The organism is Mycolicibacter senuensis (genome assembly GCF_002101885.1).
Classification (GTDB): domain Bacteria; phylum Actinomycetota; class Actinomycetes; order Mycobacteriales; family Mycobacteriaceae; genus Mycobacterium; species Mycobacterium senuense.
This window is the reverse complement of the sequence record NZ_LQPS01000028.1, coordinates 1-56,074: the sequence shown is the minus strand read 5'-3', so window position 1 is coordinate 56,074 and position 56,074 is coordinate 1. Positions and strand designations below refer to the sequence as shown.

Here is a 56,074-nt window from a genome sequence, read left to right as displayed (position 1 = left end):
CTGAGCGGTCGGCGCCGGCGCCAGCGGCGTCATGCCGAACGCCAGGAACGCCGCCACGCTGCTGCCGGCGCCGATCATCCGGTTGCGGTGCCGCGCTGCGGCCTTGCGGTGAGTCATGTCGAATACCTCTCGTCTGAAAAGTCGGGTTTGGGGATAGCAGGTCTCGCGGGAATCAAGCTCTGGCCGTCGGGGTTACAGACCCCAACCCGCCAGCAGGTCCGCGAACGCCTCGCAGGCCGCGGCGCCACCGGCACCGCCGTCGTCGAGGTCGGTGATGATCGGTAGGTCGCTGCCGGCCAGCGGCGGGGTGACCGGCACCGCGCCCTTGCCGTCCCAGCCCGATCCCAACAGCGCACCGACGGTCTGCCCCAGGCCCAGCGTCGCCCCCCACGGGCCCACCGCATTGCTGTCGATCTCTAGCGCCCCCAGCACCGGGACGCCGTTGAGCGTGAGCCCGACGCTGTTGAGGATCGAGCCGCCCACCGCAGGTGTTTCGGCCGCCACCTCGCCGTTCTCGCCGATCACCTGGTAGGGGTCGATGGCCACGTGGCCGGCGGTGAGCCACCCGCCGAACGCGATGTCCAGGTGGCCGATGCTGGCGCCTTCCGGCAGGAAGTCGCCGGCGGCCTCGTTGATCATCGGCAGCATGCTGTCCAGGTTGAGGGTGGCGCCGTTGAGGGACGTGCCGAACATGTTGGCCAGGGTGTCGGAGAAGTTGTCGCCGTCAGTGATGCTGTTGAGCAGCGCGACTCCGGGGGCGATCCACGGCCCCAGCGAGCCCATGATCAGCCCGCTCAGCGGCGAGGCCAAAAAGTGGATGATCGGCATCATGTCCGGCGGGAACATCCCACCCGCGAGCGACGCCAGCGGACCGGCGAACAGGTCATACCAGCCCATCGCGAACGTCGTCGGGTCACCGGCGGCCAGGGTGTGGCTCATGACGATTTCCAGGGTTTCCTGGCTGGGGTTGCTCAGCGCGTACCCGGTCAGCAGGCCATCGAGGTTGTGGCGGATCTGCTCCGTGACGTAGGTGAGGTTCGTCGGGTCGTCGAGCAGCTGCTGGGCGTAATCGTTCTGGTTGGCGATGAACTGTTGAAACGCGATACCGGGGGCCAGGTAGTAGTTGTTCATGATCTGCGTCATGTTCTGCTGCGCGGCGTTGAACACCTCGTCCCAGGCGCTGTTCGCAGTCAGCGCCACGTCGCGCACCGTGCCGAGCTGGGGCAGCGCGCTACCACCGGGGCGGCGGCGATCAGGCCGGCGCCCACGATCGCGACACCTGCGGTGGCGTAGGGGCGGATTGTTGCGTTCAAGGGATATCTCCTCAAGTGGTGTGAAGGGGCGTGGTCCGGCGGCCGGTGACCGACCGGGGTCAAGGGGTCACCGCGAACGTTTCTCAGACGAACACAGGAAAATCTCGGTTCCATTGCTCGGATGGACACGAATTCCCAGGACACAGCTCGTCATTATCAGCACGCGTTAAGGTTATGCCGGGTCTGTAAGTGAAGTTAGGACATTCTTCCGCAGCTTTGCACTATCGTCGCGCCATGCTTCGTACTGCCAGGCTGGTGCGTCAGCGCGCCGGAGTGAAGGTCTACGAGTATCCGATCGATCCACATATGCCGCCGGTGGTGGTGGCTACGGTCGGGCAGGAGCGGCTGTCCGAATACGGTCAGATTCACAACTTCCCGGCCTTGTGGTGCGACCGGGCGACCGGGATCGTCTACGTGGTCGCGATGGGTGCCACCGTCGGTCCGGGCGGGGTGGAGAGCACCGACGACGGTATCGCGGTGTTCTTCGACCCGGTCGCAGTCGGCGACGACGGCGAGGCTCCGTGGCTGACCTGGCGGTCACATCCGCTGCTGCGTGTGTTCCTGCACGAGGAGAACGGCGGGTTGTTGCGCCTGGTGGTGCCGGCCGAAGACCGTCGGTCGTTCATTGCCACGCTCGACGCGATGAAGTCCGAACTCAGGAACCGACGAGAGGGATACCGTCAGGCGGTGTCGGCGCTTCTGACGCTGCTACTGATCATCCTCAACAGAGTGGCCGATACCGCGGCGGGGGAGCTGCGCCATGGCGACGAACCACTGCTGGCCGAGGTGTTCACAAAAATCGACCGGCGCTATGCCGAGCCGCTGTCGCTGCGCGAAGTGGCCCGTGAGGTTTCGGTATCGGCGGGGCACCTGACCACCGTCGTGCGCCGTCGCACCGGTCGCACGGTGCTGGAGTGGATCACCCAACGCCGCATGGGAGAGGCGCGGCGCCTGCTGACCGACACCCGCCTGCCGATCACCGAGATCGGTCAGCAGGTCGGACTGCCGGACGCGGCGTATTTCACCAGGCAGTTCCGTCAAATACATGGCACCACACCGAGTAAGTGGCGACAGTCACGCACTGCCAGTCGATGACGTCGCGCCGGTGACGGCGTGCGCCGAGCGCACCGCCTGCTCGCACGCCGGGCGCAGGGCGTCGTCCCCGCCGGGCCCGCTCTGACATCCGATGCCGATCCGCACCGAGCGGTCGACCCACACCGCCCAGTCGACGTGATGGTCATCGCGAACCTCCCGATAGGTCACCGCGGGCCGTCCCGCGCTACTGCCGGCCGGGTCGAAACCGACGAACACCCCGGGCGTTTCGGTGTCGGCGAGTTGCAGGCCCCGCTGCAGCGGTTCGGCGACCGCCGCCAGGGTGTCACCGGTGGCCGGCGCCTGGGTGACGTGCAGCACCAGCCGCGGGTCGCTCGGCGACGTCACCTCCACCCGGGCCGAGCCGGGGCCGGCGGCGACGCGGCGCACCGGCCAGCCCGCCGGAACCTGCACCGTCACCCGGCCCTCCACCAGATACGCCGCGGGCATACCCGGGCCGGGCGACCGGTCGTGGTGGGCGTGCACGCCCCAGGCGACAACGCACAACGCCGCCGCCACGGCCGCCGGCAGCCGTCGCCGACCGACGCGACGGGCCGGGGCCGGGCACGGCCGCGGCCTGGGCGCGGGCTCGGCGATGCCGTCGTCAGGCAACTCGTGGACCACTATCACCTGCATCGAGCTTCGTAACCGGTCGGCGATCATCGTCGCCAAAGCCGCGGCGCCGCCGACTCCCGCCGGGGCGTCGATCACCACCGCGGCACCCGGGTCGCGACAAGCCGCCAGCACGCGGCGAGCCACCGCCGCGGCCACCTCGTCGGGAGCGCCGATCCGCGGCTCGGCGGCTATCTCGGCGGCGGTGACCGCGACCAGCGCGGCGGCGATCTCGACGACCGCCGCGGCCGCGAAGGTGTCGAACAGCAGCCGGGAACGCGCCACGGTGATGACGTCCTCGGTCAGGCCGCGCGCGGCGACGGTGAGCAGCTTGACCCGTCGGACCGGCCACCACGACGGGTGCACGATCACCATCGATTCGACGGTCGCCGGACAGGTCAGCACGCTGCGCAGCAGCTCGGGCACCTCGACCGGCCGGCCGTCGACCAGTGCGAACCGCTCGTCGATCCACTCCATCGCTGCCGTAGCGTCGGCAGATTCGGCAGTGCCGCAACACAGTCGGCGCACAGTCGCAGGGCCGGCCTCGATGATGGCGCGGTGCGTCACGGCTCCCACGCCACCTGGATCAACCGCTCCCCACCGCCGCGGGTGATCAGGGTGCCGCGCCCTGGCGGCAACCGGCGCGACCTTACCGAACCGATCAGCGGGGTGTCGGTCGCGTCGCCGCTCATCATCAGCCCCATGGCACCCAAGTCGTGCAGTGCGGCCAGCAGCGGCTCGTACATCGAGCGCGCCGCCCCGCCGCTGCGGCGCGCAATCACCAGGTGCAAACCGAGATCGCTTGCGTGCGGCAGATATTCCAACAGCGGAGTCAGCGGGTTGCCGCCGGCGGTGGCGACCAGGTCGTAGTCGTCGACCACTACATACAGGTCCGGCCCCGACCACCAGGACCGGTCACGCAGTTGCTGAGCGTCGACGTCCGGTCCGGGCATCCGCCGGGCCAATCGGTCGAACAGCGCCGCTACCAGGGTCGCGCATGCGGCGGCCGACATCGCATAGCCGGCCTGGTACTCGTTCTCGACGACCCCGAACAGACCGCGTCGATAATCGACCACCAGCAGCTGCGCCTGCTGCGGGCCACGGGTCCGCAGCAGTTCCCGGCACAGCGTGCGCAACACGGCGGTCTTGCCGCACTCGTTGTCGCCGAGGATCAGCAGGTGCGGCTCCCGGCCGAAATCGACTGTTACAGCGCCGCGCTCGTCGATACCCAGCACCGGGTGGTCATTGTCGACGGCCACCGCCGCCCGGTCCACCACCGTCGGCAGCAGCGGTATGGGCGCTACCGTGTAGTCGTCGCGCCGCAACGGCTCCCAGGCTTGCGGGCGCGCCACCAGCATGTGCAGGCCCTCGGGCGTCAGGCCCCGTCCGGGCCGGTCGCCGGGCACCCGCTGCGCCTGCCGCCGGTCCAGCTCGGATTCGGCCGGATCGCCCAGCCGCAGTTCGATCCGGGTGCCGATCAGATCGCGCAACGCGGGCCGGATCTCGGCCCACCGCGACGCCGACAACACCAGGTGGACGCCGTGAGACAAGCCGCGCGCGGCCACGGCGGTGATCGTTGCCTCGACATCGAATTCGCGGCACAGCGCGGCCCACCCGTCGATCACCAGAAACACGTCGCCGGCCGGTCCACCGCCGGCCGCCTCGCACCGCGCCTCCCGCCGTTCCAAGATCGCCGCCAGCTCGGCGACGGTGCGCCGCACCAGTTCCGGCTGGCCGCGACCGGCCACCGATCCCACCTGGGGCAGCGAAGCCAGCGCGGCGAGGCCACCGCCACCGAAGTCCAGGCAGTACAACGCCACCCGGCTGGCGTCGTGGGTGGCGCTCAGCGCGGCGATCAGCGTGGACAGCGTCGTCGACTTACCCGACTGCGGCGCGCCGACGACGGCGACATGCCCGGCGGCCCCGTCCAGCCGGACCACCAGCGGGGCGCGGCGCTGCTCGAAGGGGCGGTCGACGCTCCCGATCGGCACGCTCAGAGCGGGATAGCCGTCGTCGAGCAGCTCCCCCAACGCCGGCGAGTCACCCAGCGGCGGCAACCACACCTGCCGGGCCGCCGGGCCATGGCCGGACAATCGCTGCAGGACCGCCTGCAGCACGGTGCGCCCGGTAGCTCGCGGCTCCGGCCCGGCCGGGCCGATCGGTGCGGCAGTGAACAACCGGACTTCGCTCGGCGTCGGCAGCGGGGAGGGGCATACGCCCGAGACGTAGGCCGTCTGGAATCGCCTCAACTCGCCGTCGGCGGTGCGCAGGAAACCCGATCCGGGGGTGTTGGGCAGCTCGTAGGCGTCCGCGGTGCCCAGCACCAGCCGGGATTCGACGGCCGACACCGTCTTAAGGCACACCCGGTAGGACAGGTGCGACTCCAGGCCGCGCAGCCTGCCCTCCTCGAGCCGCTGACTGGCCAGCAGCAGGTGAATTCCCAAGGACCGCCCCAACCGGGCGATCGCGACGAAAATGTCGATGAAATCGGGCTGCTGATCGAGCAGTTCGGAGAATTCGTCGACGATGACGAGCAGCGCGGGCAGCGCCGGCAGCGCCGCTGCGGCAGCCCGCCGGGCCTGCCGGTAGTCGCTGACCCCGGCCACCCCGGCGGCGCGCAGCAGTTCCTGGCGCCGCTGCATCTCACCGGTCAACGCCTCGCGCATCCGTTCCACCAGCGGTGCTTCATCGGCCAGGTTGGTGATCACCGCGGCGACGTGGCCGGCTTCCTCGAATCCGAGAAAGGTTGCGCCGCCTTTGAAGTCGATCAGCACCAGGTTCAGGTCCGCCGGCGAATGCCGGACCGTCATGCCGAGCACCAGCGTGCGCAGTAACTCCGATTTCCCCGAACCGGTGGCGCCGATGCACAGCCCGTGCGGGCCGCTGCCCTCTTCGGCGGCCTCCTTGATGTCCAGCTGCACCGGGTCGCCCTGCGGGTCGATGCCGATCGGGACGCTCAGCCGCTGCGCCGGTGCGCCGGGCCACGCCGCGGCCGGGTCGAACTCGTCAACGGCACCGATGCCCATCAGCTGCGCCCAACTACTCGGGCCACCCGGTTGCACCGCCCGCTGGCCGGCCAGTCGCTGGGCGCATACCACCGCGTCCGCAGGGCCGAGGAAATCCGGGCGGGCGCCGTCGCGATCGCCCAGCGTGGTCGCGGTCACCCGAAGCCGTCGGACCCGGCCGGCATCCCACGCCGCTGCCTCGGTCAACGCCAGTCCGGAGACCGGGTCGTCAACGACCACCACCGCCGGCCGGCCGGCCAGCGCGGCTTGCGCGGCGGGCAGATCGGGGAAGGTCAGCCGTAGCGGTCCGGTGGCGTCGAGGGCCGACGGATGCTGATGGTGGGGCAGCCATTTCAGCCAGTCCCAGTGGCCGGGCGGGTCGCTGACGACTGCTGCGATCAGCAGCGCGTCGGGGCCGTGCAGCATCGCGAGCTGGCAGATCATCGCCCGTAGCAGGCCGCGCGCCCGGTCGCGGTCGCCGTGTAACTGCAGCGGCGCCGGCCCCAGCAGCGGCATGGTGATCGGCAGCTCGGGCACCGTCGCGTGGGTGTCCAGGAAGCGGCGCAGCGCGGTCGCGGTGACGGGGTCGGCGCGGCCGGCCGACTCGTCGGGGGGCGGTATCAGCGGGGTGGCCAGAGCGACCGGGCCGATGCCCACCCGGGCCCGGCCGAAGTCGGTGTCATCGGGCCGACGCTGCCACATCCGGTCGCTGCCGGCCAGCGTCCACAATACTTCGGGGTTCGGGTGCGCCCACACCAGAAACGAACGTTGCGCCGTCGCGGTCGTGGCCACCGACTCTCGTAGTGCGGCAAGATAACCCAGATAGTCTTCCCGGTTGTCGTCGAGATCGTCGCGGTTTCGGCCGGCCAGCATCGCCGCCGCCGCGGAGGCCAGCATCAGCAGCGGCACCAAAGCGAACACCGGGCTGCGCGCGGCCGGGGAGCCCGAGCGGTAGAGCACCGCGGTCACCGCCAGCATCCCCACCGACATGACAAGCGGCAGTAGCCGGGTCAGCGCCACCGGCGAATCATGCCGCTGCACCGGGGGCGGTGCGGCGACGGCGATTTCACCGGATGGCGGCGCCGGCGGCGGGCTCGCGGCGCGTCCCAGCTCGCTCATCGGCCACACCGTAAACAGCGGCGAACCACCCGGCAAGTCAGCTGTGGATCACCGGAAACCAGCCGTCCGCCGGCCCGGTAGCGTGCGCGCAACACGACCACGAGGAGGCGGAGGTGACCGATACGGATCCGGGTCTGCGGCGGGTCGCGGTTTACGCCGACACCGGTCACGCCGATCTGGCGCTACCGGCTGCGGTACCGGTGGCGGTGCTGGTCGCCGCCGCCGTCGAACTCGTCTCGGGACGGGACGGCCCGCAGCCGATGTCGAGCCGGGACCAGCCGCTGGGCCCCTACCGGCTCGCCCAGCCCGGCCGCTCACCACTGGACGGCTCGAAGACGCTGGCGCAACACGGGATCCGCGACGGCGCCGTGCTGGTGCTGACCCGCGCCGGCGATGTCGCTCCGGAGCCGCGTTTCGACGACCCGGCCGAGCAGGTGGCAGCCGGGGTGCGGACGGCGGCGCACCCGTGGCGGCCGACCGCCCGGCGTCTCACTGCCGCGATCGCGGCGTCCGGTTTGGCCGGGGTCGCCGGTTTCGTAGCGGTCCCCGGCGGTCCCGGCGCTCCGAACGTGTTGCTGGCCATGGCGGCGACCGGGACGGTGGTCGCGATGGCGGTGCCCTCGAGCGGCTGCAGCGGGCCGGCCCGGGCGATACTGTGCGGTCTGGCCGGGCTGGTGATCCTGGCCGCTGTGGCCGCCATGGCCGGTGCGGCAACCGGAGTTTCGGCGCAGACGATCGGCGCGGCGGCGGCCGCCGGCGGGGTCGGCCTGATCCGGGTAGCGGGCAGGATCGCGATGCTGGCCGCCGGGTTGTCGCGGCGGCCGACGGCGCGCCATGCCGTTGCGGCCCGGGATCTGCTGTGCGGGCTGATCGCCGGGTCGGCGGCGGCGGTGGTGCTCGGGGCCGCCGGTGTCGCCGCCGGGGAACCGGTCGCCGGTGTGCCCGGCCTGGTCGGGGCCGCGTTCGCGGCGGCGGCCGGTGCGGCCCTACTGCTGCGGGCCCGCTCGCACGCCGACGGCACGCAGATCGCAACCCTGTTGGTCGGCGGTGCGGCCACCATGGGCATCGCCGTGTTGTCCGCCGCGCTCGACGTGACACCGCACCGGCCCTGGCCGGCGATGGTGGCAGCGGCAATGTCGGTCGTCACGATCGTTCTCGGTTTCACGGCGCCGGTGCGGTCCCCGTTGGCCCGCCGCGGCGCCGAAGTGCTGGAGAGTGTGGCCCTGGGCGCGGTGGTGCCGCTGGCCTGCTGGCTGTGCGGGGTTTACGGCTCCGTTCGCGGACTGAGTCTGGGCTGAGTGATGCGCAGCGCCAGGGTCGTTCGGCTCGCCCGCCTCTCGGCGGCCGCGGTGATCGCCGGGACCACCCAGTGCGTACCGCCGGCGAGCGCGGTCGCACCGCCGCCGATCGACAGTTCCCGGCTGCCCGCAGCCGGGCCGGCCGCACCGGTGCACGCGACCGTGCAACGCGCGGTGTGTGGGGTCCCGGCCCTGCAGCCGGATGCGCCGGTCACCCAGCTCGACGGGTTGGACCTGCCCGCGGTGTGGGCGCTCACCCGCGGGGCGGGTCAGCGGGTGGCGGTGATCGACACCGGTGTCGCGCCGCATCGGCGACTTCCCGGCCTGGTGGGCGGCGGGGACTACGTGTCCACCGGCGACGGCGCCCAGGACTGCGACGGGCACGGCACGCTGGTCGCCGGAATCATCGGGGCCGCACCAGATCCGGCTGCCGACCGGTTCGCGGGCGTGGCGCCGCTGGCCACCGTGCTCGCCATTCGCCAGTCCAGCGCCAAGTTCGGCGCCGCCGGCGACGCCCCGGGCGTCGGGGACGTCGACACGCTGGCGAAGGCGGTGCGCACCGCCGCCGACCTGGGGTCGTCGGTGATCAACATCTCGGCGGTGGCCTGCCTGCCGGCGGGCTCCGAGCTGGATGACCGGGCGCTCGGCGCCGCGCTGGCCTACGCAGTCGAGGTGCGAAACGCCGTGGTGGTCGCCGCGGCCGGCAACACCGACGACGGGTGTGATGCCGGCGAGCCGATGATCGTCACGCCGGCCTGGTACGACGACTACGTGCTGACTGTCGGATCGGTGGACGCCCGCGGCGCGCCGTCGGCATTCACCCTGGCCGGTCCGTGGGTCGACGTGGCCGCGCCCGGCGAGGGCGTGCTGTCGCTGAGCAGCGTCGCCGATGCGATGGCCAACACCGTCGGCGGATCCCCGGTTCACGGCACCAGTTTCGCCGCGCCGGTGGTCAGCGGTCTGGCGGCGCTGATCCGGGCCCGGTTCCCGGATTGGAGACCGCGGCAGGTGATGGACCGGATCAAGGCCACCGCCCACCACCCGCCCGGCGGGCGCGACGATTTCGTCGGCGCCGGGGTGGTCGATCCGCTGGCGGCGGTCAGCTCCGACGCGACTCGGCCGGCCCCCGACCGGCCGGCTCCCCAACCGGCGCGACCGGATCCGCCGGCGCCGCCCGAAGTGGCGCCCGCCGCCTCCGGCGGGTTGCGTGCCGCGGGCACCGGCACCGGTGTGCTGCTGGCCCTGCTGCTGGCGGTGGTCAGCGTCCGGGCGACGGCGCCACGACGTCGCGGGCCAGCAGCGCCTGTTCGCGACTGAGCCGCGGGCCGGCCGGCAACCCGGCCAGCATCGGCCAGGGAACGCCGGCGGCCACCGACGGCAGCCCGAGGCTGCGCGCGGCGGCGTCGCCGTCGACGGTGAACCGCACCCCGGTCTCGGCGATCAGGTAGCCGGCGCCGCCGCCGCGACCGGAGGCATCCGAGGCCCGCACGTAGGCACTGCGGCCCGGCGGTAGATAGACGGAGTCCAGGGCCGGGCCCGGCCCGTCGGCCTGAGCCAGCGTCGTCGGCGTCGCTCCGGCCGGCAGCGGCAGGCCCGCCCCGGCCGACAGGGTGATGCCGGCCGCGTCGCCGGCACGCCAATGGGCACACAGGGTCACCGCGGCGGGCAGTTCGGCGAGGCGGCCGATGAAATCCGACGGCGTGGCCGGCGGCGCCTCCGGGATCGCGTTGAGCCACAGCCCCGAGACTTGCCGCGGTCCAACCGGTCCCAGCATCGCGGGGTTGATCGGGATCCGCCGTCCCCGCAGCAACAGGTAGGTGCTCGCCGACTCGGAGCTGGCGGCCAGCGCCTCGTCGGCGTCGAGGCGCGCGGTCGGCGGGTCGACGCCGGCGACCAGCGTGGTGCCGGCCGAGTCGTCGCACACCGACCAGGTCGCCGTCGTCGGCAGGGCATCCCCGAGCGCTCCGGGAGCTCCCGGGATACCCAATGGCGGGCCGCGCCGCACCCGGCCGATCGCGCCGGCGGCCACCGGCCGCGGGTCGGTGGCTCCGGCGATGAGGCGAGCCGAGGCGAGGTTGAGCACCGGATGCATAACGTCGCCGACCCGGACATAGAGCGCGCCGGATGCGCGGTCCAGCACGATGGGGGCCTCACCGAGGCCCGGTTGCGGGCGCACCACCGCCGCCACCACGGCGCCGGCCAGCGCGATCACGGCGAGCAGGCAGCCCAAGCCCAGCCCGGCGCGGCCCGGCGCGGGACCGCCCGCCACCCGCCCGCAGCGCAGCGCACGTTCCAGCCGGCGGGTCTGGAATCGGTCTGCACTGAGCTGCAGTTGTGTCGTCGATCGCCCCGCCATCCACCACTCCCTTGCGTGTGGCCGAGGCTAACCGCGGGCCCGGTTGCGCCGCTTTCATTCATGCACAGGCTTTTCGGCGCCCAGAACCGGTTTCGGTACCATCCCGGTATGCGTTTTTCTCACTTGAACAGCATCTTTTCGGTGTTGTTGATGGCAACCGCACTGCTGACCGTCCCGGCCCTGTCCGCGATGGCCCCGAATGCCGTCCCGTCGGCGGCCGCCTACGACTGCCCGGACGTCGAGGTCATATTCGCCCGCGGCACCAGTGAGCCTCCCGGCGTCGGCCGGGTCGGCCGGGCGATGATCGACTCACTGCGCCAGCAGACCTCCAAGAAGGTCGACGAGTACGGCGTCAACTACCCCGCCGGCCGGCTGCAGCTCGGTGGCGGCGACGGCGCCAACGACGTGATCCGGCGCGTCAAGGCCGCCGCCGACGTGTGCCCCGACACCCAACTGGTGCTGGGCGGCTACTCGCAGGGCGCGTCGGTGATCGACATCGTCACCGGCACCCAGGTGGGTGGTATCAGCTGGGGCAGCCAGCTGCCGGCCGAGTACGCCGACCAGGTGGTGGCCGTGGTGGCGTTCGGCAATCCCGCCGTCCGCACCGGCGGGCCGATCAGCGCGCAGAGCGCCCTGTTCGGCGCCAAGTCCCTCGACCTGTGCAACCCGGGGGACCCGATCTGTCACGAGGGACCGGGCAATGAATGGACCGACCACACCGACGGCTACATCCCGGCGCTGACCAGCCAGGCGGCCAACTTCGTCGCCGGCCGGCTCCGGGCACCGGGGCCCGTGCCCGACGTCGCACCGCTGGTGCGCTGACCTGCGCCGACGCTCTTATTTAGCCCATCAAGTTTTTACGTCGCTACTATCGGTCGCTGTGAAGGCGTCCCGTTTCCTGACCGCGGTCGTGCTGCTCGTCGTGTCCTTGATCGCGCCCGCGCTGATACCGACGGTCATTCCCGCCGCGTCGGCGGCCGGCTGCCCGCCGGTCGAGTTGGTGTTCGCCCGCGGCCGGCTCGAGTCGGCCGGCCCGGGCAAGATCGGCAACGCCTTGGTCAGCGCCTTACGCGCCAAGGCCGACCGCACCATCGGACTGTACGCGGTCCGCTACGACGCCGACGCCGATGTGGATCGCGGCGCCAACGACATGAGCGGCCACATCCAGCACATGATGCAGACTTGCCCGGACACCCGATTGGTGATCGGCGGCTACTCGCTGGGCGCGGCGGTCAGCGACATCGTGCTGGCCGTCCCGATGAGCGTCTTCTCGTTCAACAACCCGCTGCCACCCGGCGCCGACGAACACATCGCCGCGGTCGCGCTGTTCGGCAACGGCAGCGCCTGGGCCGGGCCGATCACCCGGTTCAGCCCGGTGTACGCCGACCGGACCATCGAGTTGTGCCACGGCGCCGACCCCATCTGCAATCCGGCCGACCCGAACACCTGGGAAGCGAACTGGCCACAGCACCTGGCCGATGCCTATATCCAGGCCGGCATGATCAACCAGGCCGCCGACTTCATCATGGGCAGGCTCTGATCGAGCTCAGCGCGGCGACGCAGACCCGATTAGTTAGTTTATCTTTGCTTCGTTACTATTCTCCGTTATGAAGGCACACCGCATCCTGGCGGCCTGCGTTGCCGCGTCAGCACTGCTGATCAGCCCTGTCCCGTCTGCGCCCGCGTCCGCCGACGGATGCCCGGACGTCGAGGTCGTGTTCGCCCGGGGCACCGGCGAGCCCCCGGGCCTGGGCCGAGTCGGCAACGCCTTCGTCGGCGCACTGCGGAACCAGACGTCCCGGTCGGTCGGCGCCTACGCGGTGAACTATCCGGCCAGCTATGACTTCGGCCGGGCGGCCGACGGCGCCAACGACGCCAGCGGCCACGTGATGTGGATGGTGGAGAACTGCCCGGCCACCCGACTAGTCCTCGGCGGTTACTCGCAGGGCGCAGCGATCGTCGACATCGTGGCGGCGGCGCCGGTGCCCGGCTTCGGGTTCACCGCGCCACTGCCCCCGGAGGCCGCCGACCATGTCGCGGCGATCGCGGTGTTCGGCAACCCCTCCAACAAGATCGGTCAGCCCCTGACGAACAGCCCGGTGTACGGGTTCAAGACGATCGACCTGTGCACCGACGGCGACCCGGTCTGTTCCCCCGGGCGCATGTTCTCCGCGCACTCCGGCTATACCCCCGGCATGACCAATCAGGCCGCGTCGTTCGTGGCCGGCCTGCTTTAGCGCGCCGGCGCAGCGGTACCACCGTGCCCGCTAGCGCCCGCGGGGGATCAGCGCGGCTTGCGCAGGTCCCGGGTGATCACGGTGCGCGCCGCCAACTGGTCGTCCGGCGGATAGTCGACCCCGACCAGGGTCAACCCGCGCGCCGGCGCGGCGGTGAAATCACTGGACCGGCGGCTGGCACTGAGCAACCCCGCTAACCAGGCCGCATCGCGCCGGTGCTCGCCGACCGCCAGCACCGCCCCGACCAGGGATCGCACCATCGACCAGCAGAACGCATCGGCGCTGACTTGCGCGGTGACCAGATCACCGTCGCGAACCCAGTCGAGACGCTGCAGGTCACGAATGGTGGTCGCGCCTTCGCGGTGGCGGCAGAACGCCGCGAAATCGTTCAGTCCCAACAGGTTTTGGGAAGCCTCGGCCATCGCGTCGACATCGAGCGGGCGCGACCAGGCGGTGACGTAACGGGCCAGCTGAGGTGCCACCCCGTAGGGCGCGGTCGAGAGCCGGTAAGCGTAGTGACGACGCAGCGCCGAGAACCGGGCATCAAAGTCCGAGGCTGCCCGGTCCACCCGCAGCACTCGCACATCAGCCGGCAGGAAACGCGCCAATCGCCGTGTCAGCGCCAGGAATTCCGGCTCGCCGTCCCGCCGGGTACGCGAATAGGCGTACCGCAGCGCCGAATCCGGGACATCGACGTGGGCCACCTGGCCGGTGGCATGCACGCCGGTGTCGGTGCGTCCCGCCGCGAACAGCCGCACCGGGGCGCGGAACACCGTCGTCAGCGCCTCGTCGAGGACACCGGCGACGGTGCGCTGCCCGGCTTGAACCGCCCAGCCGGCGAACTCCGTGCCGTCGTAGGCGATGTCGAGCCGAAGCCGGACAGCCCCGGCGGTGCGGTCAGGACTCGTCGGTGCCCTCAGCGGTCTCGGCCTCAGCGGTCTCGTCGGCTCCGGTCTCGGCCTCGGCGGCTTCGGACGCTTCGGTCTCCTCGGTCTCCTCGACCGCCGGCTCGTCGACCTTCTCGGCCTCGGCGGGCTTCGCTGCGGCCTTCTCGGCCTTCGCCGCCTTGGCCCCCGCGCGGCGAGCGCGGTCGGCCTCTGAGGTCACCGTCTTCTCCCGGACCAGCTCGATCACGGCCATCGGGGCGTTGTCACCCTGACGCGCCTCGACCTTGATGATGCGGGTGTAGCCACCGTTGCGGTCCGCGAAGTGCGGGGCGATCTCGGCGAACAGCGAGTGCACCACGTCCTTGTCGCGGATCTTCTTGAGCACCTCACGCCGGTTGTGCAGCGTGCCCTTCTTGGCGTGGGTGATCAGCTTCTCGGCGTACGGCCGCAATGCCCGCGCCTTGGCCTCGGTCGTCTTGATCCGGCCGTGGGTGAACAGCGAGGTGGCCAGGTTGGCCAGCATCGCCTTCTGGTGCGAGGACGACCCGCCGAGACGGGGACCCTTGGTGGGCTTGGGCATTGGGGCTTCTCCTAAATGGGGCCGGCCCCCGTATCAGGTAGGGCCGGGACGGCTCTCTTTTCGAGAGGTGGGGCGTTACAGCTGTTCGGTTTCGGCGTAGTCCTGCTCTTCGTAACCGGTGTCGGCCGACCAGGTGCCGGTGGCGACGTCGTAGCCCGCCACCTGCGACGGGTCGAAGCTGGCCGGGCTGTCCTTGAGCGACAGACCGAGCTGGTGCAGCTTCACCTTGACCTCGTCGATGGACTTCTGCCCGAAGTTGCGGATGTCGAGCAGGTCGGACTCGGTGCGGGCGACCAGCTCCCCGACCGTGTGCACGCCCTCGCGCTTGAGGCAGTTGTACGACCGCACCGTCAGGTCCAGGTCGTCGATCGGCAGCGCGAACGACGCGATGTGGTCCGCTTCGGCCGGCGACGGCCCGATCTCGATGCCCTCGGCCTCGACGTTGAGTTCGCGTGCCAGGCCGAACAATTCGACCAGGGTCTTGCCGGCCGAGGCCAGCGCGTCCCGCGGGCTGACGGAGTTCTTGGTCTCCACGTCAAGCACCAGCTTGTCGAAGTCGGTGCGCTGCTCGACACGGGTGGCCTCGACCTTGTAGGTCACCTTGAGCACCGGCGAGTAGATCGAGTCCACCGGGATGCGGCCGATCTCGGCGCCGGAGACCTTGTTCTGCACGGCCGGGACGTAACCGCGGCCCCGCTCGACGATCAGCTCGACCTCGAGCTTGCCCTTGTCGTTGAGGGTCGCGATGTGCATGTCGGGGTTGTGCACCGTCACGCCCGCCGGCGGCACGATGTCACCGGCGGTGACGGCACCCGGGCCCTGCTTGCGCAGGTACATGGTGACCGGCTCGTCCTCCTCGGAGGAGACCACCAGGCCCTTGAGGTTCAAGATGATGTCGGTGACATCCTCTTTGACGCCGGGGACCGTGGTGAACTCGTGCAGCACGCCGTCGATGCGGATGCTGGTGACCGCCGCGCCGGGGATCGACGACAGCAGCGTGCGGCGAAGCGAGTTGCCCAGGGTGTAACCGAATCCCGGCTCCAGCGGTTCGATGACGAACTGGGAGCGGTTGTCGGCCACAACCTCTTCGGACAGGGTGGGACGCTGCGAGATCAGCATGGTGTTCTTTCTCCTTCTGGCACCCGCTATTTGATGCCGTTTGGGGGTACTCGGGGCAGGGCCCCGAGCGGGTTACTTCGAGTAGAACTCGACGATCAGCTGCTCGGCGAGCGGAACCTGGATCTGGGCCCGCTCCGGCAGCTGGTGGACCAGGATGCGCTGGCGCTCCCCGACCACCTGCAGCCAGCCCGGGATCGGGCGGTCGCCCGCGGTCTCCCGGGAGATCTGGAACGGCACCGTGTTGATCGACTTGTCCTTGACGTCGATGATGTCGTACTGCGACACCTGGTAACTGGGCACGTCGACCTTCACACCGTTGACGGTGAAGTGGCCGTGGCTGACCAGCTGACGGGCCATCCGACGGGTGCGGGCCAGGCCGGCGCGGTAGACCACGTTGTCCAGCCGGCTCTCCAGGATGCGCAGCAGTTCCTCACCGGTCTTGCCGCGCCGACGGACGGCTTCCTCGTAGTAGCGGCGGAACTGCTTCTCCATCACGCCGTAGGTGAAGCGAGCCTTCTGCTTCTCCTGCAGCTGTAGCCGGTATTCGCTTTCCTTGATCCGCGCGCGGCCGTGCTGGCCGGGCGGGTAGGGCCGCTTCTCGAATGCCTGGTCTCCGCCGACGAGGTCGACGCCCAGCCGGCGGGACTTGCGGGTTGCGGGTCCGGTGTAACGAGCCATGTTGTTTCTCCTCCTCGAACCCGACTAGACCCGACGCCGCTTGGGCGGACGGCAACCGTTGTGGGGTTGCGGGGTGACATCGGAAATCGCGCCGACCTCCAAGCCGGCAGCCTGCAGCGAGCGGATCGCGGTTTCGCGGCCTGAACCCGGGCCCTTCACGAACACGTCGACCTTCTTCACACCGTGCTCCTGCGCCTTGCGGGCGGCGTTCTCGGCGGCCAGCTGCGCGGCGAACGGGGTGGACTTACGCGAGCCCTTGAACCCGACGTGACCCGACGACGCCCAGGCGATGACGTTGCCCTGCGGGTCGGTGATCGTCACGATCGTGTTGTTGAAAGTGCTCTTGATGTGCGCGGCACCGTGCGGGACGTTCTTCTTTTCCCGCCGCCGGGTCTTCTGGCCCTTCTTGGGCCCGGTCGCTTTCTTCGTTGCCATGGGTCTTACCTGGCCTTCTTCTTACCGGCGATGGTGCGCTTGGGGCCCTTGCGGGTACGCGCGTTGGTCTTGGTCCGCTGGCCGCGCACCGGCAGGCCGCGACGGTGCCGCAGGCCCTGGTAGCAGCCGATCTCGATCTTGCGACGGATGTCGGCCTGCACCTCGCGGCGCAGGTCACCCTCGACCTTGAGGTTGCCCTCGATGTAGTCGCGCAGCGCGGTCAACTGCTCGTCGGTGAGGTCCTTGCTGCGCTGGTCCTTGTCGATACCGGTCGCGCCGAGGATTTCATTGGAACGGGTACGGCCGATGCCGTAGATGTAGGTCAGCGCGATCTCCATGCGCTTATCGCGCGGCAGGTCGACGCCCACAAGTCGAGCCATGGGTGGCATTCCCTCTTTCGTTGCGGAGGTGTCGGTCCCAGCCCGTTCCCGGTCGATACAGCTCCGGGGCCCGGCCTCCGATCCGGGCGTTGCCGAGTTGGCTCATCTGGAAAAGATGCCAGCCAACTCAGTGGTACTGGGAGGTCTGCATTCAGTTGTGGTTCGGGTGCTGCTTGTCGGTCAGCCCTGACGCTGCTTGTGGCGCGGGTCCGAGCAGATCACCATGACCCGGCCGTGCCGACGGATCACCCTGCACTTGTCGCAGATCGGCTTGACGCTGGGGTTCACCTTCACGGCTGCTGTGGTCCTGTTCTCATCGCTGGTTGCTAAAGGTCTTCGGGTTGGGCGGTCCGGAGCTACTTGTACCGGTAGACGATGCGTCCCCGGGTCAGGTCGTACGGAGACAACTCCACGACCACCCGGTCCTCCGGCAGGATTCGGATGTAGTGCTGCCGCATCTTGCCGCTGATGTGAGCGAGCACCTTGTGACCGTTCTCCAGCTCAATGCGAAACATCGCATTGGGCAGGGGCTCGACCACTCGGCCCTCCACCTCGATGGCACCGTCTTTCTTGGCCATTGGTCTCCGGCGATCCTCCGTGTCTGGCTTTCCTGGTTACATGTGCATGCGCCCGCCGCGGCGCAGCATCGACTACGACTACAAAACGTGGGCCGGTGGCAGGAAATTCCAGGTGAATGGCCAAGAATCTCGAACTGGGCACGCAAGAGTCGACGCAGACGCCGCACCGCCGTCCCACGATACCCGTTGAGGAGCCGGGCACCAAAATCGTCGGCCCGGAAGCGGGCGGTGACAGACTGGTACCGACAACGCAGTCCACCGCCACGATCCGCCAAACCGTCGCCGAACACCCGATGGGACGCACATGACCGAAGGAATGTCACTCAAGCCCGAGTTGGGCCGCTACGGAGTCTGGACCGGCGGCTCGCCCACGCCGGAGCAGGCCGCCGAGATCGAACAGCTGGGGTACGGCGCCATCTGGGTGGGCATGTCACCCGCCGCTGAGCTCTCCTTCGTCGAACCGCTGCTGGCGGCGACGACGACGCTGCAGGTCGCGACCGGCATCGTCAACGTCTGGTCGGCGCCGGCGCCGCAGGTCGCGGAGTCGTTCCACCGGATCGAGGCCGCTCACCCGGGCCGGTTCCTGCTCGGGGTGGGCGTCGGTCACCGCGAGGCCACCGCCGAGTACAGCAGCCCGTATCAGGCCCTGGTCGACTATCTCGACACCCTCGACGCGGCCGGTGTGCCCACCAGCCGCCGGGTGCTGGCCGCGCTGGGCCCCAAGGTGCTGCGCCTGGCAGCGGAGCGCAGCGCCGGGGCACACCCCTACCTGACCACTCCCGCGCACACCGCCACCGCGCGCGGACTGGTCGGGCCGTCGGTGTTCCTGGCCCCCGAACACAAGGTGGTGCTCTCCACCGATGCCGCCGCCGCCCGCGAGACCGGCCGCGAGGCGGTCGGCTTCTATCTGCGGCTGTCGAACTACGTCAACAACTGGCACAGGCTGGGCTTCACCGATCGCGACGTACGTGCCCCCGGCAGCGACCGGTTGATCGACGCCGTGGTGGCGCACGGCAGCGCCGACGACGTGGCCGCCCGGTTGGGTGAGCACCTGGACGCCGGCGCGGACCAGGTGACGATCCAGGTGCTCGGCGGCTGGAAGGCGCTGCTGCCGACGCTGACGGAGCTGGCCGGGCCGCTGGGGTTGACGCCGCCCGACTGAGCCCCCATAGCGTGAGGCCCCCATAGCGTGAGACAGAATCTCACGACGCGACACGCTGAAGTCGCGTCGCGGATTTTCCACTCGCGCGGGTCTCGGTTGCGATCGCCGATAGGGTTGCCGCATGCGGCTGCTGGTCACCGGGGGCGCCGGGTTCATCGGCGCCAACTTCGTGCACAGCACGCTGGCGCAGCGACCCGGCACCGAGATCACGGTTCTAGACGCCCTGACCTACGCCGGCAGCCGCGAGTCACTCGCCGACGTCGCAGCTGAGATCCGGCTGGTGGAAGGCGACATCACCGACACCGCGCTGGTGGCCGAGCTGGTCGCCGCGTTGGATCCGGCGACCGACGCGGTGGTGCACTTCGCCGCCGAAACCCACGTGGACAACGCGCTGGCCGACCCCGAACCGTTCCTGCGTTCCAACGTGGTCGGCACCTTCACCGTGCTGGAGGCGGTACGCGGCCACCGGGTGCGGTTGCATCACGTCTCCACCGACGAGGTCTACGGCGAGCTGGCACTCGACGATCCGCGCCGGTTCACCGAGGTGACGCCGTATCACCCGTCGAGCCCCTACTCGTCGACCAAGGCCGCCGCCGACCTGCTGGTGCGGTCCTGGGTGCGCTCCTATGGCATCCACGCGACGATCTCGAACTGCTCCAACAACTACGGGCCCTACCAGCACGTGGAGAAGTTCATTCCGCGCCAGATCACCAACCTGCTGACCGGGCGGCGGGCCAAGCTGTACGGCAGCGGCGCCAACGTGCGGGACTGGATCCACGTCGACGACCACAACAGCGCGGTCTGGCAGATCATGGCCGGCGGGCATCCCGGGCGCACCTATCTGATCGGCGCCGACGGGGAACGCGACAACCGCAGCGTGTTGCAGGCCATCCTGCGGCTGATGGACCACGACCCGGACGACTTCGACCATGTCTCCGACCGGCCCGGTCATGACCTGCGCTATGCGATCGACCCGTCGGCGCTGCGCGACGAGCTGGGCTGGAAGCCCGAGCACACCGACTTCGAGGCCGGTCTGCGCACGACGATCGAGTGGTACCGCGCCAACGAATCCTGGTGGGCGCCACTGAAAGACGCCGCCGAAGCCCGCTACGCCGAGCTGGGACGCTGAGATGGCGTTCCGCGAACTTGCCGTTCCCGGCGCATGGGAGCTCACCCCGACCCAACACGCCGACGCGCGTGGCGTGTTCTTCGAATGGTTCACCGACCGCGAGTTCACCGGGCTTGCCGGTCACCGGTTCGACCTGCGGCAGGCCAACTGCTCGGTGTCGGGCGCCGGGGTGTTGCGCGGCCTGCACTTCGCCCAGCTGCCGCCCGGGCAGGCCAAGTACGTCACCTGTGTGTCGGGGTCGGTCTTCGACGTAGTCGTCGACATCCGGGTCGGTTCGCCGACCTACGGCCGCTGGGATGCGGTGCTGCTGGACGCCCGCGACCGTCGATCGGTGTATCTGGCCGCCGGCCTGGCGCATGGATTCGTTGCACTGCAAGATGATTCGACGGTGATGTACCTGTGCTCAGCCGAGTACGACCCGCAGCGTGAGCACACCATCAGCGCCACCGACCCCGCCATCGGGATCGACTGGCCCGACGATCACCCGCTGGTGGTCTCCGAGCGCGACCGTGACGCACCCACCCTGGCCGAGGTGCGGGCCGCCGGACTGTTGCCGGCCTGGGATCAGACGTAACCGAGGCAGCTAGCCCGTCAACCACCAGGAGCAGCCATGCCCAGCCCCAGTGTCACCGCCTACGCCCCGCTGTATGACGAATTCGACTACGTCGTCGACGACTACGACGGCGAACTCCCCGCCGACCTGCATGGCACGCTGTACCGCAACGGACCCGGGAAGCTCGACGCCGGAGGCCAGCAACTCGGCCATCTCTTCGACGGCGACGGCATGCTGTCGATGTTCACCTTCGCCGACGGCAGGCTGCACTACCGCAACCGCTACGTCGCCACCAAGCACTACCGGAAATCGCTGGCGTCCAAGGGAGCTCCGTACCGCGCGCTGGGAACGATGCGCCCGGGCGGGATCTGGACCAACGCGCTGCGCTTTCCGGCCAACGTCGCCAACACCGGCGTGGTCGTGCATGCCGGAAAGCTGCTGGCGCTATGGGAGGGCGGCCCGCCCACCGAGATCGACCCGGACACCCTGGACACCATCGGTATTCACCGATTCGGCGGCAAGCTGAAGTGGCTGGGCGCCTTCTCGGCCCACCCGAAGTGGGATCCCGTGACGGGCGAGATGTTCAACTTCGGCATGGCGATGATGCCCATCCCCAAGCTGATCTGCTACCGGGTGGACCGCGCCGGCACGCTGCACCGCTTGGGGCAGCTCAAGCTGCCGGCGCCGATGTTCAACCATGATGTCGGACTGACCGCACGTCACATGGTGTTCGTGATCCCGCCGCTGCTGTTTCCGCCCGCCAAGATGCTCGCCGCGGGCCTGGGGATGCGCAACTTCATCGATGCCATCGACTACGACGCGTCCCGCGGCACCATGATCGCACTGGTGCCGCGGGACGGCGGCAAACCCCGTGTGCTGCACACCGATCCGACGCTGCACCTGCACCTGGCCAACGCCTACGAGGACCGGGGCGACACCATCGTCGAACTGGTCGACTACGACGCCACCTGGGAAGACCTCAACGGCCAGCTCTCCTCGGTGCAGGCGCTGGCCCAGACCGGCACCATGCCCTACGGGGGGCATCTGACGCGGCTGCGGATCACACCGTCGGGCAGGGTGGCGTCGGAACGGCTCACCGAGAGCTACGGCGAGTTTCCGACGTTCAACCTGACCCGCACCGGCTTGCCGCAGCGCTACACCTACCTGTCGGCGAGCACCGGCGCCGCCGGCTACCCGAATGCGGTCGCCCGCATCGACAACAGCACAGGGACACAGCTCATGTACGCGCTACCGCCGGGCCACCTGCCGCACGAGGGCGTCTTCGCGGGCCGGCCCGGCGGCACCGACGAGGACGACGGCTGGCTGCTGGTGCCGTGCCAAGACGGCATCAACAACATCGCCGGCCTGCTGGTGTTCGACGCCAAGAACGTGGCCGCCGGCCCGGTCTTCACCGGACGGCTCCGGCACCATCTGCCGCTGACATTCCACGGCTGCTTCACCCCGCGGGTGGCGCGGATTTAGGCCTGATCTAGGCCCCAACCGTGCCGGACCGCACCCGCGGCACGTGACCCCCTCGCATTTACTAGGATGTCCTAGTATTCTTCGGGGTAGGGCCGGCCCGGCTCACCACGACTTCACGGGGATGACGCATGAGCACTCAGATTCCACACTTCATCGACGGCCGCCGCACCGCCGGCGGATCGCAACGCAGCACCGACGTCTTCGACCCCAACACCGGCGGGGTCCAGGCGACGCTGCCGCTGGCCAACGCCGCCGACGTCGACGGCGCGGTCGCATCGGCTGCGGCCGCCCAGCGCGGCTGGGCCGCCCAGAACCCGCAACGCCGCGCCCGGGTGATGATGCGCTTCATCAACCTGGTCAACGACAACATCGACGAACTGGCCGAGCTGCTCTCACGCGAGCACGGCAAGACCCTCGAGGACGCCCGCGGCGACATTCAACGCGGCATCGAGGTGATCGAGTTCTCCGTCGGCATCCCGCACTTGCTCAAGGGCGAGCACACCGAGGGGGCCGGGCCGGGCATCGACGTTTTCTCGCTGCGCCAGCCGCTGGGCGTGGTCGCCGGGATCACCCCGTTCAACTTCCCCGCGATGATCCCGCTGTGGCAGGCCGGGCCGGCACTGGCCTGCGGTAACGCCTTCATCCTCAAGCCGTCCGAGCGCGACCCCTCGGTGCCGGTGCGGCTGGCCGAGTTGTTCGTCGAGGCTGGGCTGCCGCCGGGGGTGCTGCAGGTGGTGCACGGCGACAAGGAAGCCGTCGACGCGCTGCTGCACCACCCGGACGTCGCCGCGATCGGTTTCGTCGGCAGCTCCGACATCGCGCAGTACATCTACTCCACGGCGACCGCCAACGGCAAGCGGGCGCAGTGCTTCGGCGGGGCGAAGAACCACATGATCGTGATGCCCGACGCCGACCTGGACCAGGCCGTCGACGCCTTGATCGGCGCCGGCTACGGCAGCGCCGGCGAGCGGTGCATGGCGATCTCGGTGGCGGTGCCGGTCGGCGAGCAGACCGCCGAGCGGCTGCGCGCCCGGCTGACCGAGCGGATCAACGGCCTGCGGGTGGGCCACAGCCTCGACCCCAAGGCCGACTACGGCCCGCTGGTCACCCGCGCCGCCCTCGACCGGGTCAACGACTACATCGGCCAAGGGGTGGCCGCCGGCGCCGAACTGGTGATCGACGGCCGGGAACGGGCCAGCGACGACACCCAGTTCGGGGACGCGGACCTCTCCGGTGGCTTCTTCGCCGGGCCGACCCTGTTCGACCACGTCACCACCGAGATGTCGATCTACACCGACGAGATCTTCGGCCCGGTGTTGTGCATGGTGCGCGCCAAGGACTACGAAGAGGCCCTGGCGCTTCCCTCCGAACACGAGTACGGCAACGGCGTGGCGATCTTCACCCGCGACGGCGACACCGCCCGCGACTTCACCTCCCGGGTGCAGGTCGGCATGGTCGGGGTGAACGTGCCGATCCCGGTGCCGGTGGCCTACCACACGTTCGGCGGTTGGAAGCGCTCCGGCTTCGGCGACCTCAACCAGCACGGCACCGCGTCGATCACCTTCTACACCAAGGTCAAGACCGTCACCCAGCGCTGGCCGTCGGGCATCAAGGACGGCGCCGAATTCCACATCCCCACAATGCAATAGGGGTTGGACACATGAAGACCCTGATGGATGACGAAGAACGGGTGATCGTCGAGACAGCGGCGGCGTTCGCCGAGAAGCGGCTCGCCCCGCACGCGCTGGAATGGGATGCCACACACCACTTCCCGGTCGAGGTGATGCGGGAGGCGGCCGAGTTGGGCATGGCGGCGATCTACTGCCGTGAGGATGCCGGTGGCTCCGGGCTGCGCCGCCTCGACGGCGTGCGTATCTTCGAGCAACTTGCCATCGCCGACCCGGTGATCGCCGCCTACCTGTCGATCCACAACATGTGCGCCTGGATGATCGACAGCTACGGCACCGAAGAACAACGCAAGACCTGGGTGCCGCAGCTGGCGCCGATGACCGCGGTCGCCAGTTACTGCCTGACCGAGCCCGGCGCCGGCTCCGATGCCAGCGCGTTGAGCACCCGCGCGGTGCGGTCCGGGCCCGGACAGAACGCAGATTACGTGCTCGACGGCGTCAAGCAGTTCATCTCCGGCGCCGGGGTCTCGGACGTGTATGTGGTGATGGCGCGCACCGGGGCCGACGGCCCTCGCGGGATCTCGGCGTTCATCATCGACAAGGACACTCCGGGACTGAGTTTCGGAGCCGCCGAGCAGAAGATGGGCTGGAACGCCCAACCGACAGCGCAGGTGATCCTGGACGGGGTGCGGGTGCCCGCCGAAGCGATGCTCGGCGGCGAAGACGGAAACGGCTCCGGTTTTGCTATCGCGATGAACGGCCTCAACGGCGGCCGGATCAACATCGCGGCCTGCTCACTGGGCGGCGGCCGGGCCGCGTTCGACAAGACCGGCGCCTACCTGGCCGACCGGATCGCGTTCGGCAAGCCGCTGCTCGACGAGCCGACGATCCGGTTCACCCTGGCCGACATGGCCACCGCACTGGAGACCTCCCGGCTGCTGCTGTGGCGGGCGGCGACCGCCCTCGACGACGGCGCCGAGGACAAGGTGGAACTGTGCGCGATGGCCAAGCGCTACGTCACCGACGCCTGCTTCACCGTGGCCGATCAGGCACTGCAGCTGCACGGCGGCTACGGGTACCTGCGCGAGTACGGTCTGGAGAAGATCGTCCGGGATCTGCGCGTGCACCGCATCCTGGAGGGCACCAACGAGATCATGCGGATGGTCGTCGGCCGAGCCGAGGCCGCTCGGGTCCGGACCGGCAGCTAGGAGCTTCGATGCAGACCGTCGCATTTCTGGGATTGGGACACATGGGTGGTCCGATGTCGGCGAATCTGGTGTCCGCCGGGCATACCGTGCGCGGCTTCGACCCGGTGCCGGCGGCGGCCACGGCCGCCGAGCAGCGCGGGGTGAGCGTCCAGCCGTCGGCTTCCGAAGCGGTCGCCGGCGCCGGCGTGGTGATCACCATGCTGCCGCACGGCGACGCGGTGAAACGCTGCTACGCCGACATCCTGCCGGCGGCCGGGCCGGGCACCCTGTTCATCGACAGCTCCACCATCTCGGTCGCCGACGCACGCGAGGTGCACGCGCTGGCCGGCTCACACGGGCTCGCCCAACTCGACGCGCCGGTGTCCGGCGGGGTCACCGGTGCGGTCGCCGGGCGGTTGGCGTTCATGGTCGGCGGAGAGCCGGACGCCGTGCAGCGCGCGACGCCGGTGCTCGAGCCGATGGCGGCCAAGGTCACCCACTGCGGCGCGGCCGGCGCCGGCCAGGCCGCCAAGATCTGCAACAACATGGTGCTGGCCGTCCAGCAGGTGGCCGTCGCCGAGGCGTTCGTGCTGGCCGAGAAACTCGGCCTGGCCGACCAGGCGCTGTTCGACGTGATGACCGGCGCTACCGGGAACTGCTGGGCGCTGCACACCAACTGCCCGGTTCCCGGGCCGGTGCCCACCTCCCCGGCGAACCGGAACTTCGAGCCGGGATTCGCCACCGCGCTGATGGACAAGGATCTGCACCTGGCGATGGACGCGGTGGGCTCAACCGGCGCGAACGCCCCGCTGGGCAGCCACGCCGCGCAGATTTACCGCGAGTTCGCCGCCGAGCACGGCGGCGAAGACTTCAGCGCGGTGATCAACCTGCTGCGCAGCAGCTGAGCGACTACTTCGCGATTGCCATCACCGCGCCCGGCCTCAGCCAGCCGATGATCTTCACGAGCGTGGCGTCGTCGATCGCCACGCAACCCGCTGTCGGCCCGCCGCCGCTGGTGTGAAAGAAGTAGGCGGAGCCGTCACCGGGTGTACGGGACTTGTTGACGCCGATGACCACCGCGTGCCGGTACTGCGGGATGTTGAGGTTCTCGCTGGCCGCCGTGTCGAACTGGCACTGGGCTTTCTTGCAGATCTGCATGGTGTTGTAGGTCGGGCTGTTGGAGTCGCTGTCCCACCAGTGGTCGGATCCGACCTGCACATACGGCAGGCCGCCGCCGGGATTCGGAGCGGTGCCGAATGCGGAATCGAGCGGGTAAAACCCCATCGGAGTCGACGGCTCGCCTTCTTTGGTTTGCCGGGTGATGCCCGCCGAGCCGACATACGCCGGAATCCCGGCCGCCACGGGTTCCCAGCCCGCGGTAGTCCGCTGATAAACATCGATCTTTGCGATCGAATGACCCACGCCGACAACCGAAACCACCTGGGTGGCATTCCCGACCGCCTCGGCGAACCAGGGATCGACGACCGCCGCGGCCAGTGGCGCGGTCACCGAGGTCACCCCCATCGCGCACAGCGCTGCGCACAGCAGAAGCACCAGTCGACGCACCACGTCATGGTCGATGGCCGACGGGGTCAACGTCAAATGATCACTGCGCCGCGCATCGAGCACGGGCGCGCAGTCGTCAACCTGCTACGCGCCCGTTGAACCGCTCGACCACCAGCTGCGCCTGCAGCTCCCGGCACCCGCGGGCCGACAGCCCGTCGTACCCGGCCGAGCCCGCGTTGACCACCGGCAGGCCGGCCCCGGCGGCGGCCCGGGCACCGGCCTCGGACCCGGTGATCACCAGTGCCTCGCCGGCGACGATGCCCAGCTCCCACAGCGCCAGCCGGTAGAGCTCGCCGTCACCGGCGGGACCGGTCAGGTCGTCGGCGCAGACGACGGTCTCGGCCATGCCGTCCCCGATCAGCTCCCGCACCCGCGGCTGCACCCAGTCGCGCGGTCCGGCCCCGACCACCGCCACCCAGAGGCCGGTGGCGAACAGGCTCAGCACCAGGTCGATCAGTCCGGAGCGGGACTCCCCGTCGGCGTCGGAAAGAGCGTCGATGTCGAAGATCACCGCTTGCAGGGGGTACACCTCGGCATCCGGTTGCACCTGGTCCCACCAGAACGGGCGGGCGGCACTGGTCCATGTCGCGAGCTCGGTTGTGATCTGCATAACAGCAGGATGCCGAAAAACAGCCCGGCCGTCCTCCCCCATCCGGGGGAACCGTCCGGGTAATCGCCGGAGGGTCTGAGCGGGGGCACTGAACCGCCGGGGCCTTATTGTCTTGCTATGCCCGTGCGACTGGTGCTCGTCGACGATCACGAGATGGTGATCGAGGGCCTGCGGGCCATGCTCACCGCGTTCTCCGACCGCATCGAGGTGGTGGGGCAGGCGATCAGCGCCGACCAGGCCCTCGCCGTGGTCGCCGACACCGATCCCGACGTCGTGCTGTGCGACGTGCGGATGCGCGGTGAAAGCGGCCTGGACCTGTGCCTGGCGCTGCGGGAACGCGACCCGGAACGCAAAATTGTGATGCTGTCGGTCTACGACGACGAGCAGTACCTGTTCGAAGCGCTGCGGGTGGGTGCGAGCGGCTACCTGCTCAAGAGCATCAGCAGCGACGACCTGGTGCACCAGATCGAGCTGGCCCACCGCGGCGAGACGGTGATCGACCCCGCCCTGGCGGCCCGGGCGGCCGGCACCGCGGCGCGACTGCAACGCGACGAGTTCTGGCCGGGTGCCCGTCAGGGCCTGACCCAGCGGGAGAGTGAGATCCTGGCCTGCATGGTCAGCGGGCTGTCCAACCGCGGCATCGCCACCAAACTGGTGATCGGCGACGAGACCGTCAAGAGCCACCTTCGTTCGATCTACCGCAAACTGGGGGTCTCCGACCGCACCGGCGCGGTGGCCACCGCGCTGCGCGAAGGCATCTACCGGTGAGTTCCTCCGCCAACAACCGGTCCCGTGCCCGCAAGTCGGGCGCGGTACGCGATTTCCGTGATTTCGTCGACGCCAACCACGAGCTGGCGCTGCTACGGGAGCTCATCCAGGCCGCCTCCAGCGGGCCCGGGGTGGAGCCGCTGGCCGCCGCGGCCGCCCGGATGATCACCGCGGCCACCGGCACCGACGTCTGCTTCGTGCACGTCCTCGACGACACCGAACGCTCGCTGACCCTGACCGGCGCCACCCCGCCGTTCGACACCGAGGTGGGCAAGATCCGGCTGCCGCTGGAGTCGGGAGTCTCCGGCTGGGTCGCCCGGCACCGCGAGCCGGTGGTGATCAGCGACGACAAGGAGGCCGACCCGCGGTACGTGCCGATCGAGTCGCTGCGCGGACGCGATTTCACCTCGATGGTCTCGGTGCCGATGGAGACCGATCCGGGCGGCCTCGTGGGGGTGCTCAACGTGCACACCGTGACCCGCCGCGACTTCGCCCCCGGCGACATCGAGCTGCTGCGGGTGATCGGCCGGCTCATCGCCGGCGCCATGCACCAGGCCCGGCTGCACCGGCAGCTGGTGGCGCGCGAACGCGCCCACGAACTCTTCGTCGAGCAGGTGATCGAGGCCCAGGAGATCGAGCGCCGCCGGCTGGCCGGCGACATCCACGACGGCATCTCGCAGCGGCTGGTGACGCTGGCCTACCGGCTGGACGCCGCCGCCCGGGCGGTCGGCAACGATCCGGACGAGGCGTCGCAGCAACTCGAGGCCGCCCGGGAACTGGCCCGGCTGACGCTGCAGGAGACCCGGGTGGCGATCAGCGGGCTGCGGCCGCCGGTGCTCGACGACCTGGGCCTGTCCGGCGGGCTGGCCAGCCTGGCGCAGTCCATACCGCAACTCAAGATCGAGCTGGACCTGGCCGAGATCCGGCTGCCCGAGCACATCGAGCTGGCGCTGTACCGGATCGCGCAGGAGGGCCTGCAGAACGTCGTCAAGCATGCCGCCGCGACGACGGTCCGGCTGGGATTCACGGTGACCACCGACCCCGCCGTCGCACGGTTGGAGATCGTCGACGATGGCGTGGGTTTCGACACCTTCGAGCACCCGGTGGGCGGCGACGACATGGGCGGCTACGGGGTGCTGTCGATGGCCGAGCGCGCCGAGCTGGTGGGCGGCCGGCTCAACATCCGCTCGCGGCCGGGTGCGGGCACCGCCGTCACGGCCACCATCCCGGTGCCGTCCCCGGCTGCGCGAGAGTGCGCGTCCCCGGCCGACACACCGGGCTGAACACCCGGGATTACGCACCCTCGCGCCCGGAAACACAACCCCGAAACGCCCGTCAGAAATCCCCGGCGTTGCGCCGCAACGTCTCGATCGCCGACGACAGCAGGCGCGACTCCTGCGTCGACATCCCGATGTCGGAGAACACCTCGCTGTTGAGGCTGGCCGTCGCATCGGCCACCGTCGAGCGGCCCGCGTCGGTGATCGACACCAGCGTGGTACGGCCGTCGGTGGGGTGCGGCAGCCGCTCCACCAGACCCGCGGCCTCCAGCCGCCGGATCGCGTGCGTCACGCTGGTGACGTGGACCTGCAGCCGATCGGACGCCTTGGTGATCGGCAGTGCCCCGGACCGGCTGAACGCCAGCAACCGCAGCAACTCGAACCGGGAGAAACTCAGGTCGTAAGGCCGCAGCGTCGCCTCCACCCGCGCCAGCAGGATCTGATGCGCCCGCATCACCGACGTCACCGCCACCATCCCGTCGGCGACCGCGCCCCAGCCGGCCCGCTCCCAATTGGCGCGGGCCAGCGCAATCGGGTCCGCGTCGTCGGGAGGGTGGAAGTCCACGCCCGTTCTTATCACTTTTGGCTGCGACCGGGTGGGAACTGAAGTGTTCGAACCGTTAGGCCACGGTCAGGATTCGCGGCCCGTCATCGGTGACCGCCACGGTGTGTTCCCAGTGCGCCGCACGGGAACTGTCGGCGGTGACGACGGTCCACTCGTCGTCGAGCACCACGGTCTGGTCGGTGCCCAGCGTCAGCATCGGCTCGATCGCCAGCACCGACCCGCTCACCAGCAGCGGCCCCTTACCCGGAGACCCCTCGTTAGGCAGGAACGGGTCCATGTGCATCTGGCGGCCGATACCGTGTCCGCCGTAGCCGGCGACGATGCCGAACGAGCGGCGGAACTCGGCCGACGCGGCGCGGGCCCCCGTCTCGATGGCATGCGAGACATCGCTGAGCCGGTTGCCCGGCACCATCGCGGCGATCCCGGCCCCCAGCGCCTGCCGGGTTGCCGCCGACAGGTCCTCGTCGGCCTGCGCCAGTTTGCCGACACCGAGGGTGATCGCCGCATCGCCGTGCCAGCCGTCCAGGATCGCACCGCAGTCGATGGACACCAGGTCACCGAGCTCGAGCACCTCGGCCGACGACGGGATGCCATGCACCACACGATCGTTCACTGAGCTGCAGATCGAGGCCGGAAAGCCGTGATAGCCCAGGAACGACGGCGTTGCACCCGCTTCCCGGATCACCGACTCGGCGATCTCGTCCAATTGCAGGGTCGAGGTGCCCACCACGGCGGCCTCACGCACCGCGGCCAGTGCCGCGGCCACGACGGCGCCTGCCGCAGCCATCGCGTCGAGCTCCCCCGGGCTGCGATGCGGCACCCGCCGCTTCGGCAGTCCGATCACTTAGCGTCCCAGCGCCTTGAGCAGCCGGCCGAAGACCTCGTCGACGGTACCGAGCGCATCCACGACATGCAGGTCGTGCTCGTGCTGGTAGAAGTCCAGTAGCGGCGCGGTCTCCTCGCGGTAGACGATCATCCGGTTGTGGATGACCTCGGCGGTGTCGTCGGCACGGCCCCGATCCCGCAGCCGGGCGAGCAGTTCGTCCTCGCTGACCCGCAGCTCCAGCACCGCGTCCAGCTTGGTGTTGCGCTCCTCCAGCATGTCGTGCAGCGCCTGGGCCTGCTCCACCGATCGCGGAAAGCCGTCGAGGATGAAACCCTTGGCGGCGTCGTCGCCGTCGATGCGGTCGGCGACCAGCGCGTTGGTCAACTGGGAGGGCACCAGGTCACCGGCGTCCAGGTACGCCTTGGCCTTGCGGCCCAGCTCGGTGCCCTCGGCGATATTGCTGCGGAACAGATCGCCGGTGGAGATCTGCGGGACACCCAGCTCCTGGGCCAGTTTGACGGCCTGCGTGCCCTTGCCCGCCCCGGGCGGTCCCAGCAGGATGACTCTCACTTGAGGAACCCTTCGTAGTTGCGCTGCATGAGCTGGCTCTCGATCTGCTTGACGGTGTCAAGGCCGACGCCGATCATGATCAGCACCGCAGTACCGCCGAACGGCAGGTTCTGCACCGTTCCGGAGTTGCCCATCTGCAAGAACAGGTTGGGCAGCACGGAGATCACGCCCAGGTAGATCGAGCCCGGCAGCGTGATCCGGTTGAGCACGAAACGCAGGTAGTCCGCGGTCGGGCGTCCCGGCCGGATACCCGGAATGAACCCGCCGAACTTCTTCATCTCGTCGGCACGCTCGTCGGGGTTGAACGTGATCGACACGTAGAAGTACGTGAAGAAGATGATCAGGCCGAAGTACACGGCGATGTAGACCAGGTTGGACGGATCCGACAGGTAGGTGCTGACGGCCTTGTCCCACCAGCTGTTGCCGACACCGCCACTTCCGCTGCGGACCAGCTGGGTGACCAGCTGCGGAATGTAGATCAGCGACGAGGCGAAGATGACCGGGATAACACCGGCCTGGTTGACCTTGAGCGGCAGGTACGTCGAGGTGCCGCCGTACATGCGCCGGCCGACCATCCGCTTGGCGTACTGCACCGGGATCCGGCGCTGCCCCTGCTCGACGAAGACCACACCGACGACGATGACCAGCGCGGCCAGGCAGACCATGGTGAAGACCAGGCCGCCGCGGGAGTCCAGGATGGTCTTGCCCTCGATCGGGATACGAGCGGCGATACCGACGAAGATCAGCAGCGACATGCCGTTGCCGATGCCGCGCTCGGTGATCAGCTCACCGAGCCACATCACCAGCACCGCGCCGGCGGTCATCACCATCACGATGACGATCAGGGTGAAGATGCTGTGGTCGGCGATGATGTCGTGGCGCAGGCTGCAGGTCTGCAGCAGCCCGCCGTTGGCGGCCAGCGCCACAATGGACGTCGCCTGCAGCACGGCCAGCGCGACCGTCAGATAACGGGTGTACTGCGTCATCTTGTTCTGGCCGGACTGGCCTTCTTTGCGCAGCTCCTCGAAGCGCGGGATGACCACGGTCAGCAACTGCACGATGATGCTCGCGGTGATGTAGGGCATCACGCCGATGGCGAACACCGTCAGCTGCAGCAGCGCGCCGCCGGAGAACAGGTTGATCAGCGAATAGACCTGCGCCGCGTCGCCGCCGCTGACCTCCTTGATGCACTGCTGCACGTTCTGGTAGTCGACGCCGGGCGACGGGATGGCCGCGCCGAGCCGGTAGATGATGATGATGCCCAGCGCGAACAGGATCTTGCGCCGTAGGTCGACCGTCCGCAGTGATGAGATGAAAGCCGAGAACACTCTTCTCCTCCTGCGCAGCCGAGGTCCGGTCGCGGCGTGCCATTGGGCTGGTTTCTTCCGGCCCGTGTTAGTCCTGGGGTGGTCCTGCGCTTTCGCGTCGACGCGCCGACCGGTCATGATGCGGCCACGCGTGTCTTCAGGCGCGTCAGCAGTCTACGAGACTAACAGCTCAGCGCCGCGGGCCGGGCAGCCGCAGGGACACCCGCCTGCCAGCCGAAGATCAGCCGACCGGCGTACAGTCGTCGATAGCTCATTAAATACGCTAACTAACTTTCGGGCCGCGTTCCCGGCCCAGCTAAGGAGGCTGCGCAATGGCAGGTACCGGCCGATTTCCCGGAGACACCTGGAATCTCGCCTCCAGCGTGGGGGTCACCGCGACCGGAGTGGCCGCGGCCCGCGCGATGGCAGGCCGCGCCGATCGCCCCCTGATCGACGACCCGTTCGCCGAACCCCTGGTGCGCGCCGTCGGGCTGGACCTGTTCACCGGGCTGGCCAGCGGCGCGATCGACCCCGCCGTCCTGGGCGACGACTCTCCGCTGGGCATGATGCGGATGGCCGACAACATGGCGGTGCGCACCCGGTTCTTCGATGACTTCTTCACCGACGCGTGTGCCGACACGGCGACGGGCGGCGGCATCCGGCAGGCGGTGATCCTGGCGTCGGGTCTGGACTCCCGGGCCTTCCGGCTGGCCTGGCCGGCCGGAACCATTGTCTATGAGGTCGACCAGCCGGAGGTGATCGAGTTCAAGACCAGGGTGCTGGCCGAGCACGGCGCGGCACCGACCGCGCAGCGGCGAACCGTCTCGATCGACCTGCGCCAGGACTGGGCGGCAGCGCTGCGAGCGGCGGGCTTGGACCCGGACCGGCCGACCGCCTGGAGCGCCGAGGGACTGCTGGGTTACCTGCCTCCCGAGGCACAGGACCGGCTGCTGGACACCATCACCGCGCTGAGCGCACCGGGCAGTCGGATGGCCACCGAGAGCTCCCCCGGCCTCGATGCCGACACCGAGCAGCAGGCCCGGCTACGCATGCGCGAGTCGGCTGAGCGGATGCGCAGTCACGGCGTCGACATCGACATGACGGAGTTGCTCTACTTCGGCGACCGCAACGAGGCCGGCGCCTACCTGGCCGATCACGGCTGGCAGGTCACCGGTCACGGCGTCGGCGAATTGTTCGCCGCGCACGGGCTGCCGCCGCTCGACGAGGGCGACGGTCCGGGCTTCGGCGACCTGTCCTACATCAGCGCGATCCGGGGCTGACGGCCATGGCGCGCACCGAGAACGACAGCTGGGATCTGGCGTCTGGCGTCGGTACCACCGCCACCATGGTCGCCGTCGCCCGCGCCCTGGCCACCGCCGAAGCCGATCCGCTCATCTCCGACCCGTTCGCGGGGCCGCTGGTGCGTGCCGTGGGCATCGACTTCTTCACCGGGATGCTCGACGGGACGCTGGAACCGGCGGTGGCCGCGGAGGCCAAGACCGCCGCCGAACCGATAACCACCGTGATGGCGGTACGCACCCGGTTCTTCGACGACTTCTTCGACCAGGCCGCAGCCGCCGGCATCCGTCAGGCCGTCATCCTGGCCGCCGGATTGGATTCGCGGGCCTACCGCCTGGCGTGGCCGCCGGGTAGCGCGGTCTACGAGATCGACCAGCCCGAGGTGATCGAGTTCAAGACCAGCACCCTGGCCGGCCTGGGCGCCCGACCCACCGCCGACCGCCGGCCGGTTGCCGTCGATCTGCGCGACGATTGGCCGGACGCCTTGCGCCGCAACGGGTTCGACGAGACCAAACCGACCGCGTGGAGCGCGGAGGGCCTGCTCATCTATCTGCCCCCGGAGGCCCAAGACCGGCTGTTCGACAACATCACCGCGCTCAGCGCGCCGGGCAGCCGGCTGGCCACCGAGTATCACTCCGACGGCGCCGCCGCGCTCGGCGACTCGACCCAGTCGCCGGGTCAGCGGTTCGCAGATCAGGGCCTGGATCTCAACATGGCCAACCTGGTCTACGCCGGCGAGCGACACCCGGTCGGGCCGTATCTGGGCGAGCGGGGCTGGCAGGTGACCGAACGTGCCCGAGAAGAGGTCTTCGGCTGCTACGGCCGCAGCTTCCCCGACGGCGACATCGTGGCCCGGCTGCGCAATTCGGTGGCGATCGAAGCGCTTCGCAGCTAGCTGCGTCGTTCCGGCCATCCCTGACCGCCGGCCACGGTATAACCACAGCAATGGTGCTCAAAGTCGATGTTCCGCAAGACCTGATCGGCGGCCACGCCGATGAGGGCTACGGCAAGATCGCCGACGCGTTTCGCGCGAACTTCGCCGGTGGCCACGAGGTGGGTGCCGCGGTCACGGTGTACCGCAACGGCGTCAAGGTCGTGGACCTGTGGGGCGGCTACCGCGACGGGTTCGCCCGGCAACCGTGGCAGGCCGACACCATGGTCAACGTCTTCTCGTCCACCAAAGGGGTGGCGGCCCTTGCCGTGGCGCTGGCGGTGTCACGGGGGATGTTCGGCTACGACGACAAGGTCGCCGACCACTGGCCCGAGTTCGCCCAGGCCGGAAAGGGCGACGTCACGATTCGCGAACTGCTCGGCCATCGGGCCGGGCTCTGCGCGCTGAAACCCGCACCGGCTCTGGCCGACATCGCCGACCCGGAGCGGCTGGCGCCGATCCTGGCCGCCCAGAAACCGCGGTGGGCTCCGGGCACCCGGCACGGGTATCACGCGATCACGCTGGGCTGATACGAATCCGAACTGATCCGCCGCACCGACCCTGCCGGGCGCACCATCGGCCGCTTCTTCGCCGACGAGATCGCCGCGCCCCTGGGACTCGACCTGCACATCGGGCTACCGGCTTCGGTCCCGCGCGAGCAGGTGGCGCTGCTGCACCAGTGGAAGCGGACCGAGTCGCTGCGGCATCTGGACGTGCTGCCCGCGGCGCTGGTGGCCGCGTCGTTCAACCCGTTCGGCCTGCTGGCACGGGCGAGTTCCCTGCCGCGCGACATCAAGCCCTGGGACGGCGACTACAACCGCGACGAGGTGCGCGCTGTCGAGATCCCGTCGGCCAACGGCATCGGCACCGCTTCGGCGATCGCGCGACTCTACGGCGCTGCCGCAACCGCAGATCCCTTACTGGCGCTGGACGCCGGGGTGCGTGATGCGCTCACCGCGCTGCCGGACCCACCGTCCCGCGGCGAACGTGACAAGGTGCTGGGCGTCGAGGTGATGTTCTCGTTGGGGCTGTCCAAACCGGCGTTCGGTGCCGTGTTCGGTTCTACGGACAAGGCGTATGGCACACCAGGTTTCGGTGGCTCATTCGGATTCGCCGACCCCGATACCGGTGTCGGCTATTCCTACGTGATGAACCGTCTGGGTTTTCACCTCTACAGCGATCCTCGGGAACTCGCGCTGCGCCAGGCGTTGTTCGGCGAGGTGCTGGGCGCCCGGCCGCAGACCTAGGCGCCCGCCGCCGGCAGCGCCCCGGCGCGCGTGCGACGAAAGCTACATGTGCTCCGGGCAGTAGTGCGCGGTGGAGATCGCAGCGAACTGACCGGCCGTCTGAATGGTGAAACCGGGGTTGGTGGCCTGCACCGCGACGACGGTGTCCATCGGGGACAGTCCCGCGTCCATCAGCTGACACACCGCGCGGCCGGCTGAGACGGTGGCCTGGTCACCGGCCCGGTGGATCAGCCCCGCCCCCGAGAGGGTGGCCAGGAACTGCCCGTCGACGCCCGACGGCGCGGCGTTGGCGGGGGCGGCAAGGCCGACCATCGCACTCAGACCCGCCAGCAGCAGTAACCGTTTCATGCCCGTAAGCATGGGCGGCACTCGTTAAGCACGCGTTACCGAGCTTTTACTGTGGCGAAGCGCTTTGTTGAATCTGTGTTACGTCCTCACCAGCGCGATTCCCCCAGCCACAGCACCTGGGCGCCGTTGACCGACCGCCCCGCCTGATCGATGATCCCGGCCAGCGACCGCATCAGCAGCCCGCCGACGGCATCGGGCAGCGCCGCCGCCGGCTGCGAGGACTGCCGGGGCCGGACGAAGTCCCACAGCGACGACCCCGGGTAGGACACGGTGCGGACCTGCGCGTCCTCGTCCAGCCCGGCCAGCACCTTGGCGCGTCGCACCGCGGTGCGCAGCCCGCCGAGCTCGTCGACCAGGCCGCGTTCGGCCGCGTCGGCACCGGTCCACACCCGCCCCCGCGCGACCGCGTCGACCGCCTCGGCGGACAGGTTGCGACCTTGGGCGACCCGCGCCACGAAGTCGTTGTAGAACAGATCGGCTTCGGTCTCGACCTGGCTCTGCTGCTCGGCGGTGAACCGGGCGTTGATCGACCAGGCGTCGGCGTTGGCGCCGGTGCGCACCGTGTCGGTGCCGACCCCGAGGCGGTCCTTGAGGTCGCGGGCGACCAGCTTGCCGGTCACCACCCCGATCGATCCGGTGATCGTGCCGGGGTTGGCCACGATGCTGTCCGCGCCCGCCGAGATGTAGTACCCACCGGACGCGGCGACCGCGCCCATCGACGCCACCACCGGCTTGCCGGCCTCGCGGGCCTGCTGCACCGCCCGCCAGATGGTCTCCGACCCGGTGACCGAGCCGCCGGGACTGTCGACCCGCAGCACGATCGCGGCGACGTCATCGTCGGCGCTCGCCTCACGCAGCGCCGCCGAAATCGTGTCGGCGCCGACGCTGCGGTTGCCGAACGGGGACAGCTGCGGTCCACCGGAGCCGCTGACGATGGCGCCGGACACCGTCACCACGGCGATTGCCGGCTTGTTCTTGCGGCCCGGCAGCGGCAGGCCCGGGGCAGCCGCCAGCGGACGCCCGGCGGTCGCGCTCGCGTAGCGCGTCAGGTACAGCCGGGGCGGCGCGTCGTCGTTGTCCGCACCCACCGGCGGCCCGCCGTCGGCGACCAGCTCGGCGATCCGGTCGTAGGCCTCGTCGCGGAAGCCGATCCGGTCGATCAGACCGCCACCGACCGCGTCGTCGCGCAGCAGCGGCGCCCGGTCGGCCAGCGCGTCGACTGCGCCGGCGTCCAGGTTCCGGGATTCTGCGACGGCCTGGCGCACCTGGGTGTGCAGGCTGCCCACCAGCGCGGTGTCGGCCTCGCGATGAGCATCGGTGTAAGAGTCCTGGGTGAAAAGGTTGGCCGCCGACTTGTATTCGCCGCGCGCGACGAACTGCGCTTCGATACCGGCCTTGTCAAGCGCGGTGCGCAGGAACGTCGCGTTGGTGGCGAAGCCGATCAGCCCGACCACCCCCGACGGTTGCAGCCATACCTCGCCGAAGGCCGATGCCAGGTAGTAGGACAGCGTCCCCGGGTAGGTCTCGGCCCATGCCAGGGACGGTTTGACGGCGGTGAACTCGGCGATCGCGGCCCGAAGCTCCTGGACCGGACCGGCAGCTGCCGCCGAAAGCTGCACCCGCGCAATCAATCCGGCGACCCTCGGGTCGTCGGAGGCCCGGTGGATCGCGTCAACCACGTCACGCAGCACCGGCGGTTGGGCACCGGAACGGATCAGTGCCAGCGGGTCGAAACCGCCGGTCTCGTGCGGCAGGGACTGCAGGTCGAGCTCGAGCACGACGCCGTTGGGCACGCCGTGGTGTCGAGCGGTGTCGATACGGCGGGCGACGCCGCGCAGGTCGTCCAGGCCGGGCACTCCGGGCAGCAACGAGAACATGGGTTGAGCTTACCGACGCGACATGCGCCGTGACGGGGTGCGATGCACCGGGGGCGCCCCCAAACGTGGCCCGCGCCACGGCTTCACCGGCCCGACAGCGGGTCCAGGCTCATCAGGCGCTCTTTGTGTTTGTTGAATTCCACGTCGGTGATGATTCCGGAATCGCGCAGCGCCGCGTACTCGCGTAACGCTTCGGCGATCTCTTTGGCCGCGGTACTCGACGGCCTCTCCCGGACGCCGGCGGTCGACCGGGTGTTCTCCCGGGCGGGCAGCACAGCGCCGGCCAGGGCACGCCCGGCCATCCCCGTCAGTGCCGCTTGCGCGCCCAGCATGCCGACCCCGCCGCCCGTGGCGCTCGGGGCGGCATCGACGGCGGTGCCGGTGGTCTCCGCAGCTGCCAACCGGACGTCCGGGAGCGCCTCGGCCCACGTCGGCGGCACCGACAACCCGCCGACCAGGCCCGACTCACCCATACTCCCCGCCGCCGAGAGCTTCAGCAGAGGGAACCCCCTGAAGAAACGCTCCCAGTTGTGCCAGTCCCCGAACCCGCCGAGCCCAAGCGTGCCCAGTGGGCCGCCGTCCGCGGCCTTCCCCACCTCATCGGAGTCGACCGCGCCGGTCACCAGGCCGATCCGGTTGAGCCGTTCCATGATGTCGGTGGTGGAGGGTTCGTTGCTGCTCGCGAACGAGCTTTGGAACTGGCTGTAGAGGCGCTGGAAGAAATTGGCACTACCGATGACGGAGTGGTACGCCGAACTCGCACTGATCCCCGAAACACTGGCCGCGGTGGCGTCACCCACGATCGGATCGGTCACCACCGGTGCCGCCGCCATTGGTGATGCGAGTTGTTGCAACGTCTGGGGAACGGCCTGCATGCCCTGGTGCAGGGCGCCCTGGCCGGCCTCGGTGGCCTGGGCCGCCGCGGCGGCGCTCTGGTCGGAGCCGTTCGGATCGGCGACCTTCGGCGGCGGTGTGAAAGAGCTGAGTCGGGTGGCGGCCGACGCCGCGGCCGCGTAGCCGTACATCGCCGCGGCGTCCTGCGCCCACATCTCGGCGTACTCGGCCTGATTGGCGGCGATGGCCGCAGTGTTCTGACCGAAGACGTTCGTGGCGATCAGAGCCAGCAGTTCAGCCCGGTTGGCGGTGACCACCGGCGGTGGCACGGTGGCGGCGAACGCCTCCTCGTAGGCGGCAGTCCCGGCCCTGACCTGGGCGGCGGTCTCGACGGCCTGAGCGGCTGTCTGCTGCATCCAGGCCACGTACGGGGCTACCGCCGACGCCATCTCCACCGACGCGGTGCCCAACCACGGCATGCTGGTCAGATCGGTGACCAATGATCCGTAGGCAGCCGATGCGGTGTCCAGGTCTGCGGCGAGGCCGTCCCAGGCGGCGGCAGTCGCTGAGATGGGTCCGGGGCCCGGTCCGGCGTAGATCAACGCAGATTGAATCTCCGGCGGAACCAGCCCGAAATCCATGTCCTCGCTGCCTCGCCCTCACAACTTTTTGTGTACCGCCGTTCAAGTGACTGTACTTCAGGTTCATTCCGCGCACACAGGAAAGGCTCAGCCGCGGGGTTCCCCTACGGCGACCCGCCGGCACCGCCGCCACCGACTGGACCGATGTTGCCCGGCGCCCCGGCACCACCGGCGCCGCCGGTCTGACCGCTCGGGCCGGAGCCCGGGCTGCCTGCCGCACCCTGCGTGTTGGTTCCGCCGTCACCGCCGGTGCCGCCGACAGCGCCGCCGTCACCGCCGCTCCCGCCGTCGCCGCCGGCCCCACCGAATAGGTTGACCAGTCCGGAGCCCGCACTGCCCCCCAGGCCGCCATCGCCACCGACCGTGCCGGGGGCGGTACCCGCGCCGCCGGTACCGCCATCGCCGCCGACGCCGCCGAGCAGTACGTTCGCCAGGCCGGCCCCGCCGTCGCCGCCCTGACCGCCGGTGCCACCGGTGCTTCCCGCGATGCTCCCGGCGGCGCCGCCGGTGCCACCGTCGCCGCCGACGCCGGCACCAAGGGCGCCCACTACGGCGGTGCCCCCGGTACCGCCCTGCCCGCCGGCACCGCCATTGCTGCCGGCAGCGTCGCCGGCCGCGCCGCCGGTGCCACCGGTGCCTCCGGCACCGCCGAGCACGCCGGCGATGGCGTCCGCACCGTGACCGCCTTGGCCACCGGCGCCGCCGACACTGTCGGTCTGATCGGCCGCGGCGCCACCGGCTCCGCCCTGACCGCCCTCGCCTACCCCGATGGCGCCGACCAGCCCGCCTCCACCGGTACCGCCCTGCCCGCCGACACCGCCGATACTGCCGCTCTGATCGGCCGCTGCCCCACCGGTCCCACCGGTACCGCCGGCGCCGCCCAGCGCATTGAGAACGGCGCCGACGGAACCCTGGCCGCCTTGGCCGCCGGTACCGCCGACGCCGGCCGCCCCCTGCTCAGCGCCGCTGCCGCCACCCACTCCGGCTACACCGCCCGTGCCGCCGGTGCCGGCGGTTGCCGTCGACCCGATGCCGACCAGCGTGGAGCCGGCGTTGCCTCCCGTTCCGCCGACCCCGCCGTCGCCACCGGCACCGTTGGCTCCGGCGGCGCCACCGTCGGCGGTGCCGGCGACACCGCCCACGCCACCGGTACCACCACTGCCACCGGTGGCGCCGTCGCCGGGGGTGAACAGGCCCAGAATGCCCGCTGAGGTGTCACCGCCGTTGCCGCCGGTGCCCCCCGTACCGCCCTGGCCACCAGTTCCACCGTTGCCTGCGTTGTAGCCACTGCCGCCGGTGCCCCCGACGCCACCGTTTCCAGCGGCACCGCCGGCTTCGCCGTTGTCGCCGTTGCCGATGAGGCTGCTGTCACCGTTCGCCCCAGCCAGACCCGTACCACCCTGGCCGCCGGTGCCGCCGTCACCGCCGTCGCCCTGCTGGGCAGTGGTGCCGTCGGTTTCCAGCCCGCCCTGGCCGCCGTTCCCACCGGTGCCGCCGTTTCCGCCGGTCCCGGCCGCCTGGGTCTCGGTGGCTGCGGTGCCCTGCGCGCCGTTGCCGCCGACGCCACCGTTGCCGCCGACCCCGGCCTGTCCATCGTCGCCGGTGGCGCCCGCATCGCCGGAGTCCGCCGGGTCGGTGCCGGATCCGTTCAGGCCGCCCGCGCCGGCCGTTCCGGCCGCACCGCCGTGACCGGCGTTGCCTCCCGTGCCACCCGCACCGCCGTCGCTGCCGTTGCTGCCGTTCTCCGCCGGCGGCGTGTAGCCGACGCCGCCGGTGCCGCCCGCGCCGCCGTCGCCGCCCTGGCCACCGTCGCCGGCGGCGCCGCCCTGGCCGCCGTTGCCGACGCTGCCGTCGGTGCTGCCGGTGCCCGCCGCGCCGCCCTGGCCACCGCTCCCACCGTTCCCGCCGGTGCCACCGTCTATGCCGTTGCCGCCGTCACCGCCGGTGCCGCCGGTGGGGTTGCCGACGGTGCCGGTTTCTCCGGTGCCGCCGTCGTTGCCGCTATTTCCGGTGGTGCCGGTCGCGCCGTTACCGCCTTCGCCGCCCTGGCCGCCGTTGCCACCGACCCCCTGCAGCCCGCTGCCGCCGTCGGTTCCCGAGTCGGCGCGGTCGACGCCGGCTCCGTTCAGGCCGCCGATGCCGGCAGTCCCGCCGTTGCCACCCTGGCCGCCGACGCCCCCGGCGCCGCCGGTTCCACCATCGCCGCCGGACAGTCCCGTGGTGCCGGGTTGGTCGTACCCGGCGCCGCCCTGGCCGCCATTGCCGCCGGCGCCGCCCTGGCCTCCGGTGCCGCCGTTACCGCCGCTGCCACCCGCGCCGACGTCTCCGACGGTGGAGCCGGTGCCCGCCGCGCCGCCTTGGCCACCGTTGCCGCCCTTGCCGCCTGTCAAGCCTTGCCCGCCGGTGTCTCCCGTCTCTCCGGCGCCGCCGTTCGGAGTGGTGCTGCTGCCCGCCGTGCCTATGCCACCGTCGTCGCCGGTCTCGCCGATTCCTCCGGCCGCGCCGTTACCGCCGCTGCCGCCGACACCGCCGTTGCCGCCGGCGCCCTGGTCGCCGACCTGGCCAGCAGCACCATCGGCGGCCTGACCATCACGGCCCACGCCACCAGCGCCACCGGAACCGGCCGCACCCCCGCCACCACCATCGCCGCCCGCACCGCCGACCGCACCATCACCACCACCAACACCGGCGGCCGCCAACGAATCCGACGCCGCGTCATACCCATCACCACCACTGCCACCAACACCGCCGGTGCCACCGGTTCCCCCGTTGCCGCCGGCACCGCCAACACCACCAAGGCCCTGCAGACCATCCGTGGAGCCCTGACCAGCCGCACCACCAGCACCCCCGACACCACCATCGGAGCCGGCACCACCAGTCTCACCGATCCCACCCTCACCACCGGCGGCCGCCGCCGACGTCGCCGTGCCATCCACACCGTTCGTGCCGGCATCACCGACCCCACCGGTGACCCCGTCAAACCCGCGACCACCGACGCCACCATCACCGCCATCACCACCGGCACCCTGGGCACCATCAAAGCCACTGGCGGTTCCGGCCGCGGTCAAACCACCCGCACCCCCGACACCGCCATCACCACCAGCACCACCATCCTGGCCCGCACCCCCATCAACACCCGCAGTCGCCGAGGCCGCACCCGCAGCACCCCCGGCACCATCACCACCGCGACCACCCACACCACCGTGACCGGCCACCCCATCAACACCACTGTCGGCCTGCACCCCGCCGGCACCGAACCCGCCGCCACCACCGGCCGCCGCATCACCGCCCTTGCCACCGGCGCCACCGGTGCCACCGTCATCACCGGCGTTCAGCCCATCGACACCCCGGGCACCCGCAGCCCCATCACCACCGGAACCGCCGGCACCACCGACTCCGCCGGCGCCCTGGTCGCCGACCTGGCCAGCAGCACCATCGGCGGCCTGACCATCACGGCCCACGCCACCAGCGCCACCGGAACCGGCCGCACCCCCGCCACCACCATCGCCGCCCGCACCGCCGACCGCACCACTACCACCATCAACACCGGCGGCCGCCAACGAATCCGACGCCGCGTCATACCCATCACCACCACTGCCACCAACACCGCCGGTGCCACCGGTTCCCCCGTTGCCGCCGGCACCGCCAACACCACCAAGGCCCTGCAGACCATCCGTGGAGCCCTGACCAGCCGCACCACCAGCACCCCCGACACCACCATCGGAGCCGGCACCACCAGTCTCACCGATCCCACCCTCACCACCGGCGGCCGCCGCCGACGTCGCCGTGCCATCCACACCGTTCGTGCCGGCATCACCGACCCCACCGGTGACCCCGTCAAACCCGCGACCACCGACGCCACCATCACCGCCATCACCACCGGCACCCTGGGCACCATCAAAGCCACTGGCGGTTCCGGCCGCGGTCAAACCACCCGCACCCCCGACACCGCCATCACCACCAGCACCACCATCCTGGCCCGCACCCCCATCAACACCCGCGGTCGCCGAGGCCGCACCCGCAGCACCCCCAGCACCATCACCACCGCGACCACCCACACCACCGTGGCCAGCCACCCCATCAACACCACTACCGGCACCGCCGGTACCGCCGGCGCCGGCATTGCCGCCGCTGCCGCCCACTCCACCGGTCTGACCGTCGGCACCTGCCGACGCGCCGTCATCGCCGCGAGCACCCGCAGCACCGTCACCGCCGGAACCGCCGGCACCGCCGGCGCCCAGCGCGGTACCGGCCCCACCCGCGCCGCCGTTGCCGCCGCTGGTGCCGGCCGCGGCGTTCAGGTCGGTGGCGGCGTCGTAGCCGGCGCCGCCGGCACCACCGTTGCCCTGCGGACCGGACGGCCCGGCCCCGACCTGCCCGTCGTCGCCCGGCGTCGATCCGGTGCCACCGGCACCCGCGGCACCGGCGGAGCCGAGCGCGCCACCACTGCCGCCGGTGCCACCGTTCGGGTTTGCGGCGGTGCCGTCGGCGGCGTCACCGCCATCGCCGGCCGCGCCCGCGTCACCGCCGTTGCCACCGTTGCCGCCCGCGCCCCGGGCCCCGGTGATCGCACCGTTGATGCCCTGACCGCCGGCCCCACCGGCACCACCTACGCCGCCCGTTGCGCCGCTTCCGCCGGCGCCGCCGTCGCCACCATCGCCGGTCCCGCCGCCCGTGAAGGTGCCGGCCGCGCCGAGTGCGCCGTCGCCGCCGTCGCCGCCATCGCCACCGGTGGCGCCGGCTCCGCCCTGCCCACCGTGGTTGCCCGCGCCGGCACCGATCCCACCGGCCCCGCCTGTGCCGCCGGCCTGACCCGTCGTTCCGTCGCCGCCGTCCTCGCCGGGATTCGTTGCCGTGCTGCCGTGCGTACCGGCCGCGCCCGCGGTACCGTCGCCACCGTTACCGCCGTTGCCGCTGCCGAGCGCGTCGCCGCCGTCGCCGCCGCTGCCACCGTTGTCACCGCCGCTCCCGGCGTCACCGCCGTCGCCCTGCTGGGTCCCCCCATCTCCGCCGTCGCCGCCCTGCCCACCGGTGCTGCCACCGAGGCCGGTACCGGCACCACCGTCACCACCGTGGCCGCCATCTCCGTTCGCGCCGGCATTGCCACCGGCGCCGCCGTCGCCTCCGTCACCGGTGCCCTGGCCGGCCCCGCCCTTGCCCCCGGTGCCACCGTTGCCGGCCACGGTGCCGCCGGTTCCGCCCGCGCCGCCGGTTCCGCCGGTGGCGTCGAGACCGCCCCCTCCTCCGGTGCCGCCATTGCCACCGGTGCCGATGGTCCCGCCACTACCGCCAGCGCCGCCTGCGCCGCCGGCAACCCCGGGCGTCGTCGAGGTGAAGCCATCGCCGCCCTCACCGCCGTGCGTCGCGGCCGGCTCCGGGTCCGCTCCGTCGGCCCCGCCGCTACCGGACTGACCGGTCCCCGCCGCTCCACCGGTACCGGCCGCGCCGCCGGCGCCGCCGCCCCCGGCACTTCCCGCGTCACCGGCGTCGCCGCCAGCGCCGCCATCGGGATCGACCGCATCCCCGTCGGCGCCGTCTCCACCGACACCGCCGGCGGCCGCATTGCCTCCCGCACCACCGTCACCGCCATTGCCGTTGGCGCCGGCGGCACCGGTCGGTGCGGTCGCCGCGCCGCCGCTGCCTCCGATTCCACCGGCCCCACCGGCGCCGCCGTCGCCACCCGCGCCCCCATCGGTACCGGCATCGCCGGCATTGACGCCGCTCGTTCCGGCCTGACCGGTGACGCCGTGGCCGCCTCGACCACCGTTGCCCGCATCACCGCCCGCGCCACCGTTGGCGCCGGTTCCGCCGGCACCGCCGGTGCCACCACTGCCGCCGCTGCCGCCCGAGATCCCCGGTGCAGCACCGGGGTCGGCTGCCGGGTTGTAGCCGGCGCCGCCATTGCCGCCGATGCCACCGGCCCCGCCGTTGCCGTCGGCGGCGGACGTGACGCCATCAGCCTCCAGTCCCCCGCGGCCGCCGTCTCCGCCGGCACCACCGCTGCCGCCCATCGTCCCGTCCGGGTCGGTTGCGATTCCGTCGACACCGTCGATACCGTCGCCGCCGCTGCCGCCGTTACCGCCGGCACCGGCCCGGCCGTCCGCACCGTCGGCGGCCACGACACCGTCGCCCCCTACGCCGCCGGCGCCACCGACACCGGCGTCGCCGCCGTTCCCACCGTCCACACCGGCCGAACCATCGGGATCACCCGCCGTGCCGTCGGCGCCCGCGGCGCCGTCGGCGCCCTCGCCACCGTCGCCACCAGCCCCACCGACTCCGCCGGCCCCAACCGCCCCAGTGGTTCCCACGGCACCGGTGGCGCCGAACAGCCAGGCACCCTGGCCGCCGGCACCGGCCTGACCGCCCAGCGCGCCCGCACCGCCGCCACCGCCGTTACTCCCGTTGCCGCCGTTGCCATCTCCGCCGCCGACGAACGAACCGCCGGCCCCGTCGAACCCGTCACCGCCGGCACCACCGGCACCACCGGCACCGCCATTGCCGCCGCGCCCGCCATTTCCCAGCCAGAGTGATCCGACGCCTCCGGCACCACCCTTGCCGCCCGCGGAGCCCGCACCGCCGGTACCGCCGTTGACACCGGCTGTCGTGGAGTTGGCGCCGGAGGTCCCCGCCAGGCCGGCACCGCCGTTGCCGCCGTTGCCGCCGTTGCCGGCCGCCCCGATACCGAAGAAGTCCTGAACGTGGCCGGTGCCGCCGCCGTCGCCACCGCTGCCCGCCGCGAGCAGTTCGCCGTCGAGGAAGCCGGCCGCGCCGCCGTCGCCGCCGTTGCCGCCGTTGCCCATCCACTCGCCACCGGCGCCCCCCATACCGCCGTCGGCACCCAGCCCGCCCACACCGCCGTCGCCGCCGTTGCCCAAACCACCTGCCACACCGCCGTTCCCGCCGGCCACCCCGGCTTCGGTGCTGCTCCAGCCGGCGCCGCCGTCGCCGAAGAACAACCCGCCGCCCTGGCCATCCGGATTGTCCGCGGTGCCGTCCGCGCCGTCGCAGATGATGCCGCAGAATCCCGGAAGGGTGAACGGCTCGAGCAAGGTGTTGATGACGTCGTTGACCTCGGCCCCGAACGGGCTGTCGATCCAGGCCTCGAGTTGTTCGTGCAACGGCAGCCAGATGTAGGTCGCGAACTGCTCGGCCAGCGAGGTGTCCGCGGCCGGCCAGGTGAACAGCGCCGAGCCGGACAGCTCCGCGGCGTCTGGGTCGCCGCCGAGTCCGAACCAGTCGAAGACGTCGTCGAACCCGAAATCCGCCTGCGCGTGCGGCGCCGCCGCCAGCGGCGCCATCCCGAAGGCCAGGAATACGGCAACCGCGCTGCCGGCGCCCGCGGCGCGGCGAGCGGCGCTGCCGCGCCGTCCGTTGGACCTTGAACGCAGCCGTCGTCTCATTTGCCCAACGCCTTCCCGCAGCCCGACCGAGAGTAAGTTATCTACGTCACTTAGCCCTTTTATCGTTATACGAGACTGTGAAGCGCATAGCAAGACTTTATTTTTCGCGCGCGTCAAAGTGCCTGCTCAAAAACAAATCGCGCCCCATCCCGGTTGGATGGGGCGCGATCTTGTGACGAGTTTTTGCGGAAAACTCTTAGAGTGCGGTGGCTGTGCCGCCCGCCGCGGCGATCTTGTCGCGGGCGCTACCGCTGAACTTATGCGCGGTAATGTCGGCCTTGACGGTCAGCTTGCCGTCGCCGAGCACCTTGACCAGCGTGTTCTTGCGGACGGCGCCCTTGGCCACCAGCTCGTCGACACCGATGGTCCCGCCTTCGGGGAACAACCGGTCGATGTCGCCGACGTTGACGACCTCGTACTCGGTGCGGAACCGGTTGCGGAAGCCCTTCAGCTTGGGCAGCCGCATGTGGATGGGCATCTGCCCGCCCTCGAACCGAACCGGCACGTTCTTGCGGGCCTTGGTGCCCTTGGTGCCGCGACCGGCGGTCTTACCCTTGGAACCTTCACCGCGACCGACGCGGGTGCGCTTGGTCTTCGACCCGGGCGCGGGGCGCAGGTCGTGCAGCTTGATAGGCGTCATCATTCCTCACCGGCCTGTTCAACTTCTACGAGGTGGTGGACAACCCGGATCAGGCCACGGGTCTGGGGGTTGTCCTCACGTACCACCGACTGGCGGATCTTGCGCAGGCCCAGCGTGCGCAGGCTCTCGCGCTGATTCCAGCGAGCACCGATGGTGCCGCGGACTTGGGTGATCTTCAGATTTGCCATGGTTATGCCGTGCCTTCCCGGGCGGCGCTGGCGGCGAGCGACTCGCTCTCCCGCCGGGCCTTGAGCATCGCGGCCGGCGCCACGTCTTCGATGGGCAGACCGCGCCGGGCCGCCACCTCTTCGGGACGCTGCAGCATCTTCAGCGCGGCCACGGTGGCGTGCACCACGTTGATCGCGTTGTCGCTGCCCAGCGACTTGGACAGGATGTCGTGCACCCCGGCGCATTCCAGCACCGCACGCACCGCGCCGCCGGCGATCACACCGGTACCCGGGCTGGCGGGACGCAGGAACACCACACCAGCGGCCTTCTCGCCCTGGACCGGGTGGGTGATCGTGCCACCGATGAGCGGCACCCGGAAGAAGCTCTTGCGGGCCTCCTCGACACCCTTGGCGATCGCGGCCGGGACCTCTTTGGCCTTCCCGTAGCCGACGCCGACCATGCCCTTGCCGTCACCGACGATCACCAGTGCGGTGAAGCTGAACCGGCGGCCACCCTTGACCACCTTGGACACCCGGTTGATCGCGACGACACGCTCGAGGTAGTTGCTCTTGTCGCCGTCCCGGCCGTCACGGCCGCCGCGACCACCGTCGCGGCCACCACGCCCGCCCCGGTTGTCACGATTGTCGCGATTGTCGCGCCCGTCGGTACGGGGGGCGCTGCCCATGTCGGGACCTGCCGAGGAGGCCCCTGTCGGCTGCTCCGCCATCATGCGGTCCTTCCAGTCATGTTCATCAAGTCAGTCATCCGGCGCATCAGAACTTCAACCCGCCCTCGCGCGCCGCGTCGGCCAATGCCGCGATCCGTCCACCGTAGGTGTAGCCGCCGCGGTCGAACACCACGGTCTCCACGCCGGCGGCCTTGGCACGCTCGGCGATCAGCTGGCCGACCCGCACACTGTGCGCCTTCTTATCGCCGTCCACACCCCGCACGTCGGCCTCGATCGAGGACGCCGCGGCCAGCGTGTGACCGGCCAGGTCGTCGATCAACTGGACGTGAATGTGCCGCGCGGAGCGGTGCACCACCAGGCGGGGACACTCGGGGGTGCCGGCGATCTTCTTGCGCAGCCGCGCGTGCCGACGCACCCGGTGCGTGCGCCGGGCCTCCGAGACGCTCTGCCCGATGGGCTTGCGGGCCCCGGTGCCTGCTTGTGATTGCGCCATGACTACTTACCTGTCTTTCCGACCTTGCGGCGAACCTGCTCACCCTCGTAGCGCACGCCCTTGCCCTTGTAGGGGTCGGGACGGCGCAGGCGGCGGATGTTCGCCGAGATCTGACCGACCTTCTGCTTGTCGATGCCCGAGATCGAGAACTTGGTGGGCGTCTCCACCGCGAAGGTGATGCCCTCCGGGGCCTTGATCAGCACCGGGTGGCTGTAACCCAGGGCGAACTCGAGGTCGGAGCCCTTGAGTGCCACACGGTAACCGACGCCGAAGATCTCCATCTTGCGGACGTAGCCCTCGGAGACGCCGGTGATCAGGTTCGCCACCAGGGTGCGGCTCAGGCCGTGCAGCGACCGGTTGTGCCGGTCGTCGTCCGGCCGGGTCACCACAATGGCGCCGTCGTCGTTACGGGCGACGTTGATCGGCTCGGCCACCGTGAGTTCCAGGGTGCCCTTGGGCCCCTTGACCGATACGTTCTGACCATCGATGGTCACGTCGACCCCGGCGGGAACCGGGACCGGCTGCTTACCAATACGCGACATGTCTGCTACTCCCTCACCACACGTACGCGAGGACTTCGCCGCCCACGCCCTGCCTGGCCGCCTGACGGTCGGTGAGCAGACCCGAAGACGTGGAGATGATCGCCACGCCCAGGCCGCCGAGCACCCGCGGCAGGTTGGTCGACTTCGCGTAGACCCGCAGACCGGGCTTGGACACCCGGCGCAGACCGGCGAGACTGCGCTCCCGGTTCGGGCCGTACTTCAGGTTGACCACCAGCGCCTTGCCCACCCGGGCGTCTTCGACGTGGTAGTCGTTGATGTAACCCTCGCGCTTGAGGATCTCGGCGATGTTGGCCTTGATCTTCGAGTGCGGCAGGGTCACCTCGTCGTGATACGCCGAGTTGGCGTTGCGCAGACGGGTCAAGAAGTCCGCGATCGGGTCCGTCATGGTCATTGGCGCCGCTCCTCTTCCTCGCTGCGCTCGGCATCGTCGACAACGCGTGTCATATGCGCTCGCATCTCCGCCGTCACCAGCTGCTCTTCTGCACACCGGGCAGTTCGCCGGCGTGCGCCATCTCGCGAAGGCAGATTCGGCACAGGCCGAATTTGCGGAGTACCGCGCGCGGACGGCCGCACTTGTTGCAGCGGGTGTAGGCGCGCACCGCGAACTTGGGCTTGCGGGCCGCCTTGTTAACCAACGCCTTCTTCGCCATCAGGTCACTTCTCCTTGAACGGAAAGCCGAGTGCCCGCAGCAGCGCTCGTCCTTCGTCGTCGTTCGTCGCCGAGGTGACGACGGTGATGTTCATTCCACGCGGGCGGTCGATGGAGTCGACGTCGATCTCATGGAACATCGACTGCTCGGCCAGCCCGAATGTGTAGTTGCCGGAGCCGTCGAACTGCTTGGGTGACAATCCCCGGAAGTCGCGGATACGCGGCAGCGCGATCGAGGTGAGCCGGTCGAGGAACTCCCACATCCGGTCACCGCGCAGCGTCACCCGGGCACCGATCGGCATGCCTTCGCGCAGCTTGAACTGGGCGATCGACAGCCGGGCCTTGCGGATCTCGGGCCGCTGGCCGGTGATCAGTGCCAGGTCGTTGACCGCGTTGTTGATCAGCTTGGCGTCGCGAGCGGCTTCGCCGACGCCCATGTTCACCACGACCTTCACCACGCCGGGGATCTGCATCACGTTGACGTAGTTGAACTCTTTGTTCAGCGCGTCCCGGATCTCTTCGCGGTATTTCACCTTCAGCCGAGGCTGGGTCTTCTCTGCAGTCGTCATCTCTAGATGTCCTTGCCGTTGCGCTTGGAGACGCGAACCTTCTTGCCGGACTCCTCGTCCACCCGGTAGCCGATCCGGGTGGGCTTGCCGTCGGAGTCGACGACCATCACGTTCGAGACGTGGATCGGGGCTTCCTGCGTGACGATCCCGCCCGAGGACGCGCCGGCCTGGTTGGTCGAGTTCGCGACGTGCTTCTTGATCCGGTTGACGCCCTGGACCAGCACCCGGTTGCGGGCCGGGTAGGCCTGCAGGACCTTGCCTTTGGCGCCCTTGTCCTTGCCGGCGATGACCAGCACGGTGTCGCCCTTGTGGACCTTCATCTACAGCACCTCCGGGGCCAGCGAGACGATCTTCATGAACCGCTTCTCCCGCAGCTCGCGGCCGACCGGCCCGAAGATGCGGGTTCCGCGCGGGTCGTTGTCTGGCTTGATGATCACGGCCGCGTTCTCGTCGAACTTGATGTAGCTGCCGTCGGCGCGGCGACGCTCCTTGACGGTGCGCACCACGACGGCCTTGACGATGTCACCCCGCTTGACGTTGCCGCCGGGGATGGCGTCCTTGACGGTCGCGACGATGACATCACCGATGCCGGCGTAGCGCCGCCCTGAGCCGCCGAGTACCCGGATGCACAAGATCTCCTTGGCGCCGGTGTTGTCGGCGACCTTCAACCGCGATTCCTGCTGAATCACCAGATCTCCTCAATAAGCGGGACGACGCGCGGCATGACAAGTCGCATGCCGGAATCTCCCTGGTCGTGCATGGTCTTCTTATCGCCGAAGGGCACGCAGGGCCAGCATGCGCCGGCCGAGGTCTGCCCACGGCAACCCCTAGAGCCTAGGTGACGGACCGCCCAGCACCAAATCGGTGCGGTTTATCCGCCCAGGGTGCGTGTTGGTCCCGCGACACTCCGGGGCAAGAGGCACCGACATGCACGCCCGCGCCCCGGGGGGTGGTTACCCCGACACACAGCGGAACCCGATATGGCTGGCGGCGGTGTCCTGCGACTGCGGGGAGCGCGCCGCGGCCCGGTAGCGGTGACAGTACTCCGGCGCGCACAGGTGCGATCCGCCCTTCAGGGCCTGGCTGATGCCCGGGTCGGCGGGGCCTTCCGGCGCGCAACAGGATTTGGGCGGTGCGTCCAGGCGGTGATGACCGGTGAACTCGGTGGTGGTCCATTCCCAGACGTTGCCGATCATGTCCAGCAGTCCCCACCCGTTGGGCGGGAAGGCCGTCACCGGCGACGTCCCGACCCAGCCGGCGGCGCCGTCGTTGCGGTAGGGAAAGGCGCCCTGCCAGGTGTTGGCCCTCAGTCCAGGCTTCGCCTCCTCACCCCAGGGGTAGGTGCTCGATGTGCCGGCGCGGGCGGCGTACTCCCATTCGGCTTCGGACGGCAGCCGCCGCCCGGCCCAGCGGGCGTAGCCGGCCGCGTCGGGGTAGGCGACCTGGACCACCGGGTGATCCGGTTTGACCTCGACGGTGCTGTGCGGGCCGAGTGGATGCCGCCAACACGCCCCGGGCACCCACCGCCACCACTGCCGCCAGTCGCGCAGATCGACCGGCCCGGCGGTCGGGGTGAAGACCAGGGCGCCCGGCTCGGCGGCGTACACCGGGTCGGGTTCCTGCTCGGCGACGGTCACATACCCGGTTGCGGCGATGAACTCGGCGAACTGGGCATTGGTCACCGGATGCCGCTCGATCGCGAACGCGGACACGGCCACGGTGTGAATCGGCGCCTCTTCGGGATAGAAACTCGTCGAACCCATCCGGAACACACCGGCGGGGATGTCGACGAGTTCTGTCAGCATGGCATCAGTCCCGCGAAAATGCCGCTGCCAGACTCGCTTTCACATCGAGGTAGGGCTCGCCGCTGACGTCGACGGCGACCTCGGCGATGGTCCCCCCGGTGAATCCGAACGGCGCCCGGTACGCCGAGGACACCGCCTGGCCGGTATTGCGCCCGACGCTTACCCCGCCACCCGCCAGGGCGAACGCGGCCGGCTGGGTGATCATGTCCGGCAGCGTGGCGACCACCGTGTCATCGATATAGAGCGCAGCCTCGCCGACCGGCGTGTGACTGCCCTCGACGGTGCCGCGCCGATCGAAGCGTATCCCGAAAACGTGCTCCCCCACTGGGATCGGGTCCGGCGATGACAACCACTGTTCACGCTCGCCCAGGAAGTTGTAGACGTAGTGCAGTCGCCCGCCCTGGACGAACAGCGCATGGCCACCGTGGCGCGCTCCGTGTTTGAACAGCACGCCCTCGGCATCGGCGGATTCCACTGCGACGCGGGCCAGCACCGAGAACGAGCGGCCGCGCAGTTCCACGCACGCCCCCATCGGCACCTCGGCGGTGTGCGGGTAGTAGGTGTAGCTGGTGCGGTCGCCGGACAGGTACGGCCGCTGCCGCCCCGTCATCTCGAAGATGTTGAGGTCGGCCAATGGCAGCCCGTTGTACTTCTCCGCCTCGGCGAACCACATCGCCTGGAGTTCCTCGAGTTTCTCCGGGTGCTCAGCGGCCAGGTCACGGCATTGACTGCGATCCTCGGCAAGGTTGTAGAGCTCCCAGCGGTCGGCCTCGAAGTGGCTCCAGCCGGACGGGGTCGCGGCGTGCACGGTATTGGCGAACCAGCCCCGGTGCCAGATCCCGCGGGTGCCGAGCATCGTATAGAACTGAGTGTGCTTTCCGGTGTCGGCGCCCGGATCATCCAGTGCGGCTTTGAAACTGACACCTTCCAGTGGACGCTGGGTGATTCCGCGCACGGTGTCCGGCGGGCTGATGCCGATCAGGTCATAGACGGTCGGCGTCACATCGCAGACGTTGACGTAGGTGTCGCGTACCTCGCCGCGAGCAGCGATTCCTTTGGGCCAGCTCACGATCGCCGGGTCCGCGATACCGCCCTCGTGTGAGGCGTAGCGCTTGTAGAGCTTGTACGGCGTGTTGAACGCCATCGCCCACCCGATCGGGTAGTGGTTGTAGGTCTCGGGGCCGCCCAGCTCATCGAAGAGTTTCATCGCCTCTTCGACGGTGTCGATGTAGCCGTTGAAGAACTTGTTCTCGTTGGGCGACCCGTTGGGCCCGCCCTCGCCGCTAGCCCCATTGTCGGAGATCACCACCACGATGGTGTTGTCGAGTTGTCCGGATTCCTCGAGGTAGTCCAGGATTCGGCCGATCTGGGCGTCGGTGTAGCTCTGGAACCCGGCGAAGACCTCTGCCATCCGGGCGAAAAGCCGCTGCTCGTTGTCGTCCAGACTCTCCCATGGGCGTACGGTGTCCAGCGCGGGCCACGGCTGGCCGTCGACGCCGGTGACGTCGGCGTAGGGGTTGACCTCGGACAGCTCGGTGTCCGGTGGCACCAGGCCCAGCTTCTTCTGGTTGGCCAGCACGATCTCCCGGTACTGCTCGTACCCCATGTCGAAGCGGCCGGCGTAGCGGTCGGCCCATTCGGTGAAGACGTGGTGCGGGGCGTGGCCGGCGCCCGGGCAGACGTAGCCGAACCAGGGCTTGCCCGGCGCGATCGTCTGTGCGTCGCGGATGAATTCGATTGTCTTGTCGGCGATGTCCTTGGACAGGTGGTAGCCGTCTTCGGGTGTGGCCGGTGGCGCGACGGGGTGGTTGTCGTGGATCAGGTCCGGGTACCACTGGTTGGTCTCACCGCCCATGAAGCCGTAGAACCGCTCGAATCCGCGCTGGGTGGGCCAGTGCCTTCTGGTACTGGCCATGTTGGACTCTTCCAGCGGGGTCAGGTGCCACTTGCCGACGCAGAAGGAGTTCCACCCGCGTTCGGTGAGAACCTCACTCAGCAGCGCGGTTTCGAAGGGGATGCGCCCGCTGCAGTTGGGGAATCCGTCGGTGAACTCCTCGATGGTGGCCATGCCGACACTGGTGGCGTTACGGCCGGTGAGCAGTGCCGCTCGGGTCGGGGAGCACAGCGCGGTGGTGTGGAACTGGGACAGCCGGACGCCGCGTTCGGCGATCCGGCTCATCGCCGGCATCTCCACCAGCCCACCGAAGCAGTCCCAGGTGGCGATGCCGATGTCGTCCCAGACCAGGTAGAGCACATTGGGTGCGCCCTCCGGGGCGGTCGGTGCCGCGAACGGCCCCCAATCCGGCTCGGAATCCCGGATATCGAGATTGATCTTGCCCTGAAAATCCACCATCGCTCACTCCGTCGTCAGCCCCCGGATCGGGTGAGAGCCTACCGACACGGTGCGGCCGCAGGAGCCATTCACACCGCAGCGGGCTCCCAACGGCCGGACACCTCGGGCTGCCCGACACCGGTCGACAGCAGCTCGCCGAGGAATGCCGCAGCCGCCGGCGAGGGCGCCCGCTCCCCCGGGGTGATCAGCGCCAACTCACGAGGGATCGCCGGGTCGGTCGCCACCGCGACAATGTGCTCGGACCTTTCCACCAGCGTCGGCGGCAGGAGTGCGATACCCAAGCCGGCGGCGACCAGGTCGACCAGATCGTCGGGCGTGTTGGATTCCGCGCAGATATTCCGCTGGAAACCGAGTTCGGCGCAGATGCCGTCGATGTTCAGCCGAGTCCGCAGCTCCGCCCGGCGTTCGACGAACTCGCGCTGCTGCAGGTCGGTCAGGGCGACGGTGCCGGTGCCGGCGAGCGGGTCGTGGTGTCGTACCGCCAGGACCAGGTCCTCGGTGCCCAGTGACAGGTCCTTGACGCGGCTGACGTCGAAGGGACGGCTGACGAAGGCCAGGTCCAGCCCGGCGTCGGCAGTCGCCTGCACCAGTGCGTCGATGGGATCGTGACGCAGCGTGATCTCGATGCGTGGAAAGCTCCGGTGATACCGCGTCAGCAGGGCGGGCAGGTCGACAATTCCCTGCCCCTGGATCACGCCGATGCGCAACTGCCCGGACAACAATCCCCGGACCGCGTCGACGGCGGCACGCGCCCGCTCGGCGGCCGCCAGCGCATCCTGCGCATCCGGCAGCAACGCCTTCCCGGCGGTGGTGAGGTCGACGCGACGATTGTTTCGCACCAGCAGCGCAGTGCCGAGCTCAGATTCCAAACCGCTGATCGAGGCGGACAGGGTGGACTGCACCACGTGGACTTTCGCGGCCGCCCGGGTGAAGTGCAACTCTTCGGCGACGGCGACGAAATGTTTCAGCTGACGCAGTTCCATAGCGATCAGTGTGCAGCTCGACGCGGATCGGTCAAACCGAAAGCTTCGTTCCGCCAACGGTATTACTTTGATTTCACTGAGATGAAACTAGGGCAACGGCTTGTTCCCGCCACACGTTAACTGCCCCAAGGGCTTACATCGTCGCCATCACGTGCGTCAATCGATGACAGCGATTCTCTAGTGTCCTGAGTCATTAATTCGTCGGCAGTAGTTGGCGATGGATTCCAGGATTTGGTCGGCGGTTTTGGTCCAGACGTAGGGCCGTGG

Annotated in this window: 55 protein-coding genes and 1 pseudogene (1 of these 56 cut by a window edge); 19 read left to right on the top strand and 37 right to left on the bottom strand. The window is 70.0% G+C overall.

The window, feature by feature from the left end:
* The 3 genes from AWC24_RS23290 to AWC24_RS23285 all read right to left on the bottom strand — a co-directional run.
* A protein-coding gene (locus tag AWC24_RS23290) for a PGRS repeat-containing protein (protein WP_163705297.1) crosses the window boundary here: on the bottom strand, positions 1 to 117 show its 5' end (the start). 1,062 nt of this gene lie to the left of the window's left edge; 117 of the gene's 1,179 nt are visible here — the first part of the coding sequence; the start codon lies at positions 115 to 117; the stop codon falls past the left edge of the window.
* Between the two features lie 75 nt (positions 118 to 192).
* Positions 193 to 1,200 (bottom strand): outer membrane porin GjpA, encoded by a 1,008-nt coding sequence (gene gjpA, locus AWC24_RS06430; protein WP_133055703.1) that lies wholly within the window; start codon positions 1,198 to 1,200, stop codon positions 193 to 195.
* Entirely contained in the window at positions 1,191 to 1,313 is a 123-nt protein-coding gene (locus tag AWC24_RS23285; protein WP_272937706.1) for a hypothetical protein, read from the bottom strand. The genes gjpA and AWC24_RS23285 overlap by 10 nt, the downstream gene beginning before the upstream one ends.
* Before the next feature lie 234 nt (positions 1,314 to 1,547).
* Between AWC24_RS23285 and AWC24_RS06425 the strand changes: the two genes are divergently transcribed.
* Complete coding sequence (locus AWC24_RS06425; protein ID WP_085083152.1) at positions 1,548 to 2,408, top strand: helix-turn-helix transcriptional regulator; 861 nt, start codon at positions 1,548 to 1,550, stop codon at positions 2,406 to 2,408.
* On the opposite strand, the gene AWC24_RS06420 is transcribed toward AWC24_RS06425, so the two are convergent.
* A complete protein-coding gene (locus tag AWC24_RS06420) occupies positions 2,388 to 3,584 on the bottom strand; it encodes a type VII secretion-associated protein (RefSeq protein WP_085083287.1) in 1,197 nt (398 codons plus the stop codon). The genes AWC24_RS06425 and AWC24_RS06420 overlap by 21 nt on opposite strands.
* Positions 3,581 to 7,141, bottom strand: a complete 3,561-nt coding sequence (gene eccCb / locus AWC24_RS06415; RefSeq protein ID WP_085083150.1) for a type VII secretion protein EccCb — start codon at positions 7,139 to 7,141, stop codon at positions 3,581 to 3,583. The genes AWC24_RS06420 and eccCb overlap by 4 nt, the downstream gene beginning before the upstream one ends.
* Before the next feature lie 113 nt (positions 7,142 to 7,254).
* On the opposite strand from eccCb, the gene AWC24_RS06410 reads away from it, so the two are divergent.
* Both AWC24_RS06410 and mycP read left to right on the top strand, forming a co-directional pair.
* A complete protein-coding gene (locus tag AWC24_RS06410) occupies positions 7,255 to 8,439 on the top strand; it encodes an EsaB/YukD family protein (RefSeq protein WP_085083148.1) in 1,185 nt (394 codons plus the stop codon).
* A 3-nt stretch (positions 8,440 to 8,442) separates the two neighbouring features.
* On the top strand, positions 8,443 to 9,756 hold the full coding sequence (gene mycP, locus AWC24_RS06405; RefSeq protein ID WP_085083285.1) for a type VII secretion-associated serine protease mycosin: 1,314 nt from the start codon (positions 8,443 to 8,445) through the stop codon (positions 9,754 to 9,756).
* Here mycP and eccB read toward each other — a convergent pair.
* The gene (eccB, locus tag AWC24_RS06400; protein ID WP_085083146.1) at positions 9,698 to 10,795 is read right to left on the bottom strand and encodes a type VII secretion protein EccB; all 1,098 of its coding nucleotides are present in this window, start codon (positions 10,793 to 10,795) and stop codon (positions 9,698 to 9,700) included. The two genes, mycP and eccB, sit on opposite strands and share 59 nt — an antisense overlap.
* A 108-nt stretch (positions 10,796 to 10,903) precedes the next feature.
* Here eccB and AWC24_RS06395 point away from each other — a divergent pair, with 108 nt between their 5' ends.
* From AWC24_RS06395 to AWC24_RS06385, 3 genes are all read left to right on the top strand, one after another.
* Positions 10,904 to 11,617 (top strand): cutinase family protein, encoded by a 714-nt coding sequence (locus AWC24_RS06395; protein WP_234807276.1) that lies wholly within the window; start codon positions 10,904 to 10,906, stop codon positions 11,615 to 11,617.
* 88 nt (positions 11,618 to 11,705) lie between these two features.
* On the top strand, positions 11,706 to 12,335 hold the full coding sequence (locus AWC24_RS06390) for a cutinase family protein (protein ID WP_272937707.1): 630 nt from the start codon (positions 11,706 to 11,708) through the stop codon (positions 12,333 to 12,335).
* A 67-nt stretch (positions 12,336 to 12,402) separates the two neighbouring features.
* Positions 12,403 to 13,032: a cutinase family protein gene (locus AWC24_RS06385; RefSeq protein WP_085083142.1), complete on the top strand. Its 630-nt coding sequence runs from the start codon at positions 12,403 to 12,405 to the stop codon at positions 13,030 to 13,032.
* A 47-nt stretch (positions 13,033 to 13,079) separates the two neighbouring features.
* Here the strand turns inward: AWC24_RS06385 and truA are convergent, their stop codons facing one another.
* The 8 genes from truA to infA form a co-directional block, all read right to left on the bottom strand.
* The gene (gene truA / locus AWC24_RS06380) at positions 13,080 to 13,967 is read right to left on the bottom strand and encodes a tRNA pseudouridine(38-40) synthase TruA (protein ID WP_207568309.1); all 888 of its coding nucleotides are present in this window, start codon (positions 13,965 to 13,967) and stop codon (positions 13,080 to 13,082) included.
* Positions 13,930 to 14,499, bottom strand: coding sequence for a 50S ribosomal protein L17 (gene rplQ, locus AWC24_RS06375; protein ID WP_085083138.1), 570 nt, complete (start codon positions 14,497 to 14,499; stop codon positions 13,930 to 13,932). Before rplQ ends, truA begins: the two co-directional genes overlap by 38 nt.
* Positions 14,500 to 14,574: 75 nt before the next feature.
* A complete protein-coding gene (locus tag AWC24_RS06370) occupies positions 14,575 to 15,618 on the bottom strand; it encodes a DNA-directed RNA polymerase subunit alpha (protein WP_085083136.1) in 1,044 nt (347 codons plus the stop codon).
* Positions 15,619 to 15,690: 72 nt separating this feature from the next.
* Entirely contained in the window at positions 15,691 to 16,296 is a 606-nt protein-coding gene (gene rpsD / locus AWC24_RS06365) for a 30S ribosomal protein S4 (RefSeq protein ID WP_085083134.1), read from the bottom strand.
* A 24-nt stretch (positions 16,297 to 16,320) separates the two neighbouring features.
* A complete protein-coding gene (gene rpsK, locus AWC24_RS06360; RefSeq protein ID WP_013830211.1) occupies positions 16,321 to 16,731 on the bottom strand; it encodes a 30S ribosomal protein S11 in 411 nt (136 codons plus the stop codon).
* A gap of 5 nt (positions 16,732 to 16,736) precedes the next feature.
* Positions 16,737 to 17,111 carry a 30S ribosomal protein S13 gene (gene rpsM, locus AWC24_RS06355; RefSeq protein WP_085083132.1) on the bottom strand — a complete coding sequence of 125 codons (375 nt, stop codon included), beginning with the start codon at positions 17,109 to 17,111 and terminating at the stop codon, positions 16,737 to 16,739.
* A gap of 180 nt (positions 17,112 to 17,291) precedes the next feature.
* On the bottom strand, positions 17,292 to 17,405 hold the full coding sequence (gene rpmJ, locus AWC24_RS06350) for a 50S ribosomal protein L36 (protein ID WP_003879483.1): 114 nt from the start codon (positions 17,403 to 17,405) through the stop codon (positions 17,292 to 17,294).
* Positions 17,406 to 17,467: 62 nt separating this feature from the next.
* Positions 17,468 to 17,689: a translation initiation factor IF-1 gene (gene infA / locus AWC24_RS06345; protein ID WP_005140011.1), complete on the bottom strand. Its 222-nt coding sequence runs from the start codon at positions 17,687 to 17,689 to the stop codon at positions 17,468 to 17,470.
* A 116-nt stretch (positions 17,690 to 17,805) separates the two neighbouring features.
* On the opposite strand from infA, the gene AWC24_RS22115 reads away from it, so the two are divergent.
* The 8 genes from AWC24_RS22115 to mmsB all read left to right on the top strand — a co-directional run bounded on the left by AWC24_RS22115 (position 17,806) and on the right by mmsB (position 25,735).
* Positions 17,806 to 17,997, top strand: coding sequence for a hypothetical protein (locus AWC24_RS22115; protein WP_133055702.1), 192 nt, complete (start codon positions 17,806 to 17,808; stop codon positions 17,995 to 17,997).
* On the top strand, positions 17,994 to 18,851 hold the full coding sequence (locus AWC24_RS06340) for an LLM class F420-dependent oxidoreductase (RefSeq protein ID WP_085083130.1): 858 nt from the start codon (positions 17,994 to 17,996) through the stop codon (positions 18,849 to 18,851). Before AWC24_RS22115 ends, AWC24_RS06340 begins: the two co-directional genes overlap by 4 nt.
* Positions 18,852 to 18,972: 121 nt before the next feature.
* Positions 18,973 to 19,980 (top strand): dTDP-glucose 4,6-dehydratase, encoded by a 1,008-nt coding sequence (rfbB, locus tag AWC24_RS06335; protein WP_085083127.1) that lies wholly within the window; start codon positions 18,973 to 18,975, stop codon positions 19,978 to 19,980.
* Between the two features lies 1 nt (position 19,981).
* Positions 19,982 to 20,554, top strand: coding sequence for a dTDP-4-dehydrorhamnose 3,5-epimerase (gene rfbC, locus AWC24_RS06330; RefSeq protein ID WP_085083125.1), 573 nt, complete (start codon positions 19,982 to 19,984; stop codon positions 20,552 to 20,554).
* 36 nt (positions 20,555 to 20,590) lie between these two features.
* Positions 20,591 to 22,015: a carotenoid oxygenase family protein gene (locus AWC24_RS06325; RefSeq protein WP_085083123.1), complete on the top strand. Its 1,425-nt coding sequence runs from the start codon at positions 20,591 to 20,593 to the stop codon at positions 22,013 to 22,015.
* 128 nt (positions 22,016 to 22,143) lie between these two features.
* The gene (locus AWC24_RS06320; RefSeq protein ID WP_085083121.1) at positions 22,144 to 23,664 is read left to right on the top strand and encodes a CoA-acylating methylmalonate-semialdehyde dehydrogenase; all 1,521 of its coding nucleotides are present in this window, start codon (positions 22,144 to 22,146) and stop codon (positions 23,662 to 23,664) included.
* 11 nt (positions 23,665 to 23,675) lie between these two features.
* Positions 23,676 to 24,851, top strand: a complete 1,176-nt coding sequence (locus AWC24_RS06315; RefSeq protein ID WP_085083119.1) for an acyl-CoA dehydrogenase family protein — start codon at positions 23,676 to 23,678, stop codon at positions 24,849 to 24,851.
* A gap of 8 nt (positions 24,852 to 24,859) precedes the next feature.
* A complete protein-coding gene (gene mmsB, locus AWC24_RS06310; protein ID WP_085083117.1) occupies positions 24,860 to 25,735 on the top strand; it encodes a 3-hydroxyisobutyrate dehydrogenase in 876 nt (291 codons plus the stop codon).
* Positions 25,736 to 25,739: 4 nt separating this feature from the next.
* On the opposite strand, the gene AWC24_RS06305 is transcribed toward mmsB, so the two are convergent.
* Together AWC24_RS06305 and AWC24_RS06300 are read right to left on the bottom strand one after the other, a co-directional pair.
* The gene (locus AWC24_RS06305) at positions 25,740 to 26,396 is read right to left on the bottom strand and encodes a L,D-transpeptidase family protein (protein ID WP_085083281.1); all 657 of its coding nucleotides are present in this window, start codon (positions 26,394 to 26,396) and stop codon (positions 25,740 to 25,742) included.
* A gap of 76 nt (positions 26,397 to 26,472) precedes the next feature.
* Positions 26,473 to 27,006, bottom strand: coding sequence for an HAD family hydrolase (locus tag AWC24_RS06300; protein WP_085083115.1), 534 nt, complete (start codon positions 27,004 to 27,006; stop codon positions 26,473 to 26,475).
* 117 nt (positions 27,007 to 27,123) lie between these two features.
* On the opposite strand from AWC24_RS06300, the gene AWC24_RS06295 reads away from it, so the two are divergent.
* A complete protein-coding gene (locus AWC24_RS06295) occupies positions 27,124 to 27,774 on the top strand; it encodes a response regulator (protein ID WP_085083113.1) in 651 nt (216 codons plus the stop codon).
* Positions 27,771 to 29,057, top strand: coding sequence for a GAF domain-containing sensor histidine kinase (locus AWC24_RS06290; RefSeq protein ID WP_207568308.1), 1,287 nt, complete (start codon positions 27,771 to 27,773; stop codon positions 29,055 to 29,057). Before AWC24_RS06295 ends, AWC24_RS06290 begins: the two co-directional genes overlap by 4 nt.
* Positions 29,058 to 29,109: 52 nt before the next feature.
* Here AWC24_RS06290 and AWC24_RS06285 read toward each other — a convergent pair whose 3' ends face one another.
* Genes AWC24_RS06285 through secY form a run of 4 tightly spaced genes read right to left on the bottom strand, consistent with a single transcriptional unit; the run spans position 29,110 to position 32,340 of the window.
* Complete coding sequence (locus AWC24_RS06285; protein WP_085083111.1) at positions 29,110 to 29,616, bottom strand: MarR family winged helix-turn-helix transcriptional regulator; 507 nt, start codon at positions 29,614 to 29,616, stop codon at positions 29,110 to 29,112.
* Between the two features lie 55 nt (positions 29,617 to 29,671).
* Positions 29,672 to 30,460 carry a type I methionyl aminopeptidase gene (map, locus tag AWC24_RS06280; protein ID WP_085083110.1) on the bottom strand — a complete coding sequence of 263 codons (789 nt, stop codon included), beginning with the start codon at positions 30,458 to 30,460 and terminating at the stop codon, positions 29,672 to 29,674.
* Entirely contained in the window at positions 30,461 to 31,012 is a 552-nt protein-coding gene (locus tag AWC24_RS06275) for an adenylate kinase (RefSeq protein WP_085083108.1), read from the bottom strand. It abuts the gene before it with no gap.
* Positions 31,009 to 32,340 (bottom strand): preprotein translocase subunit SecY, encoded by a 1,332-nt coding sequence (gene secY, locus AWC24_RS06270; protein ID WP_085083106.1) that lies wholly within the window; start codon positions 32,338 to 32,340, stop codon positions 31,009 to 31,011. The genes AWC24_RS06275 and secY overlap by 4 nt, the downstream gene beginning before the upstream one ends.
* Positions 32,341 to 32,651: 311 nt before the next feature.
* Here secY and AWC24_RS06265 point away from each other — a divergent pair, with 311 nt between their 5' ends.
* The 3 genes and pseudogenes from AWC24_RS06265 to AWC24_RS06255 all read left to right on the top strand — a co-directional run bounded on the left by AWC24_RS06265 (position 32,652) and on the right by AWC24_RS06255 (position 35,796).
* Positions 32,652 to 33,599, top strand: coding sequence for a class I SAM-dependent methyltransferase (locus AWC24_RS06265; RefSeq protein WP_085083104.1), 948 nt, complete (start codon positions 32,652 to 32,654; stop codon positions 33,597 to 33,599).
* Between the two features lie 5 nt (positions 33,600 to 33,604).
* Positions 33,605 to 34,513, top strand: coding sequence for a class I SAM-dependent methyltransferase (locus tag AWC24_RS06260; protein WP_085083102.1), 909 nt, complete (start codon positions 33,605 to 33,607; stop codon positions 34,511 to 34,513).
* Between the two features lie 50 nt (positions 34,514 to 34,563).
* Positions 34,564 to 35,796: pseudogene (locus AWC24_RS06255) on the top strand (serine hydrolase domain-containing protein).
* A 42-nt stretch (positions 35,797 to 35,838) separates the two neighbouring features.
* Here AWC24_RS06255 and AWC24_RS06250 read toward each other — a convergent pair.
* The 17 genes from AWC24_RS06250 to AWC24_RS06170 all read right to left on the bottom strand — a co-directional run bounded on the left by AWC24_RS06250 (position 35,839) and on the right by AWC24_RS06170 (position 55,807).
* Positions 35,839 to 36,144 (bottom strand): DUF732 domain-containing protein, encoded by a 306-nt coding sequence (locus AWC24_RS06250; RefSeq protein ID WP_207568307.1) that lies wholly within the window; start codon positions 36,142 to 36,144, stop codon positions 35,839 to 35,841.
* An 86-nt stretch (positions 36,145 to 36,230) separates the two neighbouring features.
* The gene (gene sppA / locus AWC24_RS06245; protein ID WP_085083098.1) at positions 36,231 to 38,021 is read right to left on the bottom strand and encodes a signal peptide peptidase SppA; all 1,791 of its coding nucleotides are present in this window, start codon (positions 38,019 to 38,021) and stop codon (positions 36,231 to 36,233) included.
* An 83-nt stretch (positions 38,022 to 38,104) separates the two neighbouring features.
* The gene (locus AWC24_RS06240; protein ID WP_085083096.1) at positions 38,105 to 39,496 is read right to left on the bottom strand and encodes a PPE family protein, SVP subgroup; all 1,392 of its coding nucleotides are present in this window, start codon (positions 39,494 to 39,496) and stop codon (positions 38,105 to 38,107) included.
* 104 nt (positions 39,497 to 39,600) lie between these two features.
* Entirely contained in the window at positions 39,601 to 46,896 is a 7,296-nt protein-coding gene (locus tag AWC24_RS22400; protein WP_165757714.1) for a PGRS repeat-containing protein, read from the bottom strand.
* A gap of 196 nt (positions 46,897 to 47,092) precedes the next feature.
* Positions 47,093 to 47,536: a 50S ribosomal protein L15 gene (gene rplO, locus AWC24_RS06230; protein ID WP_085083095.1), complete on the bottom strand. Its 444-nt coding sequence runs from the start codon at positions 47,534 to 47,536 to the stop codon at positions 47,093 to 47,095.
* A complete protein-coding gene (gene rpmD, locus AWC24_RS06225; RefSeq protein WP_013830241.1) occupies positions 47,536 to 47,724 on the bottom strand; it encodes a 50S ribosomal protein L30 in 189 nt (62 codons plus the stop codon). The genes rplO and rpmD overlap by 1 nt, the downstream gene beginning before the upstream one ends.
* Positions 47,725 to 47,726: 2 nt before the next feature.
* Positions 47,727 to 48,431 (bottom strand): 30S ribosomal protein S5, encoded by a 705-nt coding sequence (gene rpsE, locus AWC24_RS06220; RefSeq protein WP_407663482.1) that lies wholly within the window; start codon positions 48,429 to 48,431, stop codon positions 47,727 to 47,729.
* Positions 48,432 to 48,477: 46 nt separating this feature from the next.
* Entirely contained in the window at positions 48,478 to 48,885 is a 408-nt protein-coding gene (gene rplR / locus AWC24_RS06215; protein WP_085083091.1) for a 50S ribosomal protein L18, read from the bottom strand.
* A gap of 2 nt (positions 48,886 to 48,887) precedes the next feature.
* Positions 48,888 to 49,427 carry a 50S ribosomal protein L6 gene (gene rplF, locus AWC24_RS06210; RefSeq protein ID WP_085083089.1) on the bottom strand — a complete coding sequence of 180 codons (540 nt, stop codon included), beginning with the start codon at positions 49,425 to 49,427 and terminating at the stop codon, positions 48,888 to 48,890.
* 13 nt (positions 49,428 to 49,440) lie between these two features.
* Positions 49,441 to 49,839 carry a 30S ribosomal protein S8 gene (gene rpsH, locus AWC24_RS06205; RefSeq protein WP_029249222.1) on the bottom strand — a complete coding sequence of 133 codons (399 nt, stop codon included), beginning with the start codon at positions 49,837 to 49,839 and terminating at the stop codon, positions 49,441 to 49,443.
* 73 nt (positions 49,840 to 49,912) lie between these two features.
* Entirely contained in the window at positions 49,913 to 50,098 is a 186-nt protein-coding gene (locus tag AWC24_RS06200) for a type Z 30S ribosomal protein S14 (RefSeq protein ID WP_019737213.1), read from the bottom strand.
* Between the two features lie 4 nt (positions 50,099 to 50,102).
* Positions 50,103 to 50,666 carry a 50S ribosomal protein L5 gene (rplE, locus tag AWC24_RS06195; RefSeq protein WP_085083087.1) on the bottom strand — a complete coding sequence of 188 codons (564 nt, stop codon included), beginning with the start codon at positions 50,664 to 50,666 and terminating at the stop codon, positions 50,103 to 50,105.
* Positions 50,667 to 50,668: 2 nt separating this feature from the next.
* Positions 50,669 to 50,986, bottom strand: coding sequence for a 50S ribosomal protein L24 (gene rplX, locus AWC24_RS06190; RefSeq protein ID WP_085083085.1), 318 nt, complete (start codon positions 50,984 to 50,986; stop codon positions 50,669 to 50,671).
* Positions 50,987 to 51,355 carry a 50S ribosomal protein L14 gene (rplN, locus tag AWC24_RS06185; protein ID WP_085083083.1) on the bottom strand — a complete coding sequence of 123 codons (369 nt, stop codon included), beginning with the start codon at positions 51,353 to 51,355 and terminating at the stop codon, positions 50,987 to 50,989.
* Between the two features lie 264 nt (positions 51,356 to 51,619).
* On the bottom strand, positions 51,620 to 52,471 hold the full coding sequence (locus tag AWC24_RS06180; protein ID WP_085083081.1) for a formylglycine-generating enzyme family protein: 852 nt from the start codon (positions 52,469 to 52,471) through the stop codon (positions 51,620 to 51,622).
* A gap of 4 nt (positions 52,472 to 52,475) precedes the next feature.
* Positions 52,476 to 54,824: an arylsulfatase gene (locus AWC24_RS06175; protein WP_085083079.1), complete on the bottom strand. Its 2,349-nt coding sequence runs from the start codon at positions 54,822 to 54,824 to the stop codon at positions 52,476 to 52,478.
* A gap of 68 nt (positions 54,825 to 54,892) precedes the next feature.
* Positions 54,893 to 55,807, bottom strand: coding sequence for a LysR family transcriptional regulator (locus tag AWC24_RS06170; RefSeq protein WP_085083077.1), 915 nt, complete (start codon positions 55,805 to 55,807; stop codon positions 54,893 to 54,895).
* Positions 55,808 to 56,074 lie beyond the last annotated feature (267 nt).

Excerpts from the sequence above, each read along its gene's own strand:
- AWC24_RS06320 (WP_085083121.1), top strand. The coding sequence starts at position 22,144 with ATGAGCACTCAGATTCCACACTTCATCGACGGCCGCCGCACCGCCGGC.
- rpsK (WP_013830211.1), bottom strand. The coding sequence starts at position 16,731 with ATGGCAACGAAGAAAGCGACCGGGCCCAAGAAGGGCCAGAAGACCCGG.
- AWC24_RS06325 (WP_085083123.1), top strand. The coding sequence starts at position 20,591 with ATGCCCAGCCCCAGTGTCACCGCCTACGCCCCGCTGTATGACGAATTC.
- rfbB (WP_085083127.1), top strand. The coding sequence starts at position 18,973 with ATGCGGCTGCTGGTCACCGGGGGCGCCGGGTTCATCGGCGCCAACTTC.
- rplR (WP_085083091.1), bottom strand. The coding sequence starts at position 48,885 with ATGGCGCAATCACAAGCAGGCACCGGGGCCCGCAAGCCCATCGGGCAG.
- rplQ (WP_085083138.1), bottom strand. The coding sequence starts at position 14,499 with ATGCCCAAGCCCACCAAGGGTCCCCGTCTCGGCGGGTCGTCCTCGCAC.
- rpsM (WP_085083132.1), bottom strand. The coding sequence starts at position 17,111 with ATGGCTCGACTTGTGGGCGTCGACCTGCCGCGCGATAAGCGCATGGAG.
- AWC24_RS06240 (WP_085083096.1), bottom strand. The coding sequence starts at position 39,496 with ATGGATTTCGGGCTGGTTCCGCCGGAGATTCAATCTGCGTTGATCTAC.
- eccCb (WP_085083150.1), bottom strand. The coding sequence starts at position 7,141 with ATGAGCGAGCTGGGACGCGCCGCGAGCCCGCCGCCGGCGCCGCCATCC.
- AWC24_RS06385 (WP_085083142.1), top strand. The coding sequence starts at position 12,403 with ATGAAGGCACACCGCATCCTGGCGGCCTGCGTTGCCGCGTCAGCACTG.
- AWC24_RS06180 (WP_085083081.1), bottom strand. The coding sequence starts at position 52,471 with ATGCTGACAGAACTCGTCGACATCCCCGCCGGTGTGTTCCGGATGGGT.
- rplE (WP_085083087.1), bottom strand. The coding sequence starts at position 50,666 with ATGACGACTGCAGAGAAGACCCAGCCTCGGCTGAAGGTGAAATACCGC.
- AWC24_RS06340 (WP_085083130.1), top strand. The coding sequence starts at position 17,994 with ATGACCGAAGGAATGTCACTCAAGCCCGAGTTGGGCCGCTACGGAGTC.
- rplX (WP_085083085.1), bottom strand. The coding sequence starts at position 50,986 with ATGAAGGTCCACAAGGGCGACACCGTGCTGGTCATCGCCGGCAAGGAC.
- rplO (WP_085083095.1), bottom strand. The coding sequence starts at position 47,536 with ATGACGCCTATCAAGCTGCACGACCTGCGCCCCGCGCCCGGGTCGAAG.
- AWC24_RS06260 (WP_085083102.1), top strand. The coding sequence starts at position 33,605 with ATGGCGCGCACCGAGAACGACAGCTGGGATCTGGCGTCTGGCGTCGGT.
- AWC24_RS06395 (WP_234807276.1), top strand. The coding sequence starts at position 10,904 with ATGCGTTTTTCTCACTTGAACAGCATCTTTTCGGTGTTGTTGATGGCA.
- AWC24_RS22115 (WP_133055702.1), top strand. The coding sequence starts at position 17,806 with ATGGCCAAGAATCTCGAACTGGGCACGCAAGAGTCGACGCAGACGCCG.
- AWC24_RS06295 (WP_085083113.1), top strand. The coding sequence starts at position 27,124 with ATGCCCGTGCGACTGGTGCTCGTCGACGATCACGAGATGGTGATCGAG.
- AWC24_RS06300 (WP_085083115.1), bottom strand. The coding sequence starts at position 27,006 with ATGCAGATCACAACCGAGCTCGCGACATGGACCAGTGCCGCCCGCCCG.
- rpsH (WP_029249222.1), bottom strand. The coding sequence starts at position 49,839 with ATGACCATGACGGACCCGATCGCGGACTTCTTGACCCGTCTGCGCAAC.
- AWC24_RS06170 (WP_085083077.1), bottom strand. The coding sequence starts at position 55,807 with ATGGAACTGCGTCAGCTGAAACATTTCGTCGCCGTCGCCGAAGAGTTG.
- rpmD (WP_013830241.1), bottom strand. The coding sequence starts at position 47,724 with ATGGCAAATCTGAAGATCACCCAAGTCCGCGGCACCATCGGTGCTCGC.
- AWC24_RS06370 (WP_085083136.1), bottom strand. The coding sequence starts at position 15,618 with ATGCTGATCTCGCAGCGTCCCACCCTGTCCGAAGAGGTTGTGGCCGAC.
- mycP (WP_085083285.1), top strand. The coding sequence starts at position 8,443 with ATGCGCAGCGCCAGGGTCGTTCGGCTCGCCCGCCTCTCGGCGGCCGCG.
- AWC24_RS06265 (WP_085083104.1), top strand. The coding sequence starts at position 32,652 with ATGGCAGGTACCGGCCGATTTCCCGGAGACACCTGGAATCTCGCCTCC.
- rplF (WP_085083089.1), bottom strand. The coding sequence starts at position 49,427 with ATGTCGCGTATTGGTAAGCAGCCGGTCCCGGTTCCCGCCGGGGTCGAC.
- AWC24_RS06175 (WP_085083079.1), bottom strand. The coding sequence starts at position 54,824 with ATGGTGGATTTTCAGGGCAAGATCAATCTCGATATCCGGGATTCCGAG.
- AWC24_RS06425 (WP_085083152.1), top strand. The coding sequence starts at position 1,548 with ATGCTTCGTACTGCCAGGCTGGTGCGTCAGCGCGCCGGAGTGAAGGTC.
- infA (WP_005140011.1), bottom strand. The coding sequence starts at position 17,689 with ATGGCCAAGAAAGACGGTGCCATCGAGGTGGAGGGCCGAGTGGTCGAG.
- AWC24_RS22400 (WP_165757714.1), bottom strand. The coding sequence starts at position 46,896 with ATGAGACGACGGCTGCGTTCAAGGTCCAACGGACGGCGCGGCAGCGCC.
- AWC24_RS06250 (WP_207568307.1), bottom strand. The coding sequence starts at position 36,144 with ATGAAACGGTTACTGCTGCTGGCGGGTCTGAGTGCGATGGTCGGCCTT.
- eccB (WP_085083146.1), bottom strand. The coding sequence starts at position 10,795 with ATGGCGGGGCGATCGACGACACAACTGCAGCTCAGTGCAGACCGATTC.
- sppA (WP_085083098.1), bottom strand. The coding sequence starts at position 38,021 with ATGTTCTCGTTGCTGCCCGGAGTGCCCGGCCTGGACGACCTGCGCGGC.
- mmsB (WP_085083117.1), top strand. The coding sequence starts at position 24,860 with ATGCAGACCGTCGCATTTCTGGGATTGGGACACATGGGTGGTCCGATG.
- rfbC (WP_085083125.1), top strand. The coding sequence starts at position 19,982 with ATGGCGTTCCGCGAACTTGCCGTTCCCGGCGCATGGGAGCTCACCCCG.
- rpsE (WP_407663482.1), bottom strand. The coding sequence starts at position 48,431 with ATGGCGGAGCAGCCGACAGGGGCCTCCTCGGCAGGTCCCGACATGGGC.
- AWC24_RS06315 (WP_085083119.1), top strand. The coding sequence starts at position 23,676 with ATGAAGACCCTGATGGATGACGAAGAACGGGTGATCGTCGAGACAGCG.
- rpsD (WP_085083134.1), bottom strand. The coding sequence starts at position 16,296 with ATGGCTCGTTACACCGGACCCGCAACCCGCAAGTCCCGCCGGCTGGGC.
- AWC24_RS06200 (WP_019737213.1), bottom strand. The coding sequence starts at position 50,098 with ATGGCGAAGAAGGCGTTGGTTAACAAGGCGGCCCGCAAGCCCAAGTTC.